The sequence below is a fragment of the Pseudanabaena sp. BC1403 genome, from assembly GCF_002914585.1.
GTDB lineage: Bacteria > Cyanobacteriota > Cyanobacteriia > Pseudanabaenales > Pseudanabaenaceae > Pseudanabaena.
The window spans coordinates 57,672-115,342 of record NZ_PDDM01000013.1; the positions used below are offsets into that span (position 1 = coordinate 57,672).

Consider the following 57,671-nt stretch of genomic DNA (forward strand, 5'->3'; position numbering starts at 1 on the left):
CTCTCAGCCGCCAATGCGACAACCATAGCATAGGTTTGGCAGCCAACTACGACATTTGACCATGCGATCGCCTCAGCTAATGTTCGCGAAATATCTAGAGAAATATCTAGAGAAATATCTAAATTTTTTTGAGATTCTATCCATTGATCATATTTACCGATACCATCGGAAGGATGGGGACGCATTTTAATCGAGAGTTGTTCTCTAAATTCCAAAAGATTTATATTTTCGATAAAGAAGTCTAAAGCTTGAAATTCTCCTAGCTGATCACCATTACCCCAAACTTGACGAATCGGTTCGAGAACATAAAGTAATCTTGTTGCTGCGGAATTGAGAACAGACGCTTCTTGCAAACGTACTTCGGCAACAATGCTCTCTAGATAAAGATTTGGCAACTGTACTATTCGCAAGTCAGGGAAGTAATTTTCGGCGAGTTTTTTAGCATATTCATCCGTTACCCAAATTTCGTCTGGTAAAAACTCTTCATTATCACGAATAAAGCGATCGCGGTAGTTTGCCCAATGATCAATGACGGCAACTGACTTAATTCCTAAAGATCGCGCTAATTTCCTCGCATCATGCTCTAAATTCGATTGCCAACCAGTACCACTAATCAGTAGTTTACTATTTGACAAAGTATCTAAAAGATTACCGATTTTTGAGTCGGGAAATGCTCTTAACCAAAGAGAAAGAGCAGGATCGGCTAAACAAACAGTAACTGACCTATTGATTGGGTTAGTTTGCTGATTAGCTAAATGCTTGAACCAAGCAATAATGTGATTTACGGCTCCAGCATCATGGGCGGCGATCGCTAGGGGAAAGGATAAAGACTCAAGCATGGGAAAATTTTGCAAAATGTAGGATATCCACTGCGTTTCCATCAACTAATTCCTGATCAATTCTGATGCCATCTGGTTGCATCCCAGAACTCACCATAATATTAACCATAGCCTTGTTACATCTCAAGGTTCCTCCAGTAATTTTCCGAAGTTGGCTCTGCTCAAAAAGTCCTTGCATTAGGGTTGTCCATGCATCTTTGCCTACCCCTTTACCCCAATATTGGCGATCTCCAACCATGATACCCATATCCGCAGTTTGATGAATTCTGGAAATATATGCTGTCATTGTGCCAATAAATTTTGTGTCTTGATAAATTGCGACAAAAATATGATCGGAATTTTCAAAAGAATTGAAGTAAGCCCTACAGGTTTCTTGATTATGTTGACGAAATCTTTGATTGCTATACCTAACAACATCGAAATCATTCAGCCAACTAATATATTCGTTCGTAAGATTTTCGGTTGTAAATTTCTGTAATCTCACGAGTTTTCCAGTTAGAGGAAGATGGATAACTTTACTCAATTGATTAGGCATAGGAACGCAAAGCATCTAGGGAATTCCAAACTTTTTGAAATGCTTGAATAATCAAGTCTATATGTTCATCAGTTAGATCATAAACACACATACCAATACTGAGATAGGAAGTATCATTTAGCTCCTCAGCCACAGGACAGATACCACGCGCATAGTTGACTGTACGGTGACAAATTTCTGAAGTCCAAGGAAATCCTTTCGAGCCATAGGCGATCTTTTTTTGATACATCGGCAATAAATGTAAGTTCTGATAGCTTTTACCTACGGGAACACCCTCTGCTTGCAAGGCTTCCCAAATTTTATCGCGGCTCACCCCAAGTAAATTGACATCTAACACCAGAGGATAAACATAATAAACATGGGTGCAATCTGGCTTGACTACGGGTACTTGCAATCCTGCTAGTTCTCTTAATCCCATGCTTAGGCGATCGCCAAGACATTGACGTGACTCAACTAATCCTGTGAGTTTTTTTAGCTGCTCAATTCCGATCGCACATTCAATCTCACCCAGCCGAAAATTATAACCAATCATATTCGTGAGATCTTTAACGCCCTTATCACCAACTACCGCCTCCGCATGGTTACGAATTAGTCGCATTCGTTCGGCTAGTTCATCGTCATCCGTAACTAAAATACCACCTTCACCAGTATGAATATGTTTGTGGTAATTGAGGCTATAACCGCCAATGTGGGCTAGAGTGCCAGCATATTTGCCCTTGTACATTGCCGCAGGAGACTGAGCGCTATCGGAAATAACTTTCAGGTTGTATTTATCGGCGATCGCCATTAGAGCATCCATATTTGCCGAATGCCCGAAAATATCCACCGCCATAATCGCTTTGGTGTAGGGAGTAATATTTGCTTCCACGGATTTAGGATCTAAATTAAAAGTTTCTGGTTCAATATCTGCAAATACAGGTATGGCGTTCCAATGCAGAATTGCTGTCGCACTAGCACACATTGTCCAAGGACTAACAATCACCTCATCCCCAGGCTCAATAGCAATCGCGCCAACCGCCGCGATTAAACCTGAAGTCCATGAATTAACTGTAATCGCATTTCTGACCCCAAAATAAGACTCACAGGCTCGTTCAAATTCCTGAACCTTAACGCCACCATAAAAGTCTTCGTGCCAAGTTCCCAAAAACTGAGATAAAACACCGCTTTCAATCACTTGTTTAGCGGCTTCTACTTCTTCTACGCCAATCGGGTTATAGCGTTTAAAGGTAGTTGAGATCGTTTTAGGGCCCCCAAGCAAGGCAAGTTTTTCGGTGTTGGCTGATGTCATAATTTTATAGTTCTACTGAATGGGAATGGCTTGCTTAATTTGTTCACACATATATTGGGTAAGTAGGGCTGATTCACCTGTGCTAGCTAGGCTATCTCCTTGTGCGATCGCCCGATAAATATTATCAACGGCTTGAGACATGGCATGGGGATAATTGCCATGAGATCTAACACTATCAGCAAGTACTTGATAACCTTTAAAAGTGTCACTATCGGTAACCTGACGACTACGCCAAAACATCCCACCATCTTCCATTACTAATACCCCTGTTGAGAATATAAATTGCAGCTCAAAGATCGCATAATCTTGAGCATTTGCAGCCACAATATGAACTGGACATCCATCTTTAGTTTCTAACCACATTGGTACAGTTGGATCAAGCTCAAAAAAATCTTGAACTGGCTTGCCGACTTTGACAATATGTATTGTACCCAGCAAAAAATTCAGTAGATCTAATAGGTGAGAACCATTGTTTAACAGTCCCTTGTTGTAAACCCCGATCACTGACCTTAGATGCCCCAAACGCCCATTCTTGATATCAGTTTGTAATTGAGAAACGTCTTGATCCCAGCGACGGGTATAGTTTATAGCAAGCTGAATATTAATTTTCTGACATTCTAGAACAAGTCTTTCTGTTTCCAAAGCAGATGTTGTAACGGGCTTTTCGCAAAAAATCAACTTGGGCTTCAGACTTATAGATATATCAAGATCATGAGCATGGCAGGTGGTAGGAGAACAAATACTGATCACATCAAACTGATGACTGCAATTCAAGACTTCATCAATTGTCCGAAACCCTACAGGAATAGACCAAAATTCCATGAACTCTTTACGAGCTGAATCATTGGGTTCTACACAAGCTGTAATCTGATAACGGCGATCGCGAGTATAGGCTCCCGCATGGGTAAATGGTAAATCCGCACTGGGGCGATTCATGTCAAATCTACCCGCAATATTGCCACACCCAACAATCAGAACATTTAGAGGAATTAAATTCATTTCCAGTTCAACTTAAAAATTGATTACTAAGTAAAGTCTTAATTCTTTTCAAATAACCACCATGTTATGTCATCAAATCCAGCAGAATCATAGATGTGTCCCCATAGAAATCCATAGTCAACTAAGCGCACACTAAAGTTTTTGATAAATAGTTTTCCAAAATCACGTTTAAACAATTTATCTTTCTCTCCCTGATATTCAAGTGAAATCGGTGTTCGATTAAAATATTCACCCATCAAAATATATTTGGATGAATACCAAAACATTTTTTCCATATGTGTAAGTAGTTGATCTGGGTTAATATGAATTAGAACCCCCATAGTAAAGACTAAATCAAAAGAGTTAGAGTCAAATGATGAATCTAAAATTGCGCCATTAAAAGCATGGTTAAAATTATGGCAAGAGATCACAAAGTTAAAAGCAGGTTCACTAATTTCAATGATTGAAGGCTGAGCATTAGGTAAAATCTGCTTGATTTGTTCAATATTTCGACCAATATTGCAACCACATTCTAAAAACGTGTTTATCTCCCCGTGAATGTTCGCAAGTATCTTTGCCCATACTTCAGCTCCAAGATTGTGATCAAACTCATGGTTCTTTTTAATGTAGTCTTCAGCATATGTAGCTGCCCAAAATTCTTCTTGTTCACTATTGAATGACATAAGATTACCGTCCCTAGCAATTATTTTAGGATTTCCTATTTATGATCATAGGCGCAATCATCTCAGCTCGTATCCAATCTTCTTCATTATCAATATCCTGCACAGACCATCTTGGTATCAGTACGGGTACAGAATGACGATCAAAAACGCGTTTGTTCTCTAGCCAAGCCGATGGTTGTCCCCAATAAAATTGCCCTGCATCATGCAAAGCTCTAGGTAAGTCTTGAGAACGAGTTGAAAAATGCTCTGGGAAGAACATCTCGATACCGCCATCAGGATGTTCGCTGAATGCCCGAAAGATCGGCGCGGCAAAATCTGTTGCTGAAAAAGCGTATGCCCAGTTACCAGACTCTAATGTTTGCCAAGCTCGTCTAAGATCTTCTACTTGGATAAAAGGTGCTGTTGCATAGATACAACAAACAGAAGAAATTTGCCAACCTTGATCGATAAACCATTGGGTGGCATGGGCAATCACCTCGGTTGTACCTGTGTAATCATTGGCAAGCTCTGCGGGACGTATGAACGGAACTTCTGCACCATATTTTGTAGCGATTTTAGCAATTTCATCGTCATCAGTAGAAATGATGATTTTATCAAATAGTTCAGAAGCGATCGCCTTCTTAATTGACCAGGCAATCATAGGCTTTCCAAAAAAAGTCTTAATATTTTTTCTCGGAATGCGTTTGCTTCCTCCTCGTGCAGGAATCACAGCAATTTTCATCAAATTTCACCTAAATATGTCCATAAAAGCTACGTATTATCATTCTCAGGTGTTGTATGTATTCAGAACAATCAAGAGTCAATAAGCAAAAAATTTAGACTAAAACACCTACTAGTTAAGGGATGAAAATCCATAACTGTTTGCAACCATGCTGAATATAGGCAACACCAACGCGATCGCAAAACCGCATCAAAAGCTACAAGCTTGGTTTAACCAAATCGTTTCCTCCTCTGTAAGTAAAGGAGATAATTTCTGCACTACAGCCGCATAGTAGCTTTCCAGCCATGAGATTTGTTGAGGATTGAGCTTGCTGCGATCGATCAGTTTCTTGTCAAAGGGAATATAGGTCAAGGATTCAAACTCGTACCAAGGAGTTTTATTTGGGTTTGACTTCTGAGGACTGTCTAATTCAGTCGCGACTTCTTTTACAAAATAGAGATTTTCCAAGCGAATACCACCCCATTGAGGTTCATAGTAGCCTGGTTCGATGCTATTGATTGTACCCAGATCGAGAGATTGATTAACGCGCTTACTAATACCATTTGGGCCCTCATGGACATTGAGAAATACGCCTACGCCGTGACCAGTACCATGTCCAAAATCTAGTCCACTTTGCCACATTGAAGAACGGGCAATACCATCGATTTGGCTACCTGTCGTGCCTTTAGGAAATTTTTGCATTGCGCAATTAATATGTGATTTTAGAACTTCCGTATAGCGATCGCATTGCTCTTCTGTAGGCTTACCAATGCTAATGGCGCGAGTATCATCGGTAGTCCCGCCGTAAAATTGTGAGCCAGAATCTAACAGCAGCAATTCGCCATGAAGAAGTTTACAATCAGGATTAGGATTGCTGTAATGGACGATCGAGCCATTTGCGCCAGTGCCTGCGATCGTGGGGAAGCTGAGATCGTAGAAACCTTCTTGCTGTTTATATAAGCCTTCAATTTTATTAGCAACATCACGTTCACTGATGGTATTGCCAACACTGATCTGTTCTTCTATCCATTTGAGAGTAAGAGTTTTGGCGAGGCTAGCCTTCAGGTTAGCTTGTTGCATTTGGGCGATTTCCACAGCATTTTTGTGTGCTTTGAAAGTCTCGATTGGGTGTTCAGCACCAACTATTTTCGCTTTGACATCTTTAAGTTGTAGATATGTGCCATAGGTGGTTTGAGCGATCGCAACCAGTACATTCTTCTGTTCAGCAACTAGCGATCTCAAAATGGGAATGTATTGCTCGTAATCAAGAATTTGCACCTGTCCAGCCAGAGCCTGACGCACTGGGTCATCAATGCGCGATGTATTTGTAAAAAGATATGCATCAGTTGTAGTGACGATCGCATAGCTAATAAATACAGGATTGCACTCAACATCGCGACCGCGCAAATTGTAAAGCCATGCAATCTGATCGAGCTTAGTCACGGGTAAAATTGCGGCTTTCTTCTTGCCCATCACTTCACGGACGCGCTCTAATTTTTTGGCTAAACTCTCACCAGTAACTGAGTCAGGAAGGGTAATTACAGGTTGATCACCAAAAGGTGGAATAGGTTCGCTTTCTATCCAAGGACTTTGCGATCGCACTGCATCTACTAAGTTTTCGATAATGGGAACTATCTGCACTCCACCGTCGCTTAAACGTTCTGAGAAGCGTCGATATTGAGCGACGGTAATCGTAAAGGGATCAATCCCCAATCGGAAGGTTTGTAATTGTTTCGCAGCATTTTGACCAAGTTCTTCAAGCACCTCTTCTACGGTTGGATGCTCTTCTAGACCAACTTTGCAGACTTTTTGGAGATTTGCATCCACTTGCATATCCGCTTGTTCGTAATAGCGTGAATCCACAAATACCCAAGCTTGCTCAGTGCTGATCAAAAAATCACCTGCGGAGCCAGTAAAGCCACTAATCCATTGACGACGTTGTTTGGCTTCTGGCAAATATTCATTGAGATGCTCATCGGCTGAAGGGACAAAATAGGCATCTAACTTATGTTTGGCGAGTTGCGATCGCAGAGCGGCAAATTTCCGAGCGGTTTCTTTTGATTCAAGAGATGGGCTAAGTGATTCTGCGGGCAAAGTCTGCAATAAAACCATGAAGTTTTTGAGAATATAATTTAATCTATGAAAATTCTAACCTAAGTAACTTGGCGTAATAGCAACTATAGCAATGATTGAGTTAGTTAGGCCAAATCAAAACCCAAAAGATTAATGGCGGTGCTTCGCACCGCCATTAATCTTTTGGGTTTTATATCCTAAGCAAAACTTACATTGCTATGAAACCCACAAAAGCAAAGCGCCAACATAACGGGCGCTTTGCTTTTGTGGGTTTTAAGCTTTACTTTTAATCCACATAAGATCCACGATATTTTATCCTTTCTTTAGGCTTAGCTGACTTTTGCGATTCTCTTGCTTCTGAGAAAGAATCTCGAAAATCCTGTGAAGATTCATTCGCAACACTTACTCCACGATATTTGATCACAGGCTGATCCTCATCAACATTTTTTTGATCGCTTTTAATCGCTAAATCTTCTGGTTTATAACGATTACCTCGATACTGCATGACCTCAATTTCTTCTTCAAAAATCTCATTAAAGTCTTCTTGATTAAGTGTCGAAGCACTAGACTGAGACGATTTATCGGGATTTCGGGATTTGGGCGGTGTGTAGAGCTTACCCAAAACGTTATAACAAAAATAGGGTAGACCCACAGCAATCACCAGAATCACCAACAGCGAATCTATCTGCGTGAGAGCATCAGAAACAATGTCTATATGATTTGAGGAAGCCCACATCGAAATCATGGAAAAAACTGTTACTGCCGAGGCAACTTGTAAAGTGCGATAAATAAAAGACTTTTTCATGGAAGATTCGCCACAATTACTTTGAGTAAACTTTACGTAACTGCATCGTAATCATTTGCGCTTAACAGGTACGCTTACAAATACAATTATCGACTTACTTTACCAACTTAACCTTTATTGGCGATCTTAATCGCTATATTCGCTACGATTTTTGGTAGGGTTTAAGGGGCAGATTGGCAAATATGCAACTTTATAACTGGGCGAATACAAATGCAGGAATGGATTACTAATACCATGAACTCCCTAGGCTATCTGGGGATCGGGCTACTGATGTTTTTAGAAAATCTCTTTCCACCAATTCCTTCAGAGTTAATTATGCCCTTGGCAGGATATACAGCAACTTTTCCCAATACACAAATTCAGGTTATTCCTGCGATCGCTGCGGGTGTGATCGGGACGATCTTGGGTGCAATCCCTTGGTACTATGCAGGATTATTGCTCGGACAGCAGAGATTGCAATTGTTAGCAAGCCGCTATGGTAAATGGATTGGCATTTCTGGCGAAGACATTGAGAAATCGACGAATTGGTTTCAAAAGCATGGTTCAAAGGCAGTTTTATTCGGTCGGCTCGTTCCTGGCATTCGCACTTTGATTTCCATTCCCGCAGGTATTAGCAAAATGCCTATAGTCCCGTTCTTTATCTATTCCACGATTGGGACAATTGTCTGGGTAACTTTATTAACCTATGCAGGGTATTTTTTGGGTAAGAACTACAAGCTGGTCGAAGACTATATTGATGTCATAACCAAGGTCGTAGTTTTCGGCGTTTTGCTAGCGATCGCTTCATTTATTGGCTATCGCCTATGGAAGCGATCGCGCAAATAAAATTCTAAATGGTTTGGGCGGGCTTCACTCACCCAAACCATTTATAGCAATTTCTCGCAATGCAAAGCAAAGCCCAAAAGATGAGTATCGCAGCCATTTTGTGCTTTTAAAACCCTTACAGGGTTTGACTATACCAATAAATTTTTGAAAGTGTTGCTTTGCAACACTTTCAAAAATTTATTGGTTTGGGTTTGAGGGCAAAGCGCTGCAAAGAAATTGCGATCGCCTATATAATCAGAGTAGCTAGATCAGTTCAGAACATCGGTCAGGGCAAAAGCCAAGCTAACCGAATATAAGCCCCATGCGTTACTCACATTCGGAATCAAATACCTTGAGCCGCCGCTACGAATTGCCGACCTGTCTCTTAGAGGTCTGGACGGAGCGATCGCCTTTATCGGATTGGCAATCGCAGACCGTTGCTCAAAATTTGAGCTTTCGTCTGCAATTAGCTCACGGCAAAAAAATTATTAAAGGTAATCAGCAGCAAATTATCAGCTTAATCGAAGGCGTTACCGCTTATTGCGATCACTGGTTGACACAAGATGACTTTGAAACTCTCGATCATGCGATTGCTGTTCCCCAACTGCCGAAGTTGCAACTCTCGACCTTACAATTATTTGATCTATACGAAAGTCTAGAACTCTGTACCAATGAGTTTGTGATTTTGCCAAACTTAGTACTAGAAGTGCGCCGCCTCAATCCCAACTGGCTCAAAATTGTTGCAGGTGCGATCGCGATCGTCGGTGTCAGTATTGGCGCAATTCGTCTAATTTCACCACCCTTTGGTGAGCAACCCAGCTATCAAATTGCTTCTACGCCATCAGCTTCTGATCCTGAGAAAGCATCTATACCTTCCGTTAGATTAGACAACTTAGACAACAAAGTAGAAAATCGCGCAAAGGTGGATGCTTCACCAAAATCGACAAACCCGATTGCGCTTAGTCCCAAGCCTTCTCTTTCTGAAGAAAAAAGCAATATAGCAAAGGCTCCTGCTGCTTCTAGCCTCTCTCAATCCTCTCAAAATATAAATCGCGATCGCAAGGAGCTAGAGCAATCCAATAAAGTCGCGATCGCACCTGAATCTGCTGTTGCTGATTCTACTAATTCCCAACGTGCAACGGATAATATGCGTTCGATTATAGGTGCGATAAAACCATCAAGTCCCACGACAAAACCAAGGCAATTAGAGTCCCCAAAGAAAGACAATTTCTCTCAATCTGCAACAATTGCAGGAGAACCTGCTCCATCAGCAGCCCCATCTGCACCGTTATCTATTCCCTCGACAGAGTCTCGTATGGCTGATGGCAATGCCATAGCTAATATCAGAGTCAATATCAAAGTTTTACAGATTCAATCGGAATTGCCCAGTGATATAAACTCATCTTTAGTTCGTTACATCCAAACTCAGCAAATTAACGCATCCACAACAGGGACGCTCACTTTCGAGCTAGAGATTGTAGGCGATCGCATTAGCAATATATCTACTGATAATCAAGGTTCGATATTGAAAGATGCGAATTCGATCTCCGAAGTAGAAAAGCTCATTTTAGAATGGCGATCACCTAATCCTATCACTGGCAAAGTCCGTCTAGTACTGCAATTATCCCCATAAAAAAGGCGCAAAGCGAAAGATCTCTATCGCTTTATGAGGTCAATTGAAATACAAAGCTAACTTTGTCACCTTTGCCGAGAGAAATGCGATCGCCTGCCCTGAGCTTATGACGATTGCCCGCAGGTAAGGGCAAATTGTTGACATAAGTACCGTTAGAGCTACCTGTATCCTCAAGATAAAAAGAGCCAGCCTCAGCACGAATATCCGCATGGATGCGCGAAACAATATCTGAATCTGGGAAACCCGACACATCAATATCGGGAGGAATTACCGTATTTGATTTACCAATATGCACAACTGGTAAATGCGCAGGAATTTCGATATTGAGATTAGTCTGCACATGGAGCAAAGACGCAGCAAATTGCTGTAACTGCGTCTTGACACTACTCATCGGCACACTAATTGGCTCATTCATCGGTGTGGTTACAGATGGATTTTGCTCCTCTGTTGCGAGCAAGTTTTCGATATCGGTAAACTTAGGAACAGTTGCCCCCTCGGCAAAAGAATTAGGGACTAAATTTGCGGCAGAATCATCTTCGGCCATTGCATCAGGAAGAGAATTTGACATAGCGCTGGAAATAGATGGTACAGGGAAAACTTCAGTTGATGGATCGATTGATGGCGCGATCGCACTTTCAATATTAATATCTGGGAGCGGATTGATTGCAGTTGCCGCACTCAGATTAAACCCACAATGCCCACAAAACTTAGCATCTGATAACACAGTTGCACCACAACTAGGGCATTGAATATTTTTGACAATTGGTAACGGCGTAAAACAAGCTTCGCAGTTTACAGCTCCGTCAGGATTAGCATGGGAGCAACTTGGGCAAATAATCATAAGGGCAACTTAGATGGATAGTTTTATACTTTCGCGATGAACATTGCGATGATCAGCGTCTTACAGACACTTACTTAATCTAAAATTTAAGGGGTTGGAGGCGATTGCAATACAGTTTTGGACGCGATACGTGTTTTTTTGCGATCAGCTTCGCTCAGAGTCGTGCCTTCTTGGAGACGAGTTGCGTTATTTTGCAAGATCGTCGAGGCATTATGATCACCCATTTGCAAAGCGGTTTTAGCAGCAGATTGTAACATTGTCGCCGCACCAGTGCGATCGCCCTGTTGTAGCTTTTGTTCTGCAAGTTGGGTTTGGCGATATTTGGCTAAAGCTAATAAATAATTCTGCACCTGCGGATCGACATTTGGCGTAAAGTCTTGAACCAACTCTGCCGTGATTGCTACTAATGAAGACAATGAATTAGTTTTTGCTAGGGCAGGGATGTCAAAACGGACTTGAGCTGTCAAAATCGGAATTTCTAAATTATCAGGATATTCGACTGTATAACTAGCAGGGCTGATATAAAGATTAAATAGCACCACCCTTTCAACATCCGTCATCAGATCGCCAAGTCTAACAATAATCGCGTTCCCCTCAGTTTGGTATGGTAGCTCGATTGTATCAGGAGAGACTTGGGCGATCGGCTTTAATTCCGCTAGCCTGACATGGGGCGCAAGCTGCAAAATTAGATGAGCATTGGTCAGCCCGATCGCTTGGACCCGTTTTAATAATTTCTGAAATTCTTCACCTGCTGCCTCAGGTGTGGGGATATACGCCATCGCACCACCACCAGCGTCAGCAATGCGTTCCAGTACATCCTGATTCCAGTTATCACCAAAGCCGAGGCTATGCAAGGTCATATTGTATTCAGTGGCTAAGCGCGAAAACTGAAAACATCGTTCATTATCACCATGCTCATTTTCACCATCGGTCAGCACAAAAATCTGGCTAACCGTGCCATCTTTGCCCTTGCTGCTTTCCTGTAAGCCAAGCTTGATGCCATCATCGATACAAGTACCACCCGAAGCCTTGAGCGATTGAATTTTGGCTTTGATTGATTCAATCCGATCAACTGGTTGGTTATCAACCACCACATGAGCCTTGTGATCAAACCCAATTACACTAATTCGATCTTGTGGATACATACAATCAATTAGATCTCGCGCAGCACGTTTGACCGTGTCAAGGGGTTGTCCTCCCATGGAGCCACTGTGATCTAAAACAAGGCACAAGTTAAGCGGCGCATTATTGCCATCAAAAGCAGCGTTAGCTGAAACAGAGATCGCCAACTGACGTTGGCTACTGGCTTGGCTGCTATCGAGAGTGCGATCGCTTAACTTACAGGTCAAATTTACGCTCATTTTTAAGTCTCTATTCCTAGAATTTCACAGGATTTTTCTAAGATTTCATCAGGGTCAAAGGGCTTAGTCATGTAGATATCCGCTCCAACATCTTTGCCTCGACTGCGATCAAATTCTTGCCCCTTAGCTGTCAGCATAATTATATATACACCACTTAAGTCAGGATCAGCCTTTACTTTTTGACAGACATCATAGCCATTCATCTTTGGCATCATTACGTCTAAGAATACTAAATTTGGCTTTTCACGCTGAATCGCTTCCAGTGCTTCCAAACCATTAGTTGCTGTTAATAGCTCTACGTCATAATCTTCCAGTTCTTCTAAGGTTTGCTCCAAAAGCAAACGAATGTGTGGCTCATCGTCAACAATTAGTAATTTTTTGCTCATCTTTCAAGCCTACGATGTATCTAAAAACTAATGTATCACTTACAGAGCTGAGAGCTCAAAAATAATAGGAATTACTCAAATAAACCACGAAATTGATTCTTGGTTTATTTGAGTAATTCCACTGAAGTGGACTATCAGAATACTGCCAAGCAAAGCGTTTTAACAGGGAATTGAGCTTTTAGCACACACTTGAGTACAGGGCTGCGTCTAGTCTTCATAGATTACCTCAAAAACTTCGACTAGTTTCTTTTTTCCTTTGACAGGCAGAGTTCCAAACTCCCTAAACTTAAAATTTGACTGTGTTGCATCATAGACACTGCGTGTCACCAAAATCTGACCACCTTTTGCTAATCCCTGCAACCGAGAAGCAATGTTCATCTCATCACCGATCGCAGTGTAGTCCATATGCTGAGGCGAGCCAATATTACCAACAATCACATCCCCAGAACTAATACCAATTCCTGTAATGAAGTTCTCACGAATCCAGTCAATCGGCAAATTTTTGATCCGCTTTTGCATATTGATCGCCGCTGCGATCGCCCAATATTCACGATCTGCGATCGCCGACGGAGCGCCAAACATCGCCACAATCATATCGCCAACAAACTTATTTACCGTTCCCTGATGATTGAAAATCACATCCACCATCTGCGTAAAATATTCATTGAGATAAGTCACAAGTTGCTCTGGCTCTAATTCTTCACACTTAGTCGTAAAATTACGAATATCAGAGAACAACATGGCAATTCTCCTCTTACTGGTAGTTAGTGATACTTCCTCTTTCTCATTAATTACTGCCTCGGCCACCTGTGGCGAGAGATAGCGCTCTAAATTATTTTTGATTCTTTGTTCCCTCAATTTACTCTCATGAAGAAGCGCATTCTCGATTACTCCAGAAGCTTGAGTAACAATTGCGGTAAATAGCTTCAGATCTTGAGATGTATAATTAACAGGCTCAGAATTACTAATATTAACTACACCAATAGTTCGATCTTTGGCAAGAATTGGCGCACAAATGATCGCATAACAGTCATTTTCATTGACGATATAGCGATGATCTTGTGTCGCATCATTAACTAGCTCAGGTATCCCTGTGGTAAATACATAACCTGCGATCCCCTTACTTGAATGAGTCTGTAGGCTATTTACATTTTCGGCAGTGCCTCTAGCCGACACAATTTCCAGACAATTAGTTTGATGATTATGTAGCATCACTGATGCGCTGGTAGATGGGATTAACCGACCAGCCTCTTCAAGCACCAGAGTTCCGATTTCCTTCACATCCAAACAGTTCGACATTTTGCTTGCGATCGTATAGAGCAGATTAATCTCTCGGTATTTATCTAAAGCATCAGCCACCAGAGTTTTCTGCTCAAATTCACGGTTGGCTAAATAACTCAAAAAATCAGCAACTTGCTCAACTTGTTCGTTACCTATTACCCATCCTAATATCTCATCGCCGAGTAGTACAGGGATTTTATTTAAGCAATCATTTACGGTCAGTTTCTCAATGCTTTCTGGACTGTTTTTACTAAGAGTATTTGCCGTATCCATTCCCAAATCTGTAACCAAAACCATTCCTTCTTGATCTTGAATTACAATCGGAGAACTCAGTTTAGAAATCAACCCTCTCAACAAGGATAGTGTTTTTCTTTTGAGCAGCATCTTCTTGAGACTAACAGATTGCATAAGTTAAGAATTGTATTAATGACATTTGATATTTAGAATGGGTGGTTCCAAGCACCGGCCATTCTAAATATGATAACGACTAATAGAGTAGAAACAAACGCCATAATGCTGAGTAAGTAGAAGAATATTCGCCTTGAAATCTATCATCTGCATAAGTTTATAGAATCGAGAAGAAATAATTTGTATATTTTCAAGAATTTTCAGAGTTATTCTCTTTGTTCAGGGGAAGTTTCTCAAAATTTACTTGCATCAATCATTTTAAAAACGATTTAGGGGCATCACCTATAGCCGCCTAAATTCCCGATCAAACGAGCCACAATAAATTCTTTAAAAGTTTTGCAAAGCAAAACTTTTAAAGAATTTGTTAGTTCAGGTTTGGTTGCAAAGCTTTTTTTTAAGATACTCCGCAAGAAGATGACATCATTCAGAGTTACCGATCGCTTAAGTTAAATAGCTGAATTTCTATCAGGAAGTTTTTTATTGAGCTTACCTTTGCTAGACTGAACTTAATTCTTGAGACATAACATAAAAATAAGGAATCGGGTAAGTTTAATATGCCTTACTCAGCAGAAATCAGTCGCCGTCAACCTAGTTGTTTCCTATTCCTCATCGATCAATCTGGATCAATGGCGGATGCATTTTCTAACGATAGTGCGAGCAAGGGGACAGCGAAAGGTGCAAATGAAAGCTTACATAAGACTAGTGAATCGATTCAGAAAGCACAAGCAGTTGCTGATGCGGTAAATCGCTTGCTGGATTCACTTGGGCAACGATGCGTCAAGGGTAACGAAATTTACGATTACTTTGATGTTGGCGTAATTGGTTACAACAGTGAAGTTTCATCAGCTCTGAATGGGATTGCTGGTGAGAACGCGATCGCTCCAATCGGCAAAATATATGAAAATCCGTCTGAATTAGAAAAACGCGCTCAAAAACTACCTGATGGTATGGGCGGTTTAGTTGAAGTCTACAATGACTTTCCCATTTGGTTTAAGCCGATCGCTAGTGGTGGAACAGCCATGTGCAGCGTATTTGCACTAGCGCGAATTTTGCTAGAGGACTGGATTGAGAAACACCCTAATAGCTATCCACCGACGATTATCAATATTACCGATGGCGAATCTACAGATGGAGACCCGACAGAAGAAGCGATTAACCTCAAAAAATTGAGTACTTCTGACGGTTCAGTTCTGCTTTATAACATCCATCTCTCCGCAGAATATACACAACCTGTATCTTTCCCAAATACAGCAGAAGTATTGAGTGACCCATATGCTCGTTTAATGTTTGATCTATCTAGCCCTCTTCCCTATGCTGCCCAGAAAGCAGCTGAAAAAGAAGGCTATAAAATCACACCTGACGCTAAAGCATTTATGTTTAATGCCGATCCTGTGAAACTAATTCAGTTTCTTGATATTGGTACTCGTACCGAAAACTTACGATAGATAAAAAGGCGGAGCAACGTTTTTCTATCTAATTGTTCGACACCAATACTGTTGCCGTGATTGGCACAACGCCCGCTTCATCGCTATTAAGTGCGATCGCAGCTGCATGGGACAAATCAAGATTGCGATCACCTACATAGGGACCGCGATCGTTAATTCTTACTACTACTGACTTCCCATTTTGCTGGTTAGTAACTTTGAGATAAGTGTCAAAGGGTAAACTAGGATGAGCCGCAGTGAAATCTTGCTGTTCAAATTGCTCACCTGAAGCCGTCTGCCTCCCTTGAAAATAGGGCCCATACCAAGAAGCAATGCCATCAATCTGTTCATCAGTCGTAGCTAATTGATGCATTTGTTTTTGAGCTTCTACTAAAGTTAGTGGCTCTGCACCTGCACTAACCCTCAAGTTATTAATCCATTGCGTCAGTTTTAGCGAAGGGTTAACATACTCTGACTTAGGAATTTTAAATAGGATCGTATCTTTGTATTTACCAATATATTCACCATTTAAGACTACAACTTCTAGGTGATTTGGATCAAAGTCTGTAGCATTCATCGTAATGGAAAGTTGAGCCGCAGTGATTAATGCTTTAGGCAAATCTTTAACCCAAAATGCTGGTTGGTTATTCACCATAATCATCCATTCGTCGGCAGATTTTGACCGAAATTCGATCACATGTTTATTGTTTTTGGATGCTAATAAATAATTACTTTCAAAAGATTTATCTTGATTAGTTATGGGAGAATTATAACTAATTGGTTGATTAAAAGTGTCACTTACAATTGTTGGTGAAGACGCACCAGAAATAAGCGAAACCAGAGGAATCGCCCAAAGAGCAGATGATGTAGACATAGTTTTTAGATGTTAAGCAACAAAGATGTTTTTTAGGCAATAGCTGAAAAATAAGCAACTTTTACAATGCTTATTTAGTAGGGATAAAAAAATAAATTAGTAGTTAACATAGATAAATTTGAAATTCAAGATACTTAATATGTGAGATTTAAAATTAATTTATAAAGTAGCAGCCGTTTTTAAACTACGATATTAGTGGGGATCATAAATCATCCTTGAGAAAGAGATAAAACTATTAGTATCTAATTTGACAAAAAAATTCAGCCAAAACTTTGATCACTATCGGTATAAGTGGGATAGTTACTCGATTATTGATAAGATTTGCGATCGCAAATTACAATATATACACATTAATTTTGTGAGCTATATATACCTCTTTTACCTGAGTGTATGTGAGTAGTTTCAAGGAAATAGTTGCTTTTTTTGATTCATCGCTATTGTCCAGTCAAAAAAATTATGAAAGGCAGTGGGAAGCGGAGTCTCTCGTATTTTTTTGTTTTCACTAGCTCTAGCGACAGCTTCAAGTCAAGCTATTTTGCTGATGTTTGCTCGATTTTTTATCGCTAGTGTATTGAAATGTCTCGGATAATTCCTCTATAGCGTGGATTGCTAACTAAAACTTAGCGATGCCCGCTATTTTATTTTTTACGCAATAATACAAATTTAAATCCCAAAAGAGAGTTGCGGCGCAGAGCGCCGCAACTCTCTTTTTTTTGAAAAGCCTTGCTTTGCAAGGCTTTTCTTATGAGTGAACTGAACCATTAGGCATCGTTGCCCCTTTGAAATTGACATTCGTTAGTTTGACCATAACTTTTTCGCCAAACCCAACTTTTGCACCGCTTAAATCTGCACCGCTTAAATCTGCACCACTTAAATCTGCACCAATTAAATTAGCGCCGCGTAGATCTGCATTTTGTAAATTGGCTTGAAATAGATTTGCCCGAAACAAATTTGCACCTTGCAGGTTTGCGCCTTGGAAATTGACGCGATGCAAGAAAGCATCAGTCAAGTCAGCATTACTAAGATTGGCATAGCTAAGATTACGCCCCTCTAAATATTTTTCGCGCAGATTCGCCCCCCTAAAATCGGCTCCAGTTAAGTCAGGCTTTTGGGGCTTTTGTGCAGCTTGAGTAGATTCATAGGTTTTACTATGCGTCTCTGGCTGAGGATTGGCTTGCTTGCTGGTTTGTTGGCGGGACTGTGCAGATTGGTAAGACTGATAGGATTGGTAAGACTGAGATTGATATTGCGATTGATGGGGACGATAACGTTCAGAAGAATGTTCAGAAGTTTGTTGTTGCGCTTGGTATGTGCTTTGCTGGGCGCTCTGGTACTTACTTTGATATCTAGTTTGGTGTTGGTGATATTGCCGATTACTTTGGTTTCCAGTTTGATGGGAAGTGTGATGAGAATGTTTAGCTTGGGAATTGGATACTTTCTGTTCAGCTGCCTTGCGTAAACTATCCCTTGCGTGGTTAATCTCTTTAAGTTTTTCTTGAGCTTGGAGTTGCTGTTGCACATTCTCTCTTGGAATGCGATCGGGATGCCACTGCAAAGCCAGCACTTTATAAGCTTTATTGACATCTTCTAAGGTTGCGTTAGATGTCAAACCTAGAAGTTTGTAGCATTGATCGATTTCCATATTTGTCGATTCCTCAGCACCAGAGAGTTTTAGTTTACGCTGACAATCGATCCCAAGTGTATCAAAACAACCAAGTCAAAACCCACAGCGTAAATTTAATTAATTTTTAAAACCAAATATAGCTGTCGCCAAGTGTACTAGGACATAACCCCCAAGAAGTGATTGGCGGCGCTTTGCGCCGCCAATCACTTCTTGGGGGTTGATTTGCCCTAAGACAAGTGATACCAATTCACAAAAGTGTGGCAACACTTCCGTGAATTAAAAACCAAACCCAGTAAGGGTTTTAAAAACACAAAATGGCTAAGCCATTTTGTGTTTTGGTATGACTGTAGCTATAGTTGTTGAAGCGAGCATAGACCGCCGCAACAACTATTTGGTTTTAGTTCCTAAGTATTCACAAATCGCTTGATTAATAGCTACCTCACCATGCATATCTAGTCGATCTGCATTTACCAAGTCTGGGGCTTGAGGTGGCACATTTAGAAATGACCAGTCACCTTCATAAAACTCTTGAGGCGAAATAATCAAATGCTCGGCGTAGTTTTTCACCCCAGCAATCAAAGTCTCTGCTTCTAAAAAGCCCTCACGAGTGAGACAAACCATCGGAATACCAACGCGCAAAGCTTCAGCTAATGTGCCATACCCTGGTTTGGTGACGAGCCGATCGCATACCACCATCAGATCGACAGGACGGAGCCGATCACAATTAGCTTTAGTCAGATTTGGCAAATCTGGGGCATCGCGATCAAAGGTGACAAATTGCCAATCGGGAAAGTTGGCAAGATTTTGGTAAGGAATTGATTGCAGGCTTAGCCCCCCAAAAGTAAGCAGAGCTGTAGGGCGATCGCTATCTAAATTAAATTTATCAAGTAAATATTCCGCCGAATATTTAGGCTTAGCGCCAGTTAGCCCCACATCTTCAATATTGGGAAAACACGCCATTGGTTCCGCAAAGGGTAAGCGAAATAGGCGATCGCAATGACCGTAAGTTTCTGATAGGCGATCGGCCATTTCCATAAACTTGCCCCCCCAATCGCGATAAATAAAATCCCAGCCAAAATTTCCTGCCATCCAACAAGGAATTTTGGCAGCTTTAGCGATCTCCGCAACCATTGGCGGAATATCACCGAATATTAGATCAACTTGATTTTCTTGGAGAAACTTGACTTCAGCTTCGATCAAATCTGCTTGCTGTTCGCGAATCTGTTGCCATGCGTCAAAAGTTGCCTCGCGATCGACTTGTAAGCTATCAAGCTGAATTACGCCCACATCAAACACACGCGGATGATAAACAAAGTCTCCTTCGATATATTCTTCCAATAACCAACGCGGAGCCGTCGTCGCAATAATTAATTTAATATCAGGCGATCGCTGTTGCAGATCAGCAAGGACAGCCGCAGTGCGCGTGGCATGACCAAAACCGTGGTTGGTAATTGCAGTATATAAAGTGGGCATATGTCTATCAGTATTTATTCACGCATTCGGGATTCATTGACAGGATTTTGTAAAACTGGCAAAACCGAATTAATTACGACTTGTTCAGCAGCTGGCAGCATCGTGCTAGCAGACACTTCTAACTCATCATGATCATTTTGTTCGTCATTACTATCTTGTCCTGCTCCGCGCATACTGACAAGATATATGCTGCTCAAGGTCAAAATTACGCCAATCCATTGCACCAGCGTCAAGTGCTCACCCAAAAAAAGGCTGCTAAACATGAGAGCAAAGACTGGTGTCGAGAAGGTCAAAGCGCTCAAGGTAGTCAAACTTCCTGAAGAGGCAAAAAAGAAAAATAATCCATAGGCGATCGCACTACCCATAACTGCCATATATGCCATCCCCAGCCAACCCCAAGCACTCAAGTCTTGCCATTGATTCTGCTCGATTTGGGTGGATAGAAATAATAAAGGCAACCCACCTATAATCATGTGCCAACCAGTTGCCATAACGGGATCTGCGTAGCGCACCACAGGACGAATCAAAATCGTACCGATCGCCATTGATAATGATGCGCCCAACATAAACCACTCACCGAGAGTAAATACTCCCGCTTCTAAAACTGTGGCAAAATCGCCTTCTAGTAAAGCTGTCATCAATTCTGATGGCAACCCAATTAGCCCAATTCCCGCTATGCCCACAAATAATCCAAGCGTTGCCCCAATTCCAATTCTCTCTTTGTATAAAACCGCAGCCATCACCGCCACTGCGAGGGGTTGAGAATCGATCAGTAATGAGCCAAGCCCCGCATTAGTCCGCACTAAGCCTTGCGCCAAAAAACCTTGAAACATCGTGCCATCGACTAATGCAAACAAAATAATCCATAACCAAGCTTGCCAACCTTTGGGCTGCTTCCTACCAAAATAAGCCGCGCCTAAAACCAGCAATATTCCTGCGGGAATCAAACGTACAGTCGCCATGAACATCGGGCTAGTCTCAGGCAATAATGCTTTCATCACCACCATTGCTGTCCCCCAAAGGAAAAATGGCGCAATTATTAAGGGGGATTGACGAGTTAGTCCTGAGGTACTGGCTGGTGTAGATGACTGCATATTGTAGGAGTTGGATAGGAATTGCAAATTTTGCTTGCGAACAGCTTATAGCTTTCGCCAGTCTGACAGCACTCTGATCTCAAACCCGAACCAAAAAAATTTTTAAAAGTTTGGCGAAGCCAAACTTTCAAAAAATTTCTTGTGATTTGATCAGAAATTGCTGTAAAACTCAAGAAGCGCAGCATTGCGCTTCTTGAGTTTTAATAAGAAGTATTAACAATATTATCTCGATCAAAAACCAGAATTTTGAATCATAGCCAACAAAGTACGGAAGAATCCATCGAAAGGAATGCATTGCGTTCTTTTTGATAGTCATTCTGGTGGGGCATGTCCTCAAAACTCAGGAATTTATCAGAAAAACTTGAACTTTTGTGAAGTGCTTGCCCTGTATGCGTTACACTAATTCGACTTAAAAACAAAATCCTGAAATGCTTGCAGCCAGAGCTTTTCAGGGCTTCAGCAAAGAATTGTGGCAATAAGTATTTAAAAAAAACTGCTCAAATCCCTACAAATTAATCGTTGTGTATATACACAAGTGGCAAGTTGCTATTAGAATGATCAAACAGAAGTCATAGTCAGTGCGGCTTCCACAAAAAGCGATCGCACAAATATTTCTTTGACATTAAACTCATACTCACAAATCATCTCTATATATAAGGGGAAACCTATGAACAAAGGTGAACTAGTTGATGCTATTGCTAAAAAAGCTACCGAAAAGGGCTTGTCAGTCAATAAAAAGACTGCCGACGAAGTTCTTTCTGCAACGCTTGAAGTAATCATCGATACTGTAGCTGGCGGAGACAAAGTAACTTTGGTTGGATTTGGCTCCTTTGAAGCTCGCGATCGCAAAGCCCGCGAAGGTCGCAACCCTAAGACTGGCGAAAAGATGGAAATCCCTGCAACTAAGGTTCCTGCCTTCTCTGCTGGTAAGTCCTTCAAAGAACAAGTCAGCCCTCCTTCTGACTAATTCTTGAAAAAAGAGGATGCGCTAAGCGCATCCTCTTTTTTTTTGTTGACAAGCCCACAAATAAGCTCAAGACTAGACTAAAGCTGAGAGCTTGCAATACCCATGACTACTCTACTGTCTAATCGTTATCAAGTTTTGCGTGTGCTTGGTTCAGGTGGATTCGGTCAAACTTTTTTGGCAGAAGATACACAAATGCCCTCGCGTCGAATTTGTGTGATTAAGCAACTCAAGGCGATCGCAGATAATCCTGATATTTATAAAATTGTGCGCGATCGCTTTCAACGAGAAGCAGCGACGCTAGAGGCATTGGGCAAAGATAACGGACTTGTGCCAGAGCTTTATGCTTCATTTTGCGAGGATAACGAGTTTTATCTTGTTCAAGAATGGATTGATGGCAAAGATCTAAGCGATATTGTGCATTCTGAAGGATGCTTGACAGAGACTAAGGTAAAACGGATCTTGCTAGATCTATTGCCGACATTGGGTTATATCCATGAAAAAGGGATTATTCATCGTGATATTAAGCCTGAAAATATTATTTTGCGAAATCGCGATCGCTTGCCAGTATTAATTGACTTTGGGGCAGTCAAGGCAACATTGGCAACAGCGATGACGGCTCAAGGAGATGTCACTTGCTCAGTGGTGATTGGTACGCCCACATTTATGCCATCAGAACAGGCGATCGGTCGGGTGGGATTTGCCAGTGATCTATATAGCTTGGGCTTAACGGCGATTTTTTTGTTAACAGGAAAATTAAGTTCTGAATTAGATACCGATCCTCAAACTGGGGAATTATCATGGCAGCGCTATGCAGATAATTTTAGCCCCGCATTTGTAGGATTTCTAGACAAAGCAATTAGGTTGAATTTTCGCGATCGCTATGCCACAGCTAACGAGATGTTGGCGACTTTGCGATCGCTTTTTGATGATTCAACCACGATTATTACAATGCCTCAGCAAAATTCATCAAGCGAAAATGCTGAAAATAATGCGATCACCTTGGAATCGACGGAAGGACAGGTGGCGATCGATTCGCAGTTTTATATCCAATCGGGATATGAACCGCGTTGTTATGAAGAAATCAAGAAAGCAGGATCTCTGTTGCGGATTAAGTCGCCGCACCGTATGGGCAAGTCTTCGTTAATGGCGCGAATTATCAATCATGCTGAGTTTTTAGGCTATCGCACGGCGATTTTAAATCTGGAGCAAACCAATCAGAAAATCTTTGCAGATCCTGAAAAGTTTATGCAGTGGTTCTGCGCCTCGGTTGGGAAAGCTTTAGGCGTTCGCGTTAAAACAGAAGAATATTGGGATGATATTTTTGGCGCAAATGACAACTGTACAGACTATTTCGAGAAATATTTATTAGAAGGAAATGAGCAACCGCTAGCGATCGCCATTGATAATTTCGATCGCGTGTTTAGCTATCCCGAAATCGAGACAGATTTTTGTGGTTTGTTGCGCGGCTGGTATGAGCGATCGCGCAGTCATCCGTTATGGGGTAAGCTGCGCCTGATTATTGTCCATTCTCAAGAACCCTATGCTCAAAGAGACATCAATCAATCTCCGTTTAATGTGGGCTTTCCTGTAGAACTAAGCGAATTTACAACGGAGCAAGTGCGAGAACTAGTCAAGCATCATAAGCTGATTTGGTCAGACGAGGAGCTTCAGCAATTTATGGAATTGATTGGCGGACATCCCTACTTAGTGCGATCGGCGCTCTATCGGATTGCCTCGCGAGATATTACTTTGACAGACTTTTTGCGGACTGCGCCTACTGAGGCAGGAATTTACAGCAGTTACCTGATGGGGCATCTCAAAACTCTGGAGGACTATCCCGAACTGGGTGAGGCGATGCAGAAGGTGGTGGCTGCCGATGTACCAGTGCGTTTGCGATCGGAGATCAGTTTTAAGCTCGATAGTCAGGGCTTAGTATCGCGGATTGATAATAATGTCACACCACGATGTTTGCTGTATAAGTTGTATTTTCGCGATCGCTTAGGAGGTAGTTAAATGTCTAACAATTTCCAATATCAAGTTGGCGGGAGCTTGCCGATTGACAATACTGCCTATGTGGAACGACAGTGCGATCGCGAATTGCTGGAACGTCTCAAAAATAGTGAATATTGCTTTGTGTTTAACTCGCGACAGATGGGCAAATCGAGTTTGCGGGTACGCACGATGCAAAAGTTGCAAGAGGAGGGTTTTGCCTGTGCGGTGATCGATCCGCAGACAAGGGGAACAACCTTGCGCGAGGATCAATGGTATGCAGGGACAATCAAACGCTTGATTGGCGATTTGCATTTAGAAACTGCGATCGACTTTCCGAAATGGTGGAAGGAGCTTGATGCTCAATCGATTTCGGTAGTGGAACGTTTTGACTATTTCATTGAGCAGGTTCTATTACCAAGTATCCCTAGTCAAATCGCAATTTTTATTGAAGAAGTTGATAACCTGCTCAGCCTCAAATTTGATACGGATGGTTTCTTTATTTTGATTCGCTCTCTGTATGAACGTCGTGCGGAGAAGCCTGAATATAAGCGGTTGACCTTTACTTTTTTGGGAGTGGCTACACCTGCGGATTTGATCCGTGGTAAGGGAAGTTCGGCGTTTAATATTGGTCATGCGGTGGAGATGAGTGGGTTTACGCTGCAAGAGGCGGAACCTTTGGCGCGAGGTTTAGGCAATCAGGTTAGCGATCCAGTAGCGGTTTTGGCTACAATCTTGGATTGGACGGGTGGGCAACCTTTTCTGACACAAAAGCTTTTGACTCTTATTGCGGCGGCAGATGATTTGGGGCGATCGCCTGTTGAGCTTGTAAGTGCGATCGTGAATGAGAAGGTAATTGAGAATTGGGAAGCGCAGGATATTCCCGCACATTTGAAGACGATTAGAGATAGGATTTTGCAGAGTGATGAGAGAGGAAGGGGGCGGCTTTTGGGTTTGTATCAGCAGGTTTTGGATGGTGATCCCCCCCAGCCCCCCTTAGGAAAGGGGGGAGAAGAGTTCCTGTTAGCGCTCTCTTCAGAAGAAGAATTTGAAAAGCCCTCCTTTACAAGGGGGGGAGGGGGGATCTCTTCGGGAATCCTTGCGGATGAGAGTTATGACCAGATGCAGTTGCGGTTAACTGGTTTAGTGGTGAAGCGAGATCGGCGGTTGATTGTTTACAATCAGATTTATGGGGCGGTGTTTAATCAGGCATGGGTAAGTCGAGCGTTGGGGGATTTGCGTCCAAGTTTTTATGGTTCGGCTTTTCTGGCATGGCAGGAGAGTGATGAGCAGAAGGAGTCATTTTTATTGCGGGGTCAGGCGTTGGTAGATGCGGAGGCTTGGGCTAAGGGGAAAAGGTTGAGTGATGAGGATGATCAGTTTTTGCGTGATAGTCGGGAAGTGGAGAAACAGGCGATCGCGCGATCATTAGCATCAGAGCTTTTAGCAAGGGAAACAGCCGAGCAAGCAAATTTGATTTTGGCTGAAGCTGAGCGTGAGGCAAGAGAAAGTGCGGAAGAGTCAAATCGTCTAATGGTAGAGGCACAACAAAGTACTGCTAAGAAGATTCGCTTTGGTTCCATAATTCTTATTACTACATTAGCATCAGCTTTATCAATTAGTATTGTCGCTAATCTGTTTGTTAGCAGTGCAACTCAGAGAGCAGACAATGAAACTCAGAAAGCAGATAAAGCTACACAGGAAGCATCAAAAACACAACAACAAGCAGAACTGGCGGTGAGGGATGCAAATACTCAAAAACAAATAGCAGAGAAAAAAGGGAAACTTGCCCAATCGCAATTAGACATAGCAAATCGTCAATATGAGGAAGCCAAGTTAAGTTTAGCAAGTGCCAAGAAAAATCAAGAGATCTCTGCTAGTGAATCTAAAGAGAAATTAGATCAGGCTAACAAAGAGGTAGAAGAAGCTGAAGTAAAAGTGTCTCAGGCAAAACAGGAGCAACAATCAGCTCAATTTGAGCAGCAAAAGATTCAGTCAGAGATTGTAAAAAAGGCAATCGAATTTTCAAAGTTAAGTGTTAAATTTGAGCAGGCACGCAATCAAATGAGGTTGGCTCAGCAAGCAATTATTGAAAGTGTTGGAGATACTCCAGCTAGAATTGAGCGCGAGACTGGACAACGCCCTGCGATAATTTATATTAGCTTCATCAATTCTGGAAGTAATGGCAAAGCGAATGACACTCTTGGGATTTTAATGATCACAGCCCAAGGTCAAGTATCAGAACAAATATCTATTAAGGAAAAAGATCTTGTTAAAACAATTGGCGATTTTCGTTCTAGCCTCCAAGATCCTTTATCTTTTGACCACTTGGAACCTGCACAAAAACTATACAAAATTTTAATTAACCCTATCAACGTTCAATTGCAAAAGCAGAAAATTAATAATCTTGTTTTCATTACTGATAGCTCCTCTTTAAGAGCTATCCCTTTAGCAGCACTTCATGATGGGAAAAGCTTCTTGGTTGAGACCTATAGTATTGGAATTATGCCTGGTCTGACATTAACTGATACTCGTCATACAGACCTCAAAAATGCAAACGTATTGGCAGTTGGTTTGTCAAAAACTAGAGATGGATTGAGAGGACTGTCAGAATTGGAAGAAGAAATAATAAATATTCAAGCTGTAGCGAAAGAGAATGTAGATCTTTTGCTGAATGAGGACTTTACTATAGAAAACTTTAGATCTCGAAGGCAAAAAAAGTTTTTTCAAGTAGTTCATATAGCTTCTCAAGGTCAATATATTGAATCAAAACAAGAATCATTTTTTCTAATGTGGGATAGAAAAGTAAATCAAAATCAACTACAGGATTTATCGCTAGAACAGCCTCCAATAGAATTGTTAGTACTTAATGTTGGTCAAGCCATAGTAGGGAATAAAAAGGAAAATGGAATTATAACTAGGTATGGTCTTGCGGGAAATGCTATTCAGCTAGGAGTTAAATCCGTGATGGCAAGTTTCTGGTACACTGATCTTCGTAGTACAGTAGATTTAATGACAGAGTTTTATAAACAATTAAAAACTGCACCAACAAAATCTGAAGCACTCCGTCAAGCACAAATTTCGTTATTAAGAAATACTTTAAAAACAAAAAAAAGCGTTTTTGGAATTGACGAACTGCTTCCTACTCCAACGAGTTTTTCACATCCATATTATTGGTCAGGTTTTACAATTATCGGTAATCCTTGGTGAAAACATCGCCTATTAATCATTGGTTGCGCGAAACTCCACGACTATCTTTCCACCAATCCCAACTCCACACACAAATCAAGTAAAAAGGTAAAAAGAAAAAATTTGTAGGGGTTTTGCATTTGCGTGACCATTTCCCAACACATCACATAAACCTCCATTCGCAAATGCAGAACCCTCCACGCTTTCAGTGATCGCTTATCCCTGCGTTGTCAGGGCTTGGGCTGAGCATTCCCAAAGTAAGGGAACCTGAGAATTTAAAAATTGTCGTGGGAATGCTCAGCCCCTACGGATGTCTACAATGTCTACAGCACAGTCATCTCACCACTAATCCCAACACTAGATATGAAGATATAATCGATATAACCATCACACCAACTAAACCTATGCCTATCACCCTCCAATCCGAACAAGAGCAATTCATTCAAACCCAGCTTGCCACAGGACGCTACACCAGCGCCACTGAAGTAATTGCCGAAGCATTGCAACTTCTGGCAAAACGTAACCATTACGATCGCTGGGTCGAAGAAGTCCGCAACAAAATCGACATAGCCGCCGCAGAACTCGATCGCGGAGAAGGCGTTGATGGCGAAACAGCTATTAATCAGCTCAGAGCAAGACTTCGCAGAGCCTAAAGACATAGAAATCATGCGAGTGATTAGTGGCGATCGTAATTTAGAAGCAATGTTTGAAGAAAATCCTTAGCTCTTTTTCCAAAAGTTTTGTGCATTGTTGCTCGAACACCTCATCAATACCTCCAATGCTACAGGTAGTGACAGTCAAATGTTAGGCTAGCAAGTAATGACTCCATCACAACTAATTGTCAAACTAGCATCAATAGGAACTGAACCATGAGCCGATTAGCCCTACGCTTACCAGATACATTACACCAACAACTGATTGATTTAGCGGAGAGCGAAGGAGTCTCACTAAATCAATACATTGTCTACGCTCTAACTCGTCAATCCTCCATAAATTACATCATTCAACCAATTTCCAAAAAAGAAACTAATCAACAACAATCAGACTTCACTAACCTTTTGCAAAAGCTAGGAACGGCGTCTCCCACTGAAATAGACATAGCATTAGCAGAACGAGAAACCGTTGAGCCAGAAAAAGAACTAACTCCTGAAATCATCACCCAATTTCAGCAAAGGCTCCAAAGCAAGGTTTAAAACTACTTGATAAGTTGGATTCCCAGACTGGATAAACTAGCATAATCAAATAGAATGAGTGCGATCGCCTATTAGACAAACTCTCTTGTAGAGAACATTGGAGACAATTTTTCATGACAGAAAATTTGAATGGTAAAGTTGCGCTAGTAACAGGAGCATCGCGAGGAATTGGAAAAGGTATCGCCATTGGGTTGGGCGAAGCTGGAGCGCTAGTTTATATCACTGGGCGCAGTCTAAATAACAATAATCCAACAGCCACTCTGTCAGGAGATTTATTAGATACCAAATGCGCAGTAGAAAAAGCAGGAGGAACTTGTATCGCAGTTCCCACCGATCACAGCGATGATGAACAGATTAAAACTCTATTTGAGCAAATTAGAAGAGAGCAAAACGGACAATTAGATATCTTGGTAAATAATGCCTATGGTGGAGTGCGATCGCTAATCGAAGCAAAAGGTAAACCCTTTTGGGAAACTGATGTCAGTCTCTGGGATGCTTGTAATGCAGTCGGATTGAGAAGTCACTATGTGGCAAGTCATTTTGCCGCGAAGATGATGACCCAACGCAAACAAGGCACAATCATTACGATATCTTCTTGGGGTGGATTAGCACCAATCTTTGGAGTCGCCTATGGAACTGGAAAATCTGGCTGCGATCGCCTTGCGGGAGATATGGCAGTCGAACTGAAGCCTTTTAATATTGCTTCGATTTCTCTTTGGCCAGGCATTGTCGGCACTGAACAATTTCATCAGTTGGCTGATGGAAGCATTAAAGGTACTGATCCAAATCTTGGTGTTGCCGCGATCGCAGATAAATTTAACTGGGAAACACCATTGTTTGTTGGCAGAGTAATTGCAGCAATGTGTAAAGACGCAGATCTAATGCGGCGAACTGGTAAAGTCCAGATTGTTGCCGAACTCGCGAAGCGTTACGGAGTAGTTGATGAAGATGCATATCGTCCTGCTTCTTTGCGTTCCCTCAGATTTTTATTGCCTCAAGGTATACCTAATCTCAAGACCAAAGCGAAGTTCATCCCAGATCTTCGCGTCCCTTGGTGGGTAATTCTTCTAGCTGTTCTGAAGTCTCCGAAAATTTAAAGGCAATTACGAATTACGAATTACGGGGGATCGACAAAAAGCAAAAAGAGAGTTGCGGCGCAACTCTCTTTTTGTTTTTTGTCATCATTTGCGCAATTGTTTCATTTGATCGATTTCAGCTTGTTGAGAGCTGAGGATTTCTTGCGCCATTTTTTGAATTTCAGGGCGTTTGGACTTAGCGATCGCATCTTTTGCCATCACTAAAGCACCCTCATGATGGGGAATCATCGCATCTAGAAACCGTAAATCAAATTTATCGTCAGCACGTCCCAAGTCCACACTCATCATCATATTGCGGCGAAATTCGGGAGTCATTGCCATCATGTGATTAGACTCAGCGTGCCACATCATTAACTTCTCACCTGCTGTGGGATACCACGCTTTGCGCCATTCTGCCATCTGCGCGATTTCTTTCTTTTGTGCTTGAATGATTTCCTGTGCTAGCTTCTTTAATTCAGGACGCTGGGAATTTTTTAAGACATCCTCTGCCATCGCGATCGCACCTTGATGATGTGGTGTCATTCCATCGATAAAGCGCAAGTCATAATCAGCATCAGCAACACCTAAATCCATCGAACTATGAGACATGCCATGGGACATCATGCCATTTGAATTCTGCATTGGCGATGGATTTTCTGCTGCTTTTGTCGGCGGAGCCGTTGGAGTAGCAACAGGCACTGATGCAGAATTATTCGCTGTGCAAGCTGTCAAGCCGCCACTTGTAGCCGCAGTGACTATTAGTATCAGGGTGGCAATTCGATGTTTTACAATATGGAACATATTTGAGACTCAGGTGATAAGGCGAGAAAATATTTTGACAATACCAATTTTCAAAATGGCAACGCCATTTTGAAAATTGGTATAAGAAAAGGTTTAATACATCAACAAGTGCTTGTATCTGGCTATTTATACCAATTTTGATGCCACTGACGCATCTGCTCAATTTCGGTGCTCTGAGCTTTAACGATCGCATAAGATAGCGTTCTCATCTCAGAGCGATCGCTGTCAATGATCATGCTGGACATCATCAGCGCCATTTTGTGATGGGGAATCATCTCTTCGATAAAAGCCTTGTCAAAATCAGGAGCATTTTTGAGGGCATTAAGATCAACTGCCATCATATTCTGCATTCCCATAGGCTTCTTGGTTAGTATTGGCTTTTTCATTCCCATCATGCCACGATGCTCCATGTTGCCATGATTCATGGTTGTAGCAATTGGAACTTCTGTGCCATACCATTGCTTATACCAAGATTTCATTTGCACAATTTCGCGAGTTTGATCGCTCTTGATCGATTCTGCAAGTTTTTTTATCTCAGGACGTTTAGACAGTTTGAGAGCGAGATCTGCCATTTGCACAGCACCTTCATGGTGAGGAATCATCATTTCGATGAAGTGGCGATTGGTTTGCTCTCCTGCCATCATGCCATGCATCATCATGCCTTGCTGAGGCATCATCTGACTAATAACTAGACGTGACGTTTGTTCTGCTTGGACAACATTAGTTGCCGCGATCGCAACGGCAGTGCTACCGACCAAAATACTAGCAATACCCAAGAGCAAAGCCTGATATTTTTTGGGACTGGTCTGATTTTCTCTGGCAGAGTTTTGAGCATCTTTAGAGTTCATAGATTTTCCCTAACGTTCTATTTCTATTTTACTTCAAGAAAATGAAATTAGGATGAAATCCACACTTTTACTAGGACACTTAATTCCCACGGTTACGTTCATTCCTTATGATAATTGTCTTATTTCTTTTGTCAGAGTAATTTGCCATTTCTCATGTCTATAGAGACAGCAACCTTGGATTTGTCACGGCTTTTCTCAATTGTAAAAGTTGCAATATCGCCTTGAAGATAAGGTTTATTAAATAAGCAAGGACAAGATATAAGATTTGTCATGATTGGCAAAATCCCAACCCTAATCTTGATGTCGGTGGCACTATATTTTAAACAACGACCATCTAAGAAACAGGAAGTTTCATAAATATATAGAGTCGTGGGTAGCCCTTGAAATTGGTATGTAGCAACGTAGCCGTAATCAAATCTAAATGTTAAGAGAAAGTACAGTAGTGGTGAAACTAAAACGAAAATTGCTAAAAATGGGAAAAAGATAAATGGGCGAAATAGCTTGATTCTCTGGCTAGGTGCAGTCTGCGATCGCCACCTGAATGCAAAAACTATCGTCAGGATAAAAAATATCAATATAGCGATCGGCTGGACTATTTCCCATGTCGGAATCATCTGCACAAACCACATACCGACAAGCGCAGGCAAGCAAGATAGGAGAATTATCTGCTTTAGATATTGAGGATTTGTGAATATTTGTTTATGCACTTCTTGGCTAGTCCTTAGTATTTCTTAGCAATTTGCTATAAATATAGATTGTTGTGAGTTTTGAGGAGATAGAGATGGAGATTAGTCTAGCTAGTCTTGAGCATCTTGGCGAAGTTTCTAGACTGTTTGACCAATATCGTGTTTTTTACAATCAGTCTTCAGATCTCGACGCTGCTGCAAAGTTTCTTCAGGAAAGGTTTCAAAATCAAGATTCTGCTGTCCTTATAGCTCGTGATTGCGATCGCGTGGTTGGATTTACCCAACTTTATCCTAGCTTTTCCTCTGTGTCGATGAAGCGGATTTGGATTTTGAATGATTTGTTTGTAGATGAACCCTACCGAAAGCGGGGAATTGCAAAACGGCTGATGAGTGAGGCTGAGCAATTTGCACGGGAAACAGGGGCAATCCGACTTGCTTTATCAACACAAATTTCTAATATTGCAGCTCAATCTCTGTATGAATCGCTTGGTTATATCAAGGATAAAGATTTTGATCACTATGAATTACAGTTGTTGCAATGGTGAAATGTGGTCGCTGCTTGTTTTAGGACAAAATCAAAACCCAATAACTAATTGACGGCGCTTCGCGCCGTCAATTAGTTATTGGGTTTTATGGAATATTACACTTGGAGACAGATATAAAAAAGGCACTTGCTTTGCAAGTGCCTTTTTTTATTAGGTTAATGGAATCGGGCAGAGTCGAACTGCCGTCCGCACTAGCGCCTAACCTCCCAGTCATTCACAGGTTTATCCGATTTGATCCTCACGGAGGGAATTACTAATTATCTCTAGTAACCAAAGATGCACTGATAAAGTCTTGAGCAAATAACCTACCAGAGAAAGTTATAAGCAGCATCCGTTGGGGGTTGGAGTGACATATTTAACGGAGTCATACATCACACCTCGAAACCGAAAAGGTTCTTAGGCGGCTACAGGAGCTGCTTTACGAGAGAAAGATACAATGTTGTTCGCATGTACTTGTTTGAATCATTGATTTACGAGAGATAATTCGCTCTCGACCTGCATCAAAGGATAGCTTCTACTAACACGTCGAAACCCTTACGATCCCTTATGTTTTTAATAATAGCATAATAAAAATTGGTTTTGATGAAATTACGCCGACGACGTAATTTCATCAAAACCAATTTGAGGGGGAGAGACTGCGTCCCTCCCCCTCAAATTAGTTTCATAATGAGAATTGCTGTTACAGCGCTTTACGCTTAAACCCAAACCAATAAACTTTTTGAAAGTGTTGCAAAGCAACACTTTCAAAAAGTTTATTGTGGTTCGGTTGCTCGAAAATTGCGGTAAGTCTCACGAGCTACGTCCTTTTTCTTGCAAAAGGGATAAAATATTTTTTTTGTTTCAGCAGTTGTTGCTGTAAAGAAAATAACGATAAGCAGAGGTTGATAAAGTGGCTATTGCAATTACAGAGACAGAATATATATCTTCTAAAGAACTCAAAGAGTTGCATGGTTTTACTGACCCGTCGATCAAAAAGTTTTTGGGTGAATGCGACATGACTCAGAGCAATCCCAAAAGCAAAAGTGCGGCTCCGATTAGACTCTATAGCATTGAACGGGTTAACGCAGTTTTAGCGGATCAGGCTTTCATTGAATGGCAAAATAAGAAACAATCATCAACCTCAAAGCAAAAACAAGCTGTTGCCAATATTGAAGTAGTTTCTAAGACTGAGGCTATTGAGGCTAGACAAGACCCACAAATTGAAGCCTTTGATTTTGATGGTGGGCTATCAGACTTAAAAACAGCAGATTGGGATGATTTTCAATGGGAATATTTTCGAGTTGAACATGAGAATAAGTTCTCAGAAGAGCAGAAATTACATGCTGTTACAACAGTTAAAAAGATGTTGGCTGCTGCCTATTGGTTTACCCCTGAGGACTTTTTTAATGCGTTTAGTCAATATGGCAAGGGTGGTGTAGATAGCCCAGATTTAGTAAGTACATATAAGTCCAGCATATTAATAAATGGATGGAAGGGAATTCCCCTTGTGAGCTTGATGATTTGCGATCGCAAATCTCCTACCAAAATGATGCTAGATTCTGGACATCACCGATGGACTGCACTCAAGGAATTATGGGAGGCGAAGGAGCTTCCTAACGATTTTAAAATTCCAGTCTTTGATTTAAAGCGATTGCGCCCAATCGTGAGAGATCAATACAACCCAAGTCTAGAATTTGCATTGCGCTATGCAATCACAGGTGGCACATTAGGTCATGACTTTGCCCTAAGAGTAATTGCGAAAAATTGGTTTACAAGACTTTGCACTGGTGTTGATTGCTCTTACTGAGCTTGATTTTATAGCTTACATAAAGCCCAAAAGACGAGTGACTGCGCGAAGCGCAGCCACTTGTCTTTTGGGCTTTATGTCCTAAGCAAACCCTACATTGTTATATTTTTTGCTCAAAGGTATTATGATAATGATTATCATTATTTTAGCAAAACTCAAAAATGCGCTTAAATACATCTACAAAAACATCCTCAAAGGTAGGCTCCAAAAGATCTTCGAGCAAAGGATTTAGAATTTATTCGGCGGCGGTAGTAATCGCGATCGCTAGCAGCGTTACTGCTTGTACTGTTACCACTCCCACCGAGACGACTACGACTACAGCAGCTACTACGACCGCAGCCACATCTCCAGCAAAAACAGAAAGCTTTCCTCTAGTCGTGGCGACAAACTCTGTAGCATGTGCCTTGGCTAAGCAAATTGCAGGCGATACGATTGATCTGAAATGTCTGATCGAAGCGGGGACAGATCCTCATCTTTATCAACCTAAGCCCGATGATCGTAAAGCGATCGACTCGGCAAAGTTAGTTCTCTATGGTGGTTATGACTTTGAGCCAAGTCTGATCAAATTAATTCAAGCTAGTTCTAATACAGCGCCCAAAATAGCGGTTAACGAGGTTGCTGTGCCAAGTCCCTTGATGTCTGAAGAAGCACATGACCATGCTCATGATAAAGAAGAAAAAAAAGATGCTACATCTGAAAAATCTGATAAAAAAGCTGAAAAAGAAGCCGATCCCCATGTTTGGAACAATGCCCAGAATGGCATCAAAATTACTCAGTCCATCAGCAAAAGCTTGAGTACGCTCCGCCCCGATCAAGCGGAAACCTATGCTAAAAACACCGCCAAAATCGTCAGCGAACTCGAACAAATCGATACTTGGATCAAAGCGCAAATCGCCACAATTCCTGAAGGTTCACGCAAGCTGGTCACGACTCATGATGCCCTTGGCTATTATGCCAAAGCCTATGGCATTCCCGTTGAAGGTGCTTTAAATGGAATTAGCACTGAGGAGCAACCAACACCAACTAGAGTTAAAGAACTCGTTGAGGTGATTAAAACTAGCAAGGTTCCCACCATCTTTGCGGAAGTATCAATCAATCCGAAATTGATTACGACTGTTGCGAAGGAAGCTAATGTCAAAGTTTCGGAACGCGAACTCTATGCCGATGGTTTGGGAGCAAAAGGCAGTGAAGCTGAAACCTATGCTGGGATGTTGATTGCAAATACTCGCACGATTGTTGAAGGATTGGGTGGCAAGTACACCGCATTTCAATTGAAAACGCCTTAGCGAAAAATCAATGCAAAGCGATCGCAAAACTAACTACTGAATGATGATCTAATTGTTGATTTAGTCAGTGCGGGAGCAATGCGATCGCCTTTACAATGACTTGCACCTTAAAAGTATCACCAAAACACATAAAGTTATATGGATGCGATCGCGCAATTCGTTCATGAGTTTATTGGTCTATGGATATCGCATATTTGTTTTCTGATTTTAATTGATGAGAGGCGATCGCCCATGATTTACAAATTGCTTTCACACTCTTGAAAGACTGAATGTAAAGCCCCTAATGTCTTATCCGTATCATCGGCAGCATACATTCCTGTTTCATAGACTTCTCCTGCGATCGCTAGTTTATAAAATATCCAGCCTTGCCCATTAGTGACAATTCCCAACACATCAATCTCTTTATTTGCTTGCCGATTTTCCCATTGGCAGGCTTGCATTTCTACTAGGCACTGAGCTAGACCTTGCTCAAAGTCGTCACGTTTGGCTTCGACAATACATAGGAATGGGGTATCTAAATAGTCCTGTCTAGGGGCAATTAGATAATCGGCATTGCCAACTAAAATATCGCTTTCTATTTTTCCTCCTTTCCATATTTTCAGCTTGTCGCTGCTATCCATTGCTTCTTCACAAAAGGCATCGATTAGAAGCTTTTTGGATTCTTCATAACTCCGTAGATCGAAGTTGCGATGCAAGCGTTCCAATCTTTTGATAAAAAATTCACTAGGGGCGATCGCTATGTCTGGTAAGTTCCAATGGGTTAAAGTTTTGATTCCTAGCTGTTTATATGCCGAGGCAAGATCGAAGCTAGAGAAGCTTTTCTTTTTAGATTTTGGTAGTTTTGTCTGTTTCATAGGATTGTTAGATTTTTCTACATTTTATGGTTTTGCAAACTCAGTCACTTTAAATCTATACGGTAACTATTAACCGCTAACTAATTCTTGAAAGCGATCATCATCTCTAATTCCATCAAATTCTGGATCTTCTTTTGCCCGCTTTTTAGTCTCATCAGCTTCTCGATCAATTGCTAAAGTTAGATATTTTATGGAGTCATCAATATTTTTTTGCAGGGCATAGCAGCAAGCTTTGCCATAGAGAGCATCAACATGATTAGGATTATTTTGTAAGATTCCATCACAAGCTTCTGTTCCTTCTGCATATCGTCCCATCCAAGCAAACAAAACACCACGATTAATTCGGGATTGTAAATCATTGGGATCTGATTCTATAGCTTGATTAAAGTCAGTTAGAGCCTTGTCATATTGTCCGAGTCTTGTCAGCGAAATACCTCGACCTCGAAAAGCTTCGTGATAGTCAGGTTTGAGTTTTAAGGCTTTGTCATAGGCGGCGATCGCTTCTTCATTTCTTCCTAAATTACTTAGCGCAATGCCTCGTAAATTCCATGCTTCGAGTAAGTCAGGTTTTAATTGCAAGGCTTTGTCATAGGATATGAGCGCTTCTTCGTTTCTTCCTAAATTAATTAGCGCAATGCCTCGGAAATTCCATGCTTCGTGGCAATCAGGCTTGATTTTCAAAGCTTTGTCATAGGATGTGATCGCTTCTTCACTTCTGTCTAATTGTCTTAGCGCAATGCCTCGGAGGTTCCATGCTTCGAGTAAGTCAGGTTTGATTTGCAAGGCTTTGTCATAGGCAGTGATCGCTTCTTCGTATTTCTTTAGTGAAATGTAAGAATTTGCAACTTCAAAGAAAACTTTACTAAAAGCGTCGGGGTTTATTTTGTTTTCAAGCAAATTAGCCTGCTGTTCAGCTTGTTTCAGCACATCTAATTCTTGACCTGAGCGACAACGCCAAGACTTGCTCATTAAAGCAGTCCATTTGGCGACTCCATCAGAAAGAGAATCAATTTGTTCAAAACATTTTTCTATCCCATTTTCTATGGTTTCTAGTAAAGCTTTTGGCAGCACAGCGTCATTAACTTCCACTTTAGGACTTGGCGGAGAATTCATGATAAGCCAACCAAAAGGTATCAAGCGCTTGATATCTTCTAAAAATCTTTTGTTTTCTTGATGTAAGAGTATGTTCTCAGAAACTTCTGCTTCAGAGAGGATTGCGGTAAAAGGAGCGATTACAACTGAAATTTGATTGAAGAAGCGAGAAGCAAAAAAGTGATTTAAGAAATATTGCTTACATTCATCACGGCGCAAATTGAAAAATGCGTGGTAAATAGACTCGGCTGTATATCTACACCAAATTTCATTCTCATATTTCTCCGATTCATATAAATTGGGCGGTACTTCCCGATCTGCTAATTCCTCAAAATATTTTTGTAATTGTGAATGTATATTCCGAAACTCGTTAGCACTATTGCCATGAAGAGACTGCCGAATTACATCTCTTGCCACATCCTTTAGACAGTATCTGTAGTTACTATCTTCCACAAAGTCAACAAGGTCATAACCTTTCAGCCACTCAAAGCAATTCAAGTTAGGATCGACACCAGTTACAAAATCAAGATCTCGACAAGCCACTAATTTCTGTAGCAAAGGCTTATCGAACCAGCGACAACAAGCCGCTAACTGCAACAAACTTTTTTGCTGTTCAGTCAAACCCTTAAATAAACGTTCAGAAATTTCCTCAGTAAAATTAATTGGCTCACCATCTTCTTTTTTCTTTCTGATAAGGTCTAAGTAAAATGGCAACCCTTTAGTAAGTTTATTCAGTTTCTCAATATCTCTTCTGTCAGAAACACCAATTTTCTCTAAATAGCTCTTTGTCTGCTCCTTTTCAAATATCTTTAATGGAGTTTCCTGAACTAACTTAGACTCCCTAGATAATTCTTTCCAACCATCTTTTTTGAACAATTGAAACCGTCCCGCCATCAATATGCGGACTTTGCTATTTTTCAGTTCTTTGTTTTGTAGCAACACCTCCCGCAACCAGCGATCGACATCTGGCGAAACCTTCTCATAGGTATCCACAATCAGCACAACTGGAACTCGCTTAGCATGGTTTACCAAAGTCTCGACAAAAGCTTGAGTGAGCTTAGGTAAAGGCTCTAGCATCAATTCCTGTATTTCCGCCTTTTGGGTCGCCCTATGCTTTGCCAGCAAATTATCCTTGAGCGATAAAACTGTAACAGCACCATCAACGGCTGTATCCGCCACATTACTTACCGTAGTCGATGTCACCGAAGATACTAATGATGACAAAGGTGTATTGATCCCCATTGTCATGGCTGCTGAGCCTGCAACACCTAATGCATTGAGTGCAAGTTTAGCAACTTGTTTAGCTAGACCTATTTGTTCTGGATTAATCGCCCCCCCTTTATCAATAGGTTCAGATAGCAAAGCGTTAAGAGTTTCTTTGTAAGTTTTATACTTCTCTGCAAAAGGATCGAGATTAGATTTTGGGAGTAGATCTTTTACGTCTTTTTGCGAAAGTCCAAGTTGCGGCAAATTTTCATGCAGCTTCACCATCACGTCAAGAGGCGTTTCCGTGAATGTCGCGAAGGAAAATTTAGTAAAGTGAACTTTATTTTTGTACTGCTCCTCTAACTTTTCCTGAGTCTTATTCAATATCGTAGACTTACCCACACCCCCGATCCCCCAAACATAAAACATCATTGGAGATGCTTCTGGTTGTGCGATCGCCTTAGTGATGCGATCGATTAACGCTTTTTCTTCTGGTCGAGCAATGTGGTAATCAGTCATGAATGAAATTCTACTATTTGCAGCTTATCGAAATCATAGAAAACTATTTCTAAAATTCTAACCTAATTTAGATTCTAATCTTATTTTTTATTCATATTTGATTGCGGTTAGTAATATAACTAGATCATTATTTTACAAACAACTGAAGCTTTGTATCAACGCCTAGCGATCGCCTCTCTGACTAATAGGGCTTTAATGCGATCATCAGTAAATTTGTGAATTATTTACCAGTTGAAGAGGCGATCGCTTCAAAATTTGTACGGAACTCCACAACTCATTTAGTCGGTACAAATTCAGAGACACTAGTTGCGCCTATCGTTGTATGAACGATTTTGCGACAGGATTAGCTAGAGCGAGATAGGAGTTAAGTAGCATTTCGTACCATCTAACTTCTATATTTGCTCAGCAAAGACTTTGCCCGTCGGGTGATCGATCGCTTTGTTAGAATCCCTTGCGAAGGGCTAAATAGTAATGCTAACAAGAAAAATCCTGAAATAATCAACACGATCGCACTGCCCGAAGGAACGTTTTGATAATAGCTGACGTACATCCCGCTGACACTTGCAATCACCCCAATTATTGCCCCTAAAACCATCATTAAATGTAATTCTCTCACTAATAGATAGGCAGTTGCGGCGGGGCCAGTGAGTAGAGAGACAACTAGCACTACACCGACCGATTGCATACTAGCAATGATCGTGAGCGTAATTCCTGCCATTAGCCCAAAGTGAATGAAATGAACGGGTAAGCCCATTGCCTTGGCAGCTAAGGGATCGAAGCAATAGAAGATTAATTCGCGGTAAAAGATGGCGACACAGAATAAAACCGCGATCGCAATGATCAAAGTTCGCCATAGATCAGCACTAGTAACTCCTAAAATATCGCCAAATAGAAAGCTGTGCAGATCTAATTTACTTTTGAGGGTAGTAATCAACATCACGCCCAAGGCTAAAAAGCCTGAAAATACTAATGCCATTGCCGTATCAACCTTAATTTTGGAATGGGTCTGAATCCAAGCCACGACAAAGGTACTAATCGTTCCTGCGATGAATGCACCGAGAAAAATATCCATCCCAATATAAAAAGCGATCGCTAATCCAGGTAAGACTGCATGGGCAACCACATCACCGAGAAGCCCCATATGCTGCACGATTAGATAACTTCCAACTACCGCCGATAAAATCCCAATGAGAACACCGATCGCGATCGCATTTCGCATAAACTCGAATCCCAAAGGCTCAATCAACCAATTCAACATAATTTTTATTCCTAAATATTAACTTGAACGGCGCGAAGCGCTGTTCAAGTTAGGTAACTTCTTTCTGCATCAAAATCACGCTATCGCCATAGGCGCGTTTAATGTTTTGGGTGGTAATCACCTCATCGCGATCGCCTTCAGCGATGAGTTCTTTATTCAGCAGCAACAGGCGATCGTAATTATCTAAATTGGAACCAAGATCGTGAGTAATCACTAACAGAATTTTGTTTTGAGATTTTAATTCAGCAAACACATCAAAAATTACGGCTTCGGTTTTCTTATCCACGCCCACAAACGGCTCGTCAAAAAATAGTAATTCTGCTTCTTGGGCGATCGCTCTAGCGAGAAATACCCTTTGCTGCTGACCACCTGATAATTCACCAATTTGGCGATCGCGCAAGTCCCACATACCAACACGATGAAGTGCTGATTTAACAATGCTTTCACAATGACAACCAGACTTCTTGATCCAGCCCAACCAATTGCGATGGCGGGTGCGAGACATCATCACCGCTCCCCATACAGTCACAGGAAAATCCCAATCGACCTGCGATCGCTGCGGCACATAGGCAACCTTGCGGAGTTGTCGGTGCAAGGATCGCGATCGATAGCGTACATGACCGCTAGAAGCTGGAACTAATCCTAAAATGGCTTTGAAAACTGTACTTTTGCCAGCCCCATTCGGTCCAATTACCGCCACCATTTGCCCAGAAGCGATCACAAAGCTGACATCATCCACTGCACTGACATCGTGATAGCTGACTCCTAGATGCTCGACTTCTAACATATTTTTTGTTTTTTATTTATTGCAACCCCAACCCGTAGGATTGCGTCCCAATGGGACGCAATCCTACGGGTTGGGATAATTTCTTTCGTACAGACACTTATTAGCTTGATAATGATTATCATTATTGATATAATTAAAACACCTCAGCGTCATATTGTCGCGATCCTGTATGTCCATAGACCTGTTCCCTCGAAAACCTGAAGTTTCCCCACAGCAATTACAACAGCTCAAGGATTGGCTATATGAAATCCTGCAAATCGATCGCCACACGGTTATCTCAATCAATCAACTGCAATGCCAAGACTCTGGTTGTCCACCTATTCAGACAGCGATCGCCGTGATGACTAGTCCCCATCGCATAATTCGGATTCACAAGGCGATTCCCGATATCGCCTATACCGATGTGGTGCAAGCGATCGCTAATCCAAATCCAAATCGATAATCTTGTATAAACCTATGACTACAAACTTCTCTCAAATTCCTGTCACCGTCTTAACTGGCTATCTCGGTGCAGGCAAAACCACTTTGCTCAATCGCATCCTCACTCACGAACATGGCAAAAAAGTTGCTGTGATTGTCAATGAATTTGGAGAAGTGGGCATCGATCATAAATTGGTAGTTAATGCCGATGAAGAAATCTTTGAAATGAATAATGGTTGCATTTGCTGTACTGTTCGCGGTGACCTGATTCGGATTATTACGAACTTGATGCGCCGCCGTGACAAGTTCGACCATTTAGTAATTGAAACGACAGGACTCGCCGATCCTGCCCCAGTAATTCAAACCTTTTTTGTTGATGAAGATGTCAGCGCCAAAACCAAACTAGATGCAGTGGTCACCGTCGTTGATGCTAAACATATCTCTCAGCATTGGGATGCGGAAGAAGCACAGGAGCAAATCGCTTTTGCGGATATCATTTTACTCAATAAAACTGATCTGGTAAGTGAAGCAGAGCTACTAGAGCTAGAACAACGCATTAAATCCATGAACTTGATGTGTAAAATCTATCGCACTCAAAACTCTGAGATTGAGATGGATGCAGTTTTAGGCGTTGGTGCATTTCAGCTAGATCGAGCATTGCAAATCGATCCTGAGTTTCTCGGCGAAGATGCCCACGAACATGATGATACGGTGAAATCTGTCGTGATCGTGGAAGTAGGTGAACTTAATTTACCCAAGGTCAATGCTTGGATTAGCAGGCTACTTCGCGAACAAGGTGTAGATATTTTTAGGATGAAGGGAATTCTCAATATCAAAGGAATTGAGGAACGGTTTGTGTTTCAAGGTGTGCATATGTTATTTGACGCTACACGCGATCGCCTATGGAATCCAGATGAGAATCGTCAGAATGAATTAGTATTCATCGGGCGCAACCTTGACTCAGAGCAACTAAAATCCGATTTTCTCGCTTGTATGCATTGAAGAGAATTTAATACCTTTATGTTTAGTTTTGGTATTTAGTTTTTGTATTTAAAATGCGATTGGCGCTAAAACACAAAATCACGGTAAATCCGAATCAAATTAGCCACTAAAAAATCATGCAAAATTCTCAACTAGATGTGCCTAAACGAGGAATGCCTGTAACGATTGTTACGGGTTTTCTGGGTAGTGGAAAAACGACACTTCTCAATCAAATTCTCAAAAATCGTCAAGATTTAAAAGTGGCGGTTTTGGTGAATGAATTTGGCGACATTAACATTGATGGACAGTTACTTGTCGATATTGAAGATGGCATGGTGGAGCTTAGCAATGGTTGTATTTGCTGCACGATCAATGACAGCTTGGTTGATGCTGTATATAACGTTTTAGAACGGCATGAGCGAATTGATTATATGGTGATCGAGACAACTGGCGTTGCCGATCCTCTGCCGATCGCCTTGACCTTTTTGGGAACAGAACTAAAACATCTAACGCGCCTCGATTCCATCCTTACAGTGATCGATGCGGAGACATTTACTGCCGATCATTTTGGTAGTGAAGCAGCACTTAGTCAGGTGCAATACGGCGATATAGTATTGCTAAACAAAACGGATTTAGTCCCAGAAGCACAAGTTGATCTATTGGAGGCATACCTTCGCCAGACTAAATCTAAGGCGAGAATTTTGCGATCGCAACATGGTGAAGTTCCCTTACCTCTAATCCTAGATGTGGATCTAGCCGAGACTAGTGCTTATAATCAAGTAGAGAACGAGGATGAGCATCATAAACATGAGCATCACGAACACCATGAACATGAGCATCATAAACATGAGCATCACGAACATGAACATCATCACCACTCTGACCATTTAGCCAATGATGGATTTATCTCTGTCTCATTTCAAAGCGATCGCCAATTTGATCTAGACAAATTCACCTATTTCCTTGATAAGGTAATGCCCGTTGATGTATTTAGAGCTAAAGGGGTTCTTAGTTTTTCCGCTCAAGATATGCGTTTTATTTTTCAATTGAGTGGAAAGCGCTACGAGCTAAACTATGACCATCGCAAGAAGCCTATTGACAATCAATTAGTTCTCATTGGTCGAAATCTTGATGCACAGTTGCTTCAACAACAATTGCAAGAATGCTTGGTATAGAAATGTAAGGTAAAACTCAAAGTGGCGGCGCGAAGCGCCGCCACTTTGAGTTTGGGGTTTGATTTGTCCTAGCTGTATATTGCATTGCTATATAATTTATCTGAACAATGTAATAGCTAAAAAATGCCTGACAATTGGATTGAGACGCTTAAATATGATGCTCAAGGATTGATTCCTGCGATCGCGCAAGATCACCAAGATGGCACAATTTTGATGATGGCATGGATGAATCGTCATGCGCTGGAATTAACGGTTTCGACTGGTGAAGTGCATTATTGGAGCCGATCGCGTCAAGAGCTATGGCATAAGGGTGCAACTTCGGGGCATATTCAGAAGTTAAAAAAACTATATTACGATTGCGATCGCGATGTGATTTTGGTCAAAATTGAGCAGGTTGGCGATATTGCTTGTCACACTGGCGCGAGAAGTTGTTTTTTTACAGAAGTTCCGATAGAGCTTTGAGATTTTTAATTACGAATTACGAATTACGAATTACGAGTTGTTAAATTCGTAATTCGTAATTTTCAATTTCCCTTTGTACTTTTTTGAATGCTGCCTATAATGCGACATAGTTCTTCTACATCGGGGTATATACTTTCAAATTCTTTTGATGTCAGGTAGTCGGTATCTTTTAATAATCTTAACCAGTAGCTTGTTTCACGGGCTTCTTTATACGCTATGGAAAGTTTAGAGATAAAGTCAGCTTTTGATTGTCCGCCGATCGCTTCTTCAACATTCGCGCCGATGCTTGTTCCCGATCGCAATATTTGTTTGGACAGCACATATTCTTTTTTCGTGTTTATTAGATGTTGATATAGTTTGACGATCCGCACTGCGAAGGCGTAACTTTTTGTTTGGACTACATTTTCAAGTTTCATTTATGAGTGAAATTATAAATTACGCATTATAAATCAAGAAATTTTAACTCGTAATTCGTAATTCGTAATTCGTAATTAAAAAATCTCGTAATTCGTAATTAAATAATTCTCATATGATTTTTGCCTCAGCATTATTTTTGTTTTTATTCTTACCGATCGCCTTAGCAGGATATTTTCTGATTAGCTCAAAGCTCCTGTATCTAAGGAATATTTTTCTATTGATCATGAGCTTGATCTTTTATGCATGGGGAGAGCCAGTTTATGTTTTCCTGATGATTTTTTCTATTTTGCTGAACTATATGGCGGGAGTGCTATTACATCTACATCGTCAAAAACTGCTTACCGTCATTAAAGAACATCAAATACTCTTAATATCAATTATCAGTAATTTAGGATTGTTATTCTATTTTAAATACGCTAATTTTTTCGTCAATAATCTCAACGTAGTTCTGCAAAATCTTTCAATTCCTGCGATCGCATATTCTCAAGTTCCACTGCCCATTGGCATATCCTTTTTTACTTTTCAAGCAATGTCCTATGTGATCGATGTCTATCGGAAAGAAACAGATGTGCAGTTAAATCCCATTAATTGTGGGCTATACGTTAGCCTATTTCCGCAACTCATTGCAGGTCCAATTGTTCGTTATCATGATGTCGCTAAGCAAATTGTGTCACGGACAGTCACCAGACCACAGTTTTCTGCGGGAATTCAGAGATTTATTTTTGGATTAGCTAAAAAAACGATGCTAGCAAATCCATTAGGAGAAGTCGCCGATAAAATCTTTGCCGTACCAGTGCATGAAGTCACTACAGGCATGGCTTGGTTAGGAATTGCTTGCTACACATTACAGGTCTATTTTGATTTCTCAGGATATTCCGACATGGCGATCGGATTGGGACGGCTGTTTGGATTTGAATTTCTAGAGAATTTTAATTATCCATATATTGCCCAATCTATGCGTGACTTTTGGCGAAGATGGCATATTTCCCTGTCCACTTGGTTTCGCGACTACCTATACATTCCTATGGGTGGCAATCGTGGCTCTTCACTGCGGACTTATCTCAATTTGTGGATTGTGTTTTTACTATGTGGGTTATGGCATGGCGCAAGTTGGAATTTTGTCATTTGGGGAGCCTTACATGGAGCTTATTTGGTAATTGAAAGATTGGGCTGGCACAAATATCTCGATCGCTTATGGATACCAGTACGACATCTATATACATTATTACTAGTGATGATTGCATGGGTATTTTTTCGAGCAGAATCCGTGAGTCAAGCAATTCAATATTTAGGAAGCATGATCGGGATTACTGATGCCAATGGAGTCAATCATTTCACCATGCTCTATTTTGATTTGAAGACCCTAATTAACTTAATAATGGGGAGTATACTGGCAACTCCCATAGCAAGTTGGGTTGCAATCCAATTACAAAAGAAAATTATTTCTCCAAAATTTAGTCATCTTCAGCCCGTTCTATACGGTGGATATTATTCACTTTTAGTTAGCCTATTTCTGATTTCCGCCGCCAGTTTAGCCGCAGGAACATATAATCCATTTATCTATTATCGCTTTTAAGTCTCTAGACAGTTTGCTCCATGCACACAGAAAACTCTAAAAACAAAGCATCTCGGATATTTGACAATCTATTGATTGTGACTTTTGTAATCGGGCTGTTTTTACCTTTAGTTTTAACTCATAATCGCAAAGAATCAGCGACGGAAAAACGTAAACTTGCTGAGTTTCCCGAATTGAAGTGGGATCAAAAAAGCATGACTAAATTCCCGTCACAGTTTGAATCATTCTTTAATGATCATTTCGGATTACGCGATCAGTTAACTCAGGTTTATTCTTTATACAGCATCATATTAAAGAATTCCTCAAATCCTAAAGTGCTGATTGGATTAGATGATTGGTTATTTTATGTTAATCCTTCGGAAGGTAACAGTCTTGAGGATTATCGGAGAAATGATCCCTTCACTCCAGAAGAACTCAGAAGCTGGAAAATCGGATTAGAAGCAAAGCATAAGTGGCTGAAGCAACAGGGAATCTCCTATCTCTTTGTAGCTGTGCCTGACAAATACTCTATTTATTCAGAGTATATGCCTGAGCATATTCGTCAAGTTGGGAAACAAACCCGCCTAGATCAACTAATAGAATATATGAAAGATTCGGAGGTAACAGTCCTAGATTTAAGACCTGCATTGCTGGCAGCAAAGCAACAGGGACAATTATTTTATAAAACTGATACTCATTGGAACAATTTTGGCGCTGCGATCGCACAGCATGAAATTATCCGCACCATCCAGAAAGTTTATCCAAATCTTAATCCAATTAACTACTCTTGGCAAGATTTTGGATTGATAGAATACAAGTCAGGGGATATTGCTAATATGTTAAATATTTCTTACTTCCTTAAAGAGATGGTTCCTGAACTGCGTAAACCATTACCCAGATGCGACAAACAAATTGCAGAGAAGCACCCTGAAGATCAGATGAAGGCGACCTTTTTTACAGATTGTCGAATTGATGCACCAAAGGCGTTGATTTTTAGAGATTCATTTTTTATTGCCTTACAGCCCTATATTTCTCAATATTTTGCTAAGACTGTTTATGTTTGGGAATGGCCAGATATTAAATTATTAGAGAAATATCTGCAATACAATCATCCTGACATTGTGATTGAAGCCCGTGTAGAAAGGCATTTAAAATTCATAAAATAATGGCGCTAAGCGTCATTATTTTATGAATCGCATCTATCCAAGCTCACACAACACCAAAACCGCAGTGAGATTGTCATGACCATTGACGTTATTTCCTAACTCAATGAGTCTATCTAAACCAGTTTGCAGATCGACTTCCTTATTTAAAATTGGTAATAAATGCGATCGCCAATTATCGTCGATCACGTCGTTGTCACACAAACCATCAGAACACAGTAGAAACAAGGTTGACTCGGTCAGCGTAAAAAACTCAATCGAGGGCTCAAGGCGATCACTAGGATTAGGACCAAGCGCTTGAGTAAGCTGATGAGCATCAGGTCTAGACTGCGCTATTTCAGGCTCAACACCAAGATCCAGTAATTGATTGAGAACCTCATGGTCGCGTGTGATTTGTTCTAATTTTGGTTCTGCCTCTAATTTTGATTCTGATTCGAGATTAGGGCTATTAGTAACTTTATAGATACGGCTGTCACCAACATGAGCAATTACAACATCTAGATCATGAATTCCTAAAACAACTAGAGTTGTTCCCATTCTGCCTAGAGACTTCCGTTTTTCATTTTCATTCTTGATGAAAATTGCTTGATTAGCATTGCAGATAATCTCATTAAGCTTCTTCTCCCCCGGCAAAGTGTCGATCCAAAATGGGCGAAACTGATCAGTAATCGAATTAACCGCGATCGCACTCGCAACTTCGCCACCGTCATGCCCACCCATACCATCGCACAACACAAACAAACCGCGATAACTGCGATCGCTAATTTGGCTTTTGCCATTAATGCTGCGAGTTTGAAAAACCGTAACAAAATCATCCTCATTGCGATCGCGTTGTATTCCCACATCGGTCTTGCCAGCATAGGTTATATCCTGTAACTGCACTGTGGAAGATACAATCATCGATGTTTCTGAATCAACATCTGCAAAGTCTTCTAAATTGAACTCCAGTGGCAATTCCTCCAGATCTTCTGAGCCATCCCATGATTTTTCTATGTCGCTCACCAATTGAGAAGATGCCAAATCTTTTACCTGAATTTTGATTGTGTCTAATACAGACTCTAAATTCAATGGTCTTGTTGGCACTGAGGAAGGTTGTAGAGCCTCTTCTCCAAGAATATTTAAGACGATATCTATAGCAATTTTAGCGCCGCAAAATTGACAAAATTGGTGGCTATCAGGATTTGCAGCTTTACAACTAGGACAGATGCTCATAATTATTATTGCGTTGGCACAATGCTATAAATTTTGGCTAATAATAGAGAAGAAGACTTTAAGGTAATCGCACCCATGACTGATTCTACCAGACTCAATCCCGCTGAAGAGATCGCCCTTGGACGAGACTTTATGACACTTTCTCAGCATGTTCTTTCAACGTTTGGGACATTTTCGGCTGAGTCATACGATCTGAGTGCATTAATGGGACGGATTGGTTTAGCAGGCAAAACGATCGCTCGCCATCTTAGCCGCGCAGGTTTAGTAGAAAATGTACTAGGGGTCACAGGCGAAGTAAATGTCCAAGGCGAAGCGGTCAAAAACATGGATCACTATGCCAATCGTGTCTTTCTCCGCGCCTTTGAGCAGAGTGGCTTAGTTTGTCGGCTTGCCTCCGAAGAAATGGAGTTACCCTACTACATTCCTGAGAATTGCCCCATCGGTCGCTATACCTTGCTTTATGATCCTATTGATGGCTCTAGCAATATTGACGTAAATTTAGCGATCGGCTCGATCTTCTCGATCCGTCAACAAGAAGGAGCTGACAATTCTGGAGAAGCTCTAGATTTATTGCAGTCAGGACGCAAGCAAATCGGTGCAGGTTATATCCTCTATGGTACAAGCACAATGCTAGTTTATTCTCTAGGTAATGGAGTTCATGCTTTTACCCTCGATCCTAGTATTGGGGAATTCATTCTCTTTCAAGAGAATATCCATATTCCTGCTAAAGGTTCTATCTATAGTGTAAATGAAGGAAACTTCTGGCAATGGGAAGAGCCAATGCGTGAATATGTAAGACATATGCATCGCCAAGAAGGAAATACTGCACGTTATTCTGGAGCGTTAGTAGCTGATATTCATCGCATCCTCTTTCAAGGCGGTGTATTTCTCTATCCAGGCACAGTTGGTCATGCCGATGGGAAATTGCGTTTACTTTACGAGTCCGCTCCTTTAGCTTTTCTAATTGAACAAGCAGGTGGTCGCGCAACTACTGGAACTCAAGAGATTCTTGATGTCGTCCCTAAAAAACTGCACAGTCGCACTCCATTAATTATAGGCAGTTCTGAAAATGTGAAAGTAGTGGAATCTTTTCTGAAGCCATAAGCATGTGATGGTTTGGCATGAGCTTAAGAAACCATTTAAGAATTATCTAGATCCCCCCAGCCCCCCTTAAAAAGGGGGGGAATTAAATTCTTCCCCCTTTTTAAGGGGGATTGAGGGGGATCTCTTAGAGCTTTTGACCACAGAAAGTAATTCTTAAATGGTTTCTAAAGCAATTATGACTCCAACCCGCCAAAAAATCGTAAATCTGGCTCATATCTTTCCTAACTTCTTCCCGTTCAAGAATTGGTGAGGCGGCGCTTTGCCCCACCAATTCTTGATTTTATATGTCAATTTTTTGAATAGGAAGGGAGTATCTGTTCAGAAGATAAGTTTTGTGATTTAGTCAACCAATTCATACATTAGTTCAACCATAGTTCTGTAATCGTAAAGAAGTGGAAGACAAAATACAAGTCAAATCACATTTTTGGAGATTCAAGACTATGCAAAAAATTATTCTAAGTTGCTGTTTTAGCGTGATTTCGATCGCGATCGCCTCAACAACACTAGCCACACCAGTCAAGGCTCAAACTATGGGAGAGTATCTAGACAGCACTACTTCTCAGGTAATCGAAAAGATGTCTGGAAATATTGTCACATTTAAAAACAGCGCAGGAGAATCACACAAATACTTCGTTCCAAGTTGGATGATTGACAAATATGCACTCAAAGTAGGTACTTCAGCTAGTCTCTACAATCGCAATATTATTCAGGGAATCTATCGCGATCGCTATATAGATGTAGTCAGTCAAGGCTTACCCGAAAACATGAGTGCATTTGCAATTCATGACACCGAAAGGAATTGTACAGTGCAACAAAGTCCTGCTAGCGAAGGTTTAACATCGGGTAAGCGCGTTTGGTATAAGACTGATAGTTGTCCCTCTGCAATTCCAATTGTAGGCTCTATGTCACTTTATCAGCCTAGATCGGTTGCATCCTCAGCACAGAGCGAACTTGGTGCGACTAAACCTTCTGAACCTATCTCACCAACAATGTCTAACTAAAACTATTGTCATAGAATCTAATCTATAGTTGCAGTCACTTGTCTTAGGACAAATCAAAACCCAAATTAATAAAGACGGAGCTTCGCTCCGTCTTTATTAATTTGGGTTTTATGTCCTAAGACAAGATTACATTTCTATATGAGACAAAAAAATAATGACGGCGTAAAGCGTCGTCATTATTTTTTTGTCTCACAGAATTAAACACGAATTGCTAAGGGTTTAACAGCATGGAGATCGCTTGACTTACCGATCGCAAATCTAAACGACTCATATACAGTTTTGTTAGACTGCGTAGCAAAAACAACCAGTCCAACAAAACAAAGCCCTGTAGCGATCGCAAAGATATTGACGATTCCTACAAAACCAATCAACTTGCCCATAATTGGCCCAGCAACAGCGATCCCCACATCAAAGCCGATCCAAGTCATCCCAAATACATAGCCTCGTTCTTGTGGAATCGTGCGATCGGCAAGTAAAGCCACGATTGCAGGAATCACAATACCTGAACCTATTCCTTCAGCAATTCCCGATAGTAAAAACTCATAATCATGGCTAGCAAAATAGATGATTGCCATCGATAATCCGTAAAAGAAGATGCCAATCGAAATGAATAAACCTCGCCCCCACTCATCACTGAGTCTTCCAACAGGGAAGCGAATGATAAATCCAGACAGAGCGGCTGCCATATAGAATAAACCTGCGTTCAGAGCAATATGCTTTTGCTGCATCAGAATTGGCATAAATGCACTAAGCGTCCCAAAAGATAAACCAACTAGCAACAAAACTGTAGATGGAGTTCTCACTCTAGAATTAAGGAAAGTCTGCCAAAATTTTGGCTTTACTATAGTGGCTGAGGTGATTTGGCGATCGCGCTCATAGCCTTCGTCTTCAATTTGAGTTGTCAACATCAATCCCGCAAAGGCAAGCAAAGATGCAGTGACAAATAGAGGCTGGTATCCCCAAGCCTCTTGCATCAAGCCACCGATCGCAGGGCCAAACGCCAAACCCAAAGGATTTACTAAACTCATATAGCCAATTATTTCGCCGCGTTGCTCAATTGGCGCAAGATCTGAGACCAGAGCGCTATAGCTCACCGCAAACGCTGCGATACTAATGCCATGAATAGCGCGAAATAATATTAATAAAGGGATAGAAGGTAATAGGGCATAGCATAAAGGAACTATAGCCGCTACGATCAAGCCAATTCTCATTGTGTAGCGTCTACCTTTGCGATCGGAAAGCTTGCCAAGATAGGAACGACACACGAGCAAGCCAATCGCAAAAGATCCCATGATGATCCCGATTTGATCGAAAGACTGTGTCAAGCTGCGGATATAGAGAGGTAAAGTCGGCAACTGTGATGCCATGCTCGACCAGAAAAATAGACCAGCCCAAAAAATCGCAGCCAGATTTTTGCGAAGGCGAGTATCAAGGTTTGAGAAGGTAGTTAAGGACTGCATGGCTCCAATATGACCAATGAATGACCAATAAAATATTGAACCCAAGCCTCTTGAGAGAATTCTTTATTCAAGAACCTTCTACAAATGGCTTGGGCTGAGATTACTTATTTAAGATTGTCTCTTAAGTTACAGATTAAAGATATCAATCAATTGGGTGAATCCTTCTCATCTATTTAGAAAAAACTTTACTAAATAAAGTTTTTTCTAAATAGATCGCATTTAAAGTTTAGCTTTGAGAAACTTTAAATGGAATTGATAAATTAATACTTAACAGGAGCGGGAATAGGAGCGCGATCGCGTCCAGAAGAAGAACGGCGCGAATCATATCCGCCACCATCACGACCACCGCCATCACGACCAGAGCGAGAACCATTTCCGCCTTGACCACGTTTGATGGGTCTACCACTGTAGGAACCGCCGCCGCCATCACGATCACGATCGCGACCACGACCACCTTCAGGGTTATGAGGTTGCTTAGCCAACACTTGTAATGCAGCTTGTTCAGCTTTATCAGATTGCAGTTGGGTATAGGCAAGTTGCAATGCCGCAGCTGCGATCGCCTGAGGATCATAATCCTCAACCAATTGAGATACCAAAGGCAAGAAAGAAGCCAAACGCTCACCTGTCAACGCTTCTAGGATTTGTTCTGTGAAACGACCGATGCGGCGCTCTTGAATTTGAGCCACATTAGGCAAAGGCTGAGGAGGAAGAGGCATACCAACTTGCTGTTCCAGTTGACGCAACTTGTAGCGCTCTTTTCCAGAAATTAAAGTAATCGCGATTCCCTTCTTACCAGCACGACCAGTCCGACCGATACGGTGAACATAACGCTCAGGATCATCAGGAATATCAAGGTTAAATACGTGAGTCAAACCATCAATATCTAGACCACGCGCAGCAATGTCAGTTGCAACAACCCAACGAACTTGTTGATTGCGGAAGCGTCGTAACAGAGCTTCACGCTGGGATTGTGAAAGGTTGCCATGATATTCATCGACACTATGACCAGAAGATTGCAGAACTTCAGTCAATCTACTAGCTGAATCCTTAGTACGAACAAAGATGATCGCTGAGGTTGGCGCTTCATATTCCAGAATAGGCAACAGAGCTTCTTCTTTAGTCAGATGATAGGGAACTAAATAAATCTGTTGGTCAATGCGAGTAGGCGTAGAGTCTTGACTCTCAACCTTTATAGTAACAGGTGATTTCAAGAAGTTCTTCACCAAGCGTTTGACCGCAGGTGGCATGGTAGCTGAGAAGAAAGTACTCTGCTTAGTAGAAGGAGTTGTCACCAAAATCCTTTCTACATCTTGAATGAAGCCCATATTGAGCATTTCATCAGCTTCATCAAGAACAAACCAAGAAAGGTTTTCTAGTTTGAGTTTGCCACGCTCCATTAAATCGATCACTCGACCAGGAGTACCGACAACCACATGAACACCTCGCTCCAATTGAATCATTTGGCGACTGATGTCAGATCCACCATATACAGTCAGGATTTTCGCACCTGGCTTGGTGTTAAAACTACGAATCGCCTGACCAACTTGAATAGCCAATTCACGAGTTGGAGTTAAAATTAGCGCTTGCAATGAATCACTATTAAGATCCAAACGCTCCAAAATTGGCAGAGCAAAAGCTGCCGTTTTGCCAGTACCAGTCTGCGCTTGACCTAGTACATCTGCTCCTGCGAGCAGTTGAGGAATTGCCTGCTCTTGAATAGCAGTAGGCTCTGTAAAGCCAATAGATTCGAGCTTAGCAACTCGTGCTTCAGAAATACCGAGAGTAAGAAAAGATGAGGGCATGGATGATCCTAAGATTTGCAGCAAATTTGTTCTAAGAACAGTTCGCCTATTCTGCCAATCGCACGGGATAAACAATCACTAACAAAGCCGAAGGACATCTCTGCCCTAAATTTTAAGCGGTTTAAAATGAGTTTTTCTATGAAAACCTCAGCTTCCAAAGATTAGATTGCTTTGGATAGTCATGCAATGGGAGAAATCAGCAAAATGAAGTTAATTATTATTAGTATAAACCTTTGTTAAAGATTGTAAACAATCTTTTCGTAGATTTATGTCTATGGTACGGGTATAAAAAAGTTGACAAGCTACTCTGAGATAGCATTTCAAGATAAATTAGTCATCGCCCAAAAGATTTTGTCTGGATGTATCTAACTTAATCCAGAGTTCCTTGATCTGCCGATAAGCTTCATTTGAAGAAATCTTACCACCAGTTTCTAAGGCACAGATGATCGAAATACGATTTGTAAACTCTTGCAGGTTAGCATTAAAAGCTAAATTTTGTGGCGAAAATTCGCCTCTAAAATTAGAGATGGGATTCAAGAATCTATCTTTATCAGAATTAGACATCTAGGTTTAACTCACAGCTATAAGCTAGACAGGTTGAGAAGAACTCAAAGATCGCAGACGTAGAAAACTGTAGGGAAAAGCGATTATTCTACAACCTGCCCGATTATTTCGGATCGTCAGCAATACGCTGTAAGACCGCAAGCCCAAAGTAACTAATCTTTAATTGATCGTTGTCCGAACTGAAATTATAGCAAAGATAAGCAAAGTCACCTGTGCTATATGACACCTAAATAATCTTAGTTACTATCGTTCGGAAAACGCTCATCTATAGCTAGTTGAATAGTGCTAATTTGTTGCAGTAACTTTTTTGAGGGCTCCAGCAAGATTAGACTTCCGACGAGCGCCAGTATTGCTATGAAGAACTCCACGCTTGACAGCACGATCAATTTTGCTATAAGCCAAAGACTGTTTAGCATTAACAGCTTCTAGAGCTTCAGGCGAAGGATTAGCCTTATAAGCATCAACTGCTTCTAAATAGCTTTTCATTAAAGTTTTGACGGCTGACTTATATGATTTATTATGCAGACGGTTGCGCTCAGCGATCTGAATGCGCTTCTTGGCGGACTTGATATTTGCCACAGTTTATTCCTTTTAGCGAAATGACATGGTTTAAAGCATTTACCATCGTAACATTTTGATCGAATTTTGCAACTGTAAAACTCATTTACTTTTTAATTAGCTTTTTGAGTACTTTTTTGATTTGGCTATCTATGTTGACTAATCTCACCCTCAAACGCCCATGACCTACCTAAATTTTGTTTCTTTCTTTGGCATTTTTGGCTTGTGCTTTGTCGCTTGGATCTTCTCTGAAGATCGCCGAGTCATCCCTTGGCGAGTCATTATCTGGGGTATTGGCTTACAACTAGTGCTGGGCTATCTAGTTTTTCAGCAGCCGCAAACTAGAGAGGGTTTACGATGGTTTAGTGAATTATTGGATGGTATCTTTGCCTCGGCAGATACTGGCGCTAGATTCGTATTTGGACGTTTGCTTGTGCCACCAACTGGACAAGAACCTTATGTGTTGTTGCCGTTACGTCCTGATGGCACTTGCCCCCCAGGACAGGTTCTATTGGATGATTTGACGAGTGTTGCGAATGCCGCAGCTAATTATTGCACGACGAATCGCTTGTCCTATGTGTTTGCGTTTCGAGCTTTGCCTGCCGTAGTGTTTTTCTCAGGATTTATGGCGTTGCTAGAAAATCTAGGTCTTATCCAGAAGATTGTGGATGTGTTTGCCAAATTGTTCTTCTGGACAATGCGTTTGAGTGGTGCTGAGGCTCTGAGCGGTGCGGCAAATATTTTTGTGGGTATTGAAGCTGCGATCGTAGTTAAGCCGTATTTAGCAAAAATGACTCGCAGTGAGCTATGTGCAATTTTGGCTTGTTGCTTTGGGACGGCGGCTTCTTCGACATTGGCAATTTATGTTAGCTTTTTGCGCCCCGTTTTCCCCAATATCTTAGGTCACTTGGTGTCAGCCTCAATTATTGCTATCCCCGCTTGTTTTGTGCTATCGAAAATCCTTGTACCTGAGACAGGTGTGCCCCTTACGATGGGCGGGATTCCTAAGGAAGATAAGTCTCAGAAACCTGAAGAGGATGATGAACTCGAAAATGCGGGTGGTGAGACGATGAAACGGATGAGTCCGATGGATGCCACGATTATTGGCGCTTTAGATGGTCTGAAAATGGCTGCCTCGATCGCTGCGATTTTAATTTTAATCGTAGGTTTAGTCGATCTCGTTAATCAAATTTTTGGCTGGTTGGCAACTATCAGCGACATTTTCAAGGTGGTTAACCTACCAAATATTCAAGGAGCCTTATTTTATCCTTTGACTTTAATGACAGGGGTATCGCTGGATGATTCTTGGACAGCTTCGGTGATTATTGGTCGGCGCTTGCTAGAAACAGCAATCCCACCCTATCAGGCTCTGGCTCAAGCATCTAAGGATGGGTTAATTAGCGATCGCACAGTTATCATCGTCAGCTATGCCTTATCTGGCTTCGCGCATTTAGCCTCTGTAGGAATCTTTGTGGGTGGCACGATCGCTTTGATCCCGTCGCGCCGTCGTGATATTTCTGACCTAGGGTGGAAAGCTCTGTTTGTTGGAACTTTGGCAACCCTAATGATCTCTTGCATTGCGGGTGTATTTGATGATGGTAGTCCTAGCATTTTAGGGGAAAAGAAAAAAGCTCAACCAGTGCAAGTGAAGCCATCAGCTACGACTTCACCTAGTGCTTCGCCTAGCGCTTTACCTAGTGCTTCGCCTAGTATTTCGCCTAGTGCTTCGCCAAATAATATTAGTCCTCTTCCCACTGCATCACCTAAAGCATCACCTTCTCTACCTACATCTCGTTAAAAACATCAAAGCCCCGCGATGCGGGGCTTTGATCATAAAGATTTCATAAAAGAACGGAGTGCCAAGCACTCTTTTTTATTGGTCTCGATGTTGCTGTAGTTCAGACTTTAGTTGAGCAATTTCGGCGCGAAGATTATCAATAGTTTCTTGTAGCTCATCGGGAGCAATATCGCCATCTTCTGTTGTCACAGTTCCCCTTTGTTGTTCGGCTTTTTCTAAAATTGTCTCGACAAAAGTACGGATTTGTTCGCGTTGTTCGGCATCAAATTTGCCTAAGGCGCTAAGGGCATCGGTTACTTTTTCTTCAATGCGATCAATTACAGCCTCAGCAGTGGCTCTACCAATAAAGAAAGCGTCTAAAGGTGATTTACTCATGATTTAAATTATTGGGTTTATTTGGTTTGTTACCACTCGTTAATCGAATGTTGCTTGAGAGCTGTTTTATATCTTCTACTTCAAATATAGCAATAAAGTTTAAAAGTAGAGGATGTACAAAGCACACACTCAAAGCTCTAGGCTCTAAAAAGGAGCTTTAATTTTGGGCTCTTTGTAATCTAATTCTTTCAACTTCTTAAGGATGCGGCTAAAGTAATCTTGCATATAGGATTCTAGAGTTGTCATATCTTCCTCTTCCAAACCGAAGATTTTGTAAGTTTCCTTCATATCTGCATCCAGAGGAATACCACTGGCGAGGACTTCAGCGTAGGTCATTCGCTCGGCAAAGCTCCAGCCAAATTCAAAACCAAGAGCGACTTTACGTGCAAAGCGGAGCAATCCGATGGGCATATTGGCAGTTTTTCTAGTGCGTCCAGA

At 41.3% G+C, this 57,671-nt stretch carries 52 protein-coding genes and 1 other RNA gene (2 of these 53 cut by a window edge); 21 read left to right on the forward strand and 32 right to left on the reverse strand.

Annotation, left to right across the window (positions count from 1 at the left end; all coding sequences use genetic code 11):
• From CQ839_RS13180 to CQ839_RS13215, 8 genes are all read right to left on the reverse strand, one after another.
• Window positions 1-839: the 5' portion of a hypothetical protein gene (locus CQ839_RS13180; protein ID WP_103668743.1), read on the reverse strand. It extends 88 nt beyond the left edge of the window; only the first 839 of its 927 coding nucleotides appear in the window; it begins with the start codon at window positions 837-839; its stop codon lies off the left edge, out of view.
• Window positions 832-1,374: a GNAT family N-acetyltransferase gene (locus tag CQ839_RS13185; RefSeq protein WP_181016195.1), complete on the reverse strand. Its 543-nt coding sequence runs from the start codon at window positions 1,372-1,374 to the stop codon at window positions 832-834. Before CQ839_RS13185 ends, CQ839_RS13180 begins: the two co-directional genes overlap by 8 nt.
• Window positions 1,367-2,662 (reverse strand): DegT/DnrJ/EryC1/StrS aminotransferase family protein, encoded by a 1,296-nt coding sequence (locus CQ839_RS13190; RefSeq protein WP_103668745.1) that lies wholly within the window; start codon window positions 2,660-2,662, stop codon window positions 1,367-1,369. The genes CQ839_RS13185 and CQ839_RS13190 overlap by 8 nt, the downstream gene beginning before the upstream one ends.
• A 12-nt stretch (window positions 2,663-2,674) precedes the next feature.
• Window positions 2,675-3,661 (reverse strand): Gfo/Idh/MocA family protein, encoded by a 987-nt coding sequence (locus CQ839_RS13195; protein ID WP_103668746.1) that lies wholly within the window; start codon window positions 3,659-3,661, stop codon window positions 2,675-2,677.
• Window positions 3,662-3,699: 38 nt separating this feature from the next.
• Window positions 3,700-4,323: a pseudaminic acid biosynthesis-associated methylase gene (locus tag CQ839_RS13200; RefSeq protein ID WP_103668747.1), complete on the reverse strand. Its 624-nt coding sequence runs from the start codon at window positions 4,321-4,323 to the stop codon at window positions 3,700-3,702.
• Window positions 4,324-4,348: 25 nt separating this feature from the next.
• Window positions 4,349-5,044, reverse strand: coding sequence for a pseudaminic acid cytidylyltransferase (pseF, locus tag CQ839_RS13205; protein ID WP_103668748.1), 696 nt, complete (start codon window positions 5,042-5,044; stop codon window positions 4,349-4,351).
• Window positions 5,045-5,233: 189 nt separating this feature from the next.
• Window positions 5,234-7,135 (reverse strand): aminopeptidase P family N-terminal domain-containing protein, encoded by a 1,902-nt coding sequence (locus CQ839_RS13210; RefSeq protein ID WP_103668749.1) that lies wholly within the window; start codon window positions 7,133-7,135, stop codon window positions 5,234-5,236.
• Between the two features lie 247 nt (window positions 7,136-7,382).
• Window positions 7,383-7,901: a hypothetical protein gene (locus tag CQ839_RS13215; protein ID WP_103668750.1), complete on the reverse strand. Its 519-nt coding sequence runs from the start codon at window positions 7,899-7,901 to the stop codon at window positions 7,383-7,385.
• Window positions 7,902-8,111: 210 nt separating this feature from the next.
• On the opposite strand from CQ839_RS13215, the gene CQ839_RS13220 reads away from it, so the two are divergent.
• Together CQ839_RS13220 and CQ839_RS13225 are read left to right on the forward strand one after the other, a co-directional pair.
• Complete coding sequence (locus tag CQ839_RS13220; RefSeq protein WP_103668751.1) at window positions 8,112-8,726, forward strand: DedA family protein; 615 nt, start codon at window positions 8,112-8,114, stop codon at window positions 8,724-8,726.
• Between the two features lie 301 nt (window positions 8,727-9,027).
• Window positions 9,028-10,338: an after-VIT domain-containing protein gene (locus tag CQ839_RS13225; protein WP_103668752.1), complete on the forward strand. Its 1,311-nt coding sequence runs from the start codon at window positions 9,028-9,030 to the stop codon at window positions 10,336-10,338.
• A 31-nt stretch (window positions 10,339-10,369) separates the two neighbouring features.
• Here the strand turns inward: CQ839_RS13225 and CQ839_RS13230 are convergent, their stop codons facing one another.
• The 4 genes from CQ839_RS13230 to CQ839_RS13245 all read right to left on the reverse strand — a co-directional run bounded on the left by CQ839_RS13230 (window position 10,370) and on the right by CQ839_RS13245 (window position 14,615).
• On the reverse strand, window positions 10,370-11,179 hold the full coding sequence (locus tag CQ839_RS13230) for an FHA domain-containing protein (protein ID WP_103668753.1): 810 nt from the start codon (window positions 11,177-11,179) through the stop codon (window positions 10,370-10,372).
• Between the two features lie 86 nt (window positions 11,180-11,265).
• Window positions 11,266-12,540 (reverse strand): VWA domain-containing protein, encoded by a 1,275-nt coding sequence (locus tag CQ839_RS13235; RefSeq protein ID WP_103668754.1) that lies wholly within the window; start codon window positions 12,538-12,540, stop codon window positions 11,266-11,268.
• Between the two features lie 2 nt (window positions 12,541-12,542).
• Entirely contained in the window at window positions 12,543-12,926 is a 384-nt protein-coding gene (locus CQ839_RS13240; RefSeq protein WP_103668755.1) for a response regulator transcription factor, read from the reverse strand.
• A 207-nt stretch (window positions 12,927-13,133) separates the two neighbouring features.
• The gene (locus tag CQ839_RS13245) at window positions 13,134-14,615 is read right to left on the reverse strand and encodes an adenylate/guanylate cyclase domain-containing protein (RefSeq protein ID WP_103668756.1); all 1,482 of its coding nucleotides are present in this window, start codon (window positions 14,613-14,615) and stop codon (window positions 13,134-13,136) included.
• A gap of 554 nt (window positions 14,616-15,169) precedes the next feature.
• Between CQ839_RS13245 and CQ839_RS13250 the strand changes: the two genes are divergently transcribed.
• Window positions 15,170-16,060, forward strand: a complete 891-nt coding sequence (locus CQ839_RS13250; protein WP_103668757.1) for a vWA domain-containing protein — start codon at window positions 15,170-15,172, stop codon at window positions 16,058-16,060.
• A 28-nt stretch (window positions 16,061-16,088) separates the two neighbouring features.
• On the opposite strand, the gene CQ839_RS13255 is transcribed toward CQ839_RS13250, so the two are convergent.
• From CQ839_RS13255 to CQ839_RS13270, 4 genes are all read right to left on the reverse strand, one after another.
• A complete protein-coding gene (locus CQ839_RS13255) occupies window positions 16,089-16,913 on the reverse strand; it encodes a septal ring lytic transglycosylase RlpA family protein (protein ID WP_103668758.1) in 825 nt (274 codons plus the stop codon).
• A gap of 742 nt (window positions 16,914-17,655) precedes the next feature.
• A complete protein-coding gene (locus tag CQ839_RS13260; RefSeq protein ID WP_103668759.1) occupies window positions 17,656-18,555 on the reverse strand; it encodes a pentapeptide repeat-containing protein in 900 nt (299 codons plus the stop codon).
• A 369-nt stretch (window positions 18,556-18,924) separates the two neighbouring features.
• On the reverse strand, window positions 18,925-20,010 hold the full coding sequence (locus CQ839_RS13265) for a glycosyl transferase (protein ID WP_103668760.1): 1,086 nt from the start codon (window positions 20,008-20,010) through the stop codon (window positions 18,925-18,927).
• A 14-nt stretch (window positions 20,011-20,024) separates the two neighbouring features.
• Complete coding sequence (locus CQ839_RS13270; RefSeq protein WP_103668761.1) at window positions 20,025-21,104, reverse strand: DMT family transporter; 1,080 nt, start codon at window positions 21,102-21,104, stop codon at window positions 20,025-20,027.
• Between the two features lie 667 nt (window positions 21,105-21,771).
• Here CQ839_RS13270 and CQ839_RS13275 point away from each other — a divergent pair.
• The 6 genes from CQ839_RS13275 (at window position 21,772) to CQ839_RS13300 (ending at window position 29,539) form a co-directional block, all read left to right on the forward strand.
• Window positions 21,772-22,071: an HU family DNA-binding protein gene (locus CQ839_RS13275; protein ID WP_103668762.1), complete on the forward strand. Its 300-nt coding sequence runs from the start codon at window positions 21,772-21,774 to the stop codon at window positions 22,069-22,071.
• Between the two features lie 102 nt (window positions 22,072-22,173).
• Window positions 22,174-24,084, forward strand: coding sequence for an AAA-like domain-containing protein (locus CQ839_RS13280; protein WP_103668763.1), 1,911 nt, complete (start codon window positions 22,174-22,176; stop codon window positions 24,082-24,084).
• Window positions 24,085-27,270 carry a CHAT domain-containing protein gene (locus CQ839_RS13285; protein WP_103668764.1) on the forward strand — a complete coding sequence of 1,062 codons (3,186 nt, stop codon included), beginning with the start codon at window positions 24,085-24,087 and terminating at the stop codon, window positions 27,268-27,270.
• A 206-nt stretch (window positions 27,271-27,476) separates the two neighbouring features.
• On the forward strand, window positions 27,477-27,902 hold the full coding sequence (locus tag CQ839_RS25710; protein ID WP_258040730.1) for a type II toxin-antitoxin system ParD family antitoxin: 426 nt from the start codon (window positions 27,477-27,479) through the stop codon (window positions 27,900-27,902).
• Window positions 27,903-28,118: 216 nt separating this feature from the next.
• Window positions 28,119-28,442, forward strand: a complete 324-nt coding sequence (locus CQ839_RS13295; protein WP_103668766.1) for a YlcI/YnfO family protein — start codon at window positions 28,119-28,121, stop codon at window positions 28,440-28,442.
• A gap of 113 nt (window positions 28,443-28,555) precedes the next feature.
• Window positions 28,556-29,539, forward strand: coding sequence for an SDR family NAD(P)-dependent oxidoreductase (locus tag CQ839_RS13300; protein WP_103668767.1), 984 nt, complete (start codon window positions 28,556-28,558; stop codon window positions 29,537-29,539).
• An 84-nt stretch (window positions 29,540-29,623) separates the two neighbouring features.
• Here the strand turns inward: CQ839_RS13300 and CQ839_RS13305 are convergent, their stop codons facing one another.
• The 3 genes from CQ839_RS13305 to CQ839_RS13315 all read right to left on the reverse strand — a co-directional run bounded on the left by CQ839_RS13305 (window position 29,624) and on the right by CQ839_RS13315 (window position 31,874).
• Window positions 29,624-30,319 (reverse strand): DUF305 domain-containing protein, encoded by a 696-nt coding sequence (locus tag CQ839_RS13305; RefSeq protein ID WP_103668768.1) that lies wholly within the window; start codon window positions 30,317-30,319, stop codon window positions 29,624-29,626.
• Between the two features lie 122 nt (window positions 30,320-30,441).
• Window positions 30,442-31,167, reverse strand: coding sequence for a DUF305 domain-containing protein (locus CQ839_RS13310; RefSeq protein ID WP_103668769.1), 726 nt, complete (start codon window positions 31,165-31,167; stop codon window positions 30,442-30,444).
• 131 nt (window positions 31,168-31,298) lie between these two features.
• Window positions 31,299-31,874 (reverse strand): hypothetical protein, encoded by a 576-nt coding sequence (locus CQ839_RS13315; protein WP_103668770.1) that lies wholly within the window; start codon window positions 31,872-31,874, stop codon window positions 31,299-31,301.
• A 74-nt stretch (window positions 31,875-31,948) separates the two neighbouring features.
• Between CQ839_RS13315 and CQ839_RS13320 the strand changes: the two genes are divergently transcribed.
• A complete protein-coding gene (locus CQ839_RS13320) occupies window positions 31,949-32,398 on the forward strand; it encodes a GNAT family N-acetyltransferase (RefSeq protein WP_103668771.1) in 450 nt (149 codons plus the stop codon).
• 156 nt (window positions 32,399-32,554) lie between these two features.
• Here CQ839_RS13320 and ssrA read toward each other — a convergent pair.
• Window positions 32,555-32,942: a transfer-messenger RNA gene (ssrA, locus tag CQ839_RS13325) on the reverse strand.
• A gap of 345 nt (window positions 32,943-33,287) precedes the next feature.
• On the opposite strand from ssrA, the gene CQ839_RS13330 reads away from it, so the two are divergent.
• Complete coding sequence (locus tag CQ839_RS13330) at window positions 33,288-34,184, forward strand: hypothetical protein (protein WP_103668772.1); 897 nt, start codon at window positions 33,288-33,290, stop codon at window positions 34,182-34,184.
• 161 nt (window positions 34,185-34,345) lie between these two features.
• Window positions 34,346-35,470, forward strand: coding sequence for a metal ABC transporter solute-binding protein, Zn/Mn family (locus CQ839_RS13335; protein WP_103668773.1), 1,125 nt, complete (start codon window positions 34,346-34,348; stop codon window positions 35,468-35,470).
• A gap of 236 nt (window positions 35,471-35,706) precedes the next feature.
• Here the strand turns inward: CQ839_RS13335 and CQ839_RS13340 are convergent, their stop codons facing one another.
• The 4 genes from CQ839_RS13340 to CQ839_RS13355 all read right to left on the reverse strand — a co-directional run bounded on the left by CQ839_RS13340 (window position 35,707) and on the right by CQ839_RS13355 (window position 41,186).
• A complete protein-coding gene (locus CQ839_RS13340; protein ID WP_103668774.1) occupies window positions 35,707-36,324 on the reverse strand; it encodes a hypothetical protein in 618 nt (205 codons plus the stop codon).
• Window positions 36,325-36,393: 69 nt separating this feature from the next.
• Complete coding sequence (locus tag CQ839_RS13345; RefSeq protein WP_103668775.1) at window positions 36,394-39,141, reverse strand: tetratricopeptide repeat protein; 2,748 nt, start codon at window positions 39,139-39,141, stop codon at window positions 36,394-36,396.
• Window positions 39,142-39,526: 385 nt separating this feature from the next.
• Window positions 39,527-40,399: a metal ABC transporter permease gene (locus tag CQ839_RS13350; protein ID WP_103668776.1), complete on the reverse strand. Its 873-nt coding sequence runs from the start codon at window positions 40,397-40,399 to the stop codon at window positions 39,527-39,529.
• A gap of 49 nt (window positions 40,400-40,448) precedes the next feature.
• A complete protein-coding gene (locus CQ839_RS13355) occupies window positions 40,449-41,186 on the reverse strand; it encodes a metal ABC transporter ATP-binding protein (protein WP_103668777.1) in 738 nt (245 codons plus the stop codon).
• A 169-nt stretch (window positions 41,187-41,355) separates the two neighbouring features.
• Here CQ839_RS13355 and CQ839_RS13360 point away from each other — a divergent pair, with 169 nt between their 5' ends.
• The 4 genes from CQ839_RS13360 to hisI all read left to right on the forward strand — a co-directional run bounded on the left by CQ839_RS13360 (window position 41,356) and on the right by hisI (window position 44,224).
• Complete coding sequence (locus tag CQ839_RS13360; RefSeq protein WP_103668778.1) at window positions 41,356-41,628, forward strand: hypothetical protein; 273 nt, start codon at window positions 41,356-41,358, stop codon at window positions 41,626-41,628.
• A gap of 14 nt (window positions 41,629-41,642) precedes the next feature.
• Entirely contained in the window at window positions 41,643-42,608 is a 966-nt protein-coding gene (locus tag CQ839_RS13365) for a GTP-binding protein (protein WP_103668779.1), read from the forward strand.
• 116 nt (window positions 42,609-42,724) lie between these two features.
• Window positions 42,725-43,762, forward strand: a complete 1,038-nt coding sequence (locus CQ839_RS13370) for a GTP-binding protein (RefSeq protein WP_103668780.1) — start codon at window positions 42,725-42,727, stop codon at window positions 43,760-43,762.
• Window positions 43,763-43,885: 123 nt separating this feature from the next.
• A complete protein-coding gene (gene hisI, locus CQ839_RS13375; protein WP_103668781.1) occupies window positions 43,886-44,224 on the forward strand; it encodes a phosphoribosyl-AMP cyclohydrolase in 339 nt (112 codons plus the stop codon).
• 62 nt (window positions 44,225-44,286) lie between these two features.
• On the opposite strand, the gene CQ839_RS13380 is transcribed toward hisI, so the two are convergent.
• The gene (locus tag CQ839_RS13380; protein WP_103668782.1) at window positions 44,287-44,640 is read right to left on the reverse strand and encodes a four helix bundle protein; all 354 of its coding nucleotides are present in this window, start codon (window positions 44,638-44,640) and stop codon (window positions 44,287-44,289) included.
• 113 nt (window positions 44,641-44,753) lie between these two features.
• Here CQ839_RS13380 and CQ839_RS13385 point away from each other — a divergent pair, with 113 nt between their 5' ends.
• Both CQ839_RS13385 and CQ839_RS13390 read left to right on the forward strand, forming a co-directional pair.
• Entirely contained in the window at window positions 44,754-46,217 is a 1,464-nt protein-coding gene (locus tag CQ839_RS13385) for an MBOAT family protein (protein ID WP_103668783.1), read from the forward strand.
• Between the two features lie 20 nt (window positions 46,218-46,237).
• Window positions 46,238-47,362: a hypothetical protein gene (locus CQ839_RS13390; protein ID WP_103668784.1), complete on the forward strand. Its 1,125-nt coding sequence runs from the start codon at window positions 46,238-46,240 to the stop codon at window positions 47,360-47,362.
• A gap of 33 nt (window positions 47,363-47,395) precedes the next feature.
• On the opposite strand, the gene CQ839_RS13395 is transcribed toward CQ839_RS13390, so the two are convergent.
• On the reverse strand, window positions 47,396-48,571 hold the full coding sequence (locus tag CQ839_RS13395) for a protein phosphatase 2C domain-containing protein (protein ID WP_103668785.1): 1,176 nt from the start codon (window positions 48,569-48,571) through the stop codon (window positions 47,396-47,398).
• A gap of 75 nt (window positions 48,572-48,646) precedes the next feature.
• Between CQ839_RS13395 and fbp the strand changes: the two genes are divergently transcribed.
• Both fbp and CQ839_RS13405 read left to right on the forward strand, forming a co-directional pair.
• Window positions 48,647-49,675 carry a class 1 fructose-bisphosphatase gene (gene fbp / locus CQ839_RS13400; RefSeq protein WP_103668786.1) on the forward strand — a complete coding sequence of 343 codons (1,029 nt, stop codon included), beginning with the start codon at window positions 48,647-48,649 and terminating at the stop codon, window positions 49,673-49,675.
• A gap of 440 nt (window positions 49,676-50,115) precedes the next feature.
• Window positions 50,116-50,676, forward strand: a complete 561-nt coding sequence (locus CQ839_RS13405; protein ID WP_103668787.1) for a hypothetical protein — start codon at window positions 50,116-50,118, stop codon at window positions 50,674-50,676.
• Between the two features lie 197 nt (window positions 50,677-50,873).
• Here the strand turns inward: CQ839_RS13405 and CQ839_RS13410 are convergent, their stop codons facing one another.
• The 4 genes from CQ839_RS13410 to rpsT all read right to left on the reverse strand — a co-directional run bounded on the left by CQ839_RS13410 (window position 50,874) and on the right by rpsT (window position 55,081).
• On the reverse strand, window positions 50,874-52,181 hold the full coding sequence (locus CQ839_RS13410) for an MFS transporter (RefSeq protein WP_258040731.1): 1,308 nt from the start codon (window positions 52,179-52,181) through the stop codon (window positions 50,874-50,876).
• 215 nt (window positions 52,182-52,396) lie between these two features.
• On the reverse strand, window positions 52,397-53,938 hold the full coding sequence (locus CQ839_RS13415; protein WP_103668789.1) for a DEAD/DEAH box helicase: 1,542 nt from the start codon (window positions 53,936-53,938) through the stop codon (window positions 52,397-52,399).
• A 330-nt stretch (window positions 53,939-54,268) separates the two neighbouring features.
• Complete coding sequence (locus CQ839_RS13420) at window positions 54,269-54,502, reverse strand: hypothetical protein (RefSeq protein WP_103668790.1); 234 nt, start codon at window positions 54,500-54,502, stop codon at window positions 54,269-54,271.
• Window positions 54,503-54,787: 285 nt separating this feature from the next.
• Window positions 54,788-55,081, reverse strand: coding sequence for a 30S ribosomal protein S20 (gene rpsT / locus CQ839_RS13425; protein ID WP_103668791.1), 294 nt, complete (start codon window positions 55,079-55,081; stop codon window positions 54,788-54,790).
• 160 nt (window positions 55,082-55,241) lie between these two features.
• Here rpsT and CQ839_RS13430 point away from each other — a divergent pair, with 160 nt between their 5' ends.
• The gene (locus CQ839_RS13430) at window positions 55,242-56,858 is read left to right on the forward strand and encodes a NupC/NupG family nucleoside CNT transporter (protein ID WP_103668792.1); all 1,617 of its coding nucleotides are present in this window, start codon (window positions 55,242-55,244) and stop codon (window positions 56,856-56,858) included.
• A 75-nt stretch (window positions 56,859-56,933) separates the two neighbouring features.
• Here the strand turns inward: CQ839_RS13430 and CQ839_RS13435 are convergent, their stop codons facing one another.
• The gene (locus CQ839_RS13435; protein ID WP_103668793.1) at window positions 56,934-57,233 is read right to left on the reverse strand and encodes a DUF6825 family protein; all 300 of its coding nucleotides are present in this window, start codon (window positions 57,231-57,233) and stop codon (window positions 56,934-56,936) included.
• Between the two features lie 144 nt (window positions 57,234-57,377).
• Window positions 57,378-57,671, reverse strand: the 3' end of a protein-coding gene (locus CQ839_RS13440) for an NmrA family NAD(P)-binding protein (RefSeq protein ID WP_103668794.1). Its footprint extends 660 nt past the window's final position; the window shows 294 of its 954 coding nt (coding positions 661-954); the start codon falls outside the window, past its right edge — the gene reads right to left on this strand; the stop codon is at window positions 57,378-57,380.

Coding starts and splice junctions, on each gene's coding strand:
- CQ839_RS13415 (WP_103668789.1), bottom strand. CDS start 53,938: ATGCCCTCATCTTTTCTTACTCTCGGTATTTCTGAAGCACGAGTTGCT.
- pseF (WP_103668748.1), bottom strand. CDS start 5,044: ATGAAAATTGCTGTGATTCCTGCACGAGGAGGAAGCAAACGCATTCCG.
- CQ839_RS13270 (WP_103668761.1), bottom strand. CDS start 21,104: ATGCAGTCATCTACACCAGCCAGTACCTCAGGACTAACTCGTCAATCC.
- CQ839_RS13355 (WP_103668777.1), bottom strand. CDS start 41,186: ATGTTAGAAGTCGAGCATCTAGGAGTCAGCTATCACGATGTCAGTGCA.
- CQ839_RS13225 (WP_103668752.1), top strand. CDS start 9,028: ATGCGTTACTCACATTCGGAATCAAATACCTTGAGCCGCCGCTACGAA.
- CQ839_RS13380 (WP_103668782.1), bottom strand. CDS start 44,640: ATGAAACTTGAAAATGTAGTCCAAACAAAAAGTTACGCCTTCGCAGTG.
- CQ839_RS13235 (WP_103668754.1), bottom strand. CDS start 12,540: ATGAGCGTAAATTTGACCTGTAAGTTAAGCGATCGCACTCTCGATAGC.
- CQ839_RS13295 (WP_103668766.1), top strand. CDS start 28,119: ATGAGCCGATTAGCCCTACGCTTACCAGATACATTACACCAACAACTG.
- CQ839_RS13215 (WP_103668750.1), bottom strand. CDS start 7,901: ATGAAAAAGTCTTTTATTTATCGCACTTTACAAGTTGCCTCGGCAGTA.
- CQ839_RS13370 (WP_103668780.1), top strand. CDS start 42,725: ATGCAAAATTCTCAACTAGATGTGCCTAAACGAGGAATGCCTGTAACG.
- CQ839_RS13430 (WP_103668792.1), top strand. CDS start 55,242: ATGACCTACCTAAATTTTGTTTCTTTCTTTGGCATTTTTGGCTTGTGC.
- CQ839_RS13260 (WP_103668759.1), bottom strand. CDS start 18,555: ATGGAAATCGATCAATGCTACAAACTTCTAGGTTTGACATCTAACGCA.
- CQ839_RS13275 (WP_103668762.1), top strand. CDS start 21,772: ATGAACAAAGGTGAACTAGTTGATGCTATTGCTAAAAAAGCTACCGAA.
- CQ839_RS13285 (WP_103668764.1), top strand. CDS start 24,085: ATGTCTAACAATTTCCAATATCAAGTTGGCGGGAGCTTGCCGATTGAC.
- CQ839_RS13230 (WP_103668753.1), bottom strand. CDS start 11,179: ATGATTATTTGCCCAAGTTGCTCCCATGCTAATCCTGACGGAGCTGTA.
- CQ839_RS13220 (WP_103668751.1), top strand. CDS start 8,112: ATGCAGGAATGGATTACTAATACCATGAACTCCCTAGGCTATCTGGGG.
- fbp (WP_103668786.1), top strand. CDS start 48,647: ATGACTGATTCTACCAGACTCAATCCCGCTGAAGAGATCGCCCTTGGA.
- CQ839_RS13350 (WP_103668776.1), bottom strand. CDS start 40,399: ATGTTGAATTGGTTGATTGAGCCTTTGGGATTCGAGTTTATGCGAAAT.
- CQ839_RS13265 (WP_103668760.1), bottom strand. CDS start 20,010: ATGCCCACTTTATATACTGCAATTACCAACCACGGTTTTGGTCATGCC.
- CQ839_RS13360 (WP_103668778.1), top strand. CDS start 41,356: ATGTCCATAGACCTGTTCCCTCGAAAACCTGAAGTTTCCCCACAGCAA.
- CQ839_RS13300 (WP_103668767.1), top strand. CDS start 28,556: ATGACAGAAAATTTGAATGGTAAAGTTGCGCTAGTAACAGGAGCATCG.
- CQ839_RS13420 (WP_103668790.1), bottom strand. CDS start 54,502: ATGTCTAATTCTGATAAAGATAGATTCTTGAATCCCATCTCTAATTTT.
- CQ839_RS13195 (WP_103668746.1), bottom strand. CDS start 3,661: ATGAATTTAATTCCTCTAAATGTTCTGATTGTTGGGTGTGGCAATATT.
- CQ839_RS13435 (WP_103668793.1), bottom strand. CDS start 57,233: ATGAGTAAATCACCTTTAGACGCTTTCTTTATTGGTAGAGCCACTGCT.
- CQ839_RS13365 (WP_103668779.1), top strand. CDS start 41,643: ATGACTACAAACTTCTCTCAAATTCCTGTCACCGTCTTAACTGGCTAT.
- CQ839_RS13245 (WP_103668756.1), bottom strand. CDS start 14,615: ATGCAATCTGTTAGTCTCAAGAAGATGCTGCTCAAAAGAAAAACACTA.
- CQ839_RS13185 (WP_181016195.1), bottom strand. CDS start 1,374: ATGCCTAATCAATTGAGTAAAGTTATCCATCTTCCTCTAACTGGAAAA.
- CQ839_RS13190 (WP_103668745.1), bottom strand. CDS start 2,662: ATGACATCAGCCAACACCGAAAAACTTGCCTTGCTTGGGGGCCCTAAA.
- CQ839_RS13390 (WP_103668784.1), top strand. CDS start 46,238: ATGCACACAGAAAACTCTAAAAACAAAGCATCTCGGATATTTGACAAT.
- CQ839_RS13345 (WP_103668775.1), bottom strand. CDS start 39,141: ATGACTGATTACCACATTGCTCGACCAGAAGAAAAAGCGTTAATCGAT.
- CQ839_RS13240 (WP_103668755.1), bottom strand. CDS start 12,926: ATGAGCAAAAAATTACTAATTGTTGACGATGAGCCACACATTCGTTTG.
- CQ839_RS13200 (WP_103668747.1), bottom strand. CDS start 4,323: ATGTCATTCAATAGTGAACAAGAAGAATTTTGGGCAGCTACATATGCT.
- CQ839_RS13405 (WP_103668787.1), top strand. CDS start 50,116: ATGCAAAAAATTATTCTAAGTTGCTGTTTTAGCGTGATTTCGATCGCG.
- hisI (WP_103668781.1), top strand. CDS start 43,886: ATGCCTGACAATTGGATTGAGACGCTTAAATATGATGCTCAAGGATTG.
- CQ839_RS13335 (WP_103668773.1), top strand. CDS start 34,346: ATGCGCTTAAATACATCTACAAAAACATCCTCAAAGGTAGGCTCCAAA.
- CQ839_RS13310 (WP_103668769.1), bottom strand. CDS start 31,167: ATGAACTCTAAAGATGCTCAAAACTCTGCCAGAGAAAATCAGACCAGT.
- CQ839_RS13385 (WP_103668783.1), top strand. CDS start 44,754: ATGATTTTTGCCTCAGCATTATTTTTGTTTTTATTCTTACCGATCGCC.
- CQ839_RS13250 (WP_103668757.1), top strand. CDS start 15,170: ATGCCTTACTCAGCAGAAATCAGTCGCCGTCAACCTAGTTGTTTCCTA.
- CQ839_RS13255 (WP_103668758.1), bottom strand. CDS start 16,913: ATGTCTACATCATCTGCTCTTTGGGCGATTCCTCTGGTTTCGCTTATT.
- CQ839_RS13395 (WP_103668785.1), bottom strand. CDS start 48,571: ATGAGCATCTGTCCTAGTTGTAAAGCTGCAAATCCTGATAGCCACCAA.
- CQ839_RS13280 (WP_103668763.1), top strand. CDS start 22,174: ATGACTACTCTACTGTCTAATCGTTATCAAGTTTTGCGTGTGCTTGGT.
- CQ839_RS13305 (WP_103668768.1), bottom strand. CDS start 30,319: ATGTTCCATATTGTAAAACATCGAATTGCCACCCTGATACTAATAGTC.
- CQ839_RS13320 (WP_103668771.1), top strand. CDS start 31,949: ATGGAGATTAGTCTAGCTAGTCTTGAGCATCTTGGCGAAGTTTCTAGA.
- CQ839_RS13210 (WP_103668749.1), bottom strand. CDS start 7,135: ATGGTTTTATTGCAGACTTTGCCCGCAGAATCACTTAGCCCATCTCTT.
- CQ839_RS13340 (WP_103668774.1), bottom strand. CDS start 36,324: ATGAAACAGACAAAACTACCAAAATCTAAAAAGAAAAGCTTCTCTAGC.